Annotated in this window: 53 protein-coding genes; 35 read left to right on the top strand and 18 right to left on the bottom strand. The window is 47.6% G+C overall.

Going from position 1 to position 57,671, the window contains the following annotated elements:
* Positions 1–1,042: 1,042 nt before the first annotated feature.
* Positions 1,043–2,026, bottom strand: coding sequence for a sensor histidine kinase (locus BFP76_RS04515; RefSeq protein WP_099591994.1), 984 nt, complete (start codon positions 2,024–2,026; stop codon positions 1,043–1,045).
* A gap of 19 nt (positions 2,027–2,045) precedes the next feature.
* Here BFP76_RS04515 and BFP76_RS04510 point away from each other — a divergent pair, with 19 nt between their 5' ends.
* Both BFP76_RS04510 and BFP76_RS04505 read left to right on the top strand, forming a co-directional pair.
* On the top strand, positions 2,046–2,681 hold the full coding sequence (locus BFP76_RS04510) for a sigma-70 family RNA polymerase sigma factor (protein WP_420818652.1): 636 nt from the start codon (positions 2,046–2,048) through the stop codon (positions 2,679–2,681).
* On the top strand, positions 2,678–3,313 hold the full coding sequence (locus tag BFP76_RS04505) for a ChrR family anti-sigma-E factor (RefSeq protein WP_099591993.1): 636 nt from the start codon (positions 2,678–2,680) through the stop codon (positions 3,311–3,313). Before BFP76_RS04510 ends, BFP76_RS04505 begins: the two co-directional genes overlap by 4 nt.
* Positions 3,314–3,320: 7 nt before the next feature.
* Here the strand turns inward: BFP76_RS04505 and BFP76_RS04500 are convergent, their stop codons facing one another.
* Together BFP76_RS04500 and BFP76_RS04495 are read right to left on the bottom strand one after the other, a co-directional pair.
* Positions 3,321–4,046, bottom strand: coding sequence for an SDR family NAD(P)-dependent oxidoreductase (locus tag BFP76_RS04500; protein WP_099591992.1), 726 nt, complete (start codon positions 4,044–4,046; stop codon positions 3,321–3,323).
* Entirely contained in the window at positions 4,033–4,812 is a 780-nt protein-coding gene (locus BFP76_RS04495; protein WP_099591991.1) for a DUF1365 domain-containing protein, read from the bottom strand. Before BFP76_RS04495 ends, BFP76_RS04500 begins: the two co-directional genes overlap by 14 nt.
* A 124-nt stretch (positions 4,813–4,936) precedes the next feature.
* Here BFP76_RS04495 and BFP76_RS04490 point away from each other — a divergent pair, with 124 nt between their 5' ends.
* Genes BFP76_RS04490 through BFP76_RS04470 form a run of 5 tightly spaced genes read left to right on the top strand, consistent with a single transcriptional unit; the run spans position 4,937 to position 9,631 of the window.
* A complete protein-coding gene (locus BFP76_RS04490; RefSeq protein WP_099591990.1) occupies positions 4,937–6,265 on the top strand; it encodes an NAD(P)/FAD-dependent oxidoreductase in 1,329 nt (442 codons plus the stop codon).
* Positions 6,216–7,373: an SAM-dependent methyltransferase gene (locus BFP76_RS04485; protein WP_099591989.1), complete on the top strand. Its 1,158-nt coding sequence runs from the start codon at positions 6,216–6,218 to the stop codon at positions 7,371–7,373. The genes BFP76_RS04490 and BFP76_RS04485 overlap by 50 nt, the downstream gene beginning before the upstream one ends.
* Entirely contained in the window at positions 7,366–7,863 is a 498-nt protein-coding gene (locus BFP76_RS04480; RefSeq protein WP_099591988.1) for a hypothetical protein, read from the top strand. The genes BFP76_RS04485 and BFP76_RS04480 overlap by 8 nt, the downstream gene beginning before the upstream one ends.
* Complete coding sequence (locus BFP76_RS04475; RefSeq protein WP_099592100.1) at positions 7,863–9,089, top strand: MFS transporter; 1,227 nt, start codon at positions 7,863–7,865, stop codon at positions 9,087–9,089. The genes BFP76_RS04480 and BFP76_RS04475 overlap by 1 nt, the downstream gene beginning before the upstream one ends.
* Positions 9,086–9,631, top strand: coding sequence for a DUF3833 domain-containing protein (locus BFP76_RS04470; protein WP_099591987.1), 546 nt, complete (start codon positions 9,086–9,088; stop codon positions 9,629–9,631). The genes BFP76_RS04475 and BFP76_RS04470 overlap by 4 nt, the downstream gene beginning before the upstream one ends.
* Positions 9,632–10,081: 450 nt before the next feature.
* Here BFP76_RS04470 and BFP76_RS04465 read toward each other — a convergent pair whose 3' ends face one another.
* From BFP76_RS04465 to BFP76_RS04440, 6 genes are all read right to left on the bottom strand, one after another.
* Positions 10,082–11,374 (bottom strand): tyrosine-type recombinase/integrase, encoded by a 1,293-nt coding sequence (locus BFP76_RS04465; RefSeq protein WP_205661374.1) that lies wholly within the window; start codon positions 11,372–11,374, stop codon positions 10,082–10,084.
* Positions 11,375–12,044: 670 nt separating this feature from the next.
* The gene (locus BFP76_RS04460; RefSeq protein WP_099591986.1) at positions 12,045–13,931 is read right to left on the bottom strand and encodes a bifunctional sugar phosphate isomerase/epimerase/4-hydroxyphenylpyruvate dioxygenase family protein; all 1,887 of its coding nucleotides are present in this window, start codon (positions 13,929–13,931) and stop codon (positions 12,045–12,047) included.
* Positions 13,928–14,779 carry a shikimate dehydrogenase family protein gene (locus BFP76_RS04455; protein ID WP_099591985.1) on the bottom strand — a complete coding sequence of 284 codons (852 nt, stop codon included), beginning with the start codon at positions 14,777–14,779 and terminating at the stop codon, positions 13,928–13,930. The genes BFP76_RS04460 and BFP76_RS04455 overlap by 4 nt, the downstream gene beginning before the upstream one ends.
* On the bottom strand, positions 14,779–16,284 hold the full coding sequence (locus BFP76_RS04450) for a tripartite tricarboxylate transporter permease (protein ID WP_099591984.1): 1,506 nt from the start codon (positions 16,282–16,284) through the stop codon (positions 14,779–14,781). The genes BFP76_RS04455 and BFP76_RS04450 overlap by 1 nt, the downstream gene beginning before the upstream one ends.
* Positions 16,284–16,859, bottom strand: a complete 576-nt coding sequence (locus BFP76_RS04445; RefSeq protein WP_099591983.1) for a tripartite tricarboxylate transporter TctB family protein — start codon at positions 16,857–16,859, stop codon at positions 16,284–16,286. Before BFP76_RS04445 ends, BFP76_RS04450 begins: the two co-directional genes overlap by 1 nt.
* 128 nt (positions 16,860–16,987) lie before the next feature.
* Entirely contained in the window at positions 16,988–17,992 is a 1,005-nt protein-coding gene (locus tag BFP76_RS04440; RefSeq protein ID WP_099591982.1) for a Bug family tripartite tricarboxylate transporter substrate binding protein, read from the bottom strand.
* Positions 17,993–18,153: 161 nt separating this feature from the next.
* Here BFP76_RS04440 and BFP76_RS04435 point away from each other — a divergent pair, with 161 nt between their 5' ends.
* Entirely contained in the window at positions 18,154–18,837 is a 684-nt protein-coding gene (locus BFP76_RS04435) for a TetR/AcrR family transcriptional regulator (protein WP_099591981.1), read from the top strand.
* A gap of 2 nt (positions 18,838–18,839) precedes the next feature.
* The gene (locus BFP76_RS04430; protein WP_099591980.1) at positions 18,840–19,796 is read left to right on the top strand and encodes an AEC family transporter; all 957 of its coding nucleotides are present in this window, start codon (positions 18,840–18,842) and stop codon (positions 19,794–19,796) included.
* Positions 19,797–20,122: 326 nt separating this feature from the next.
* Here the strand turns inward: BFP76_RS04430 and BFP76_RS04425 are convergent, their stop codons facing one another.
* Positions 20,123–21,007, bottom strand: coding sequence for an NAD-dependent epimerase/dehydratase family protein (locus tag BFP76_RS04425; RefSeq protein ID WP_099591979.1), 885 nt, complete (start codon positions 21,005–21,007; stop codon positions 20,123–20,125).
* 604 nt (positions 21,008–21,611) lie between these two features.
* Between BFP76_RS04425 and BFP76_RS04420 the strand changes: the two genes are divergently transcribed.
* From BFP76_RS04420 to BFP76_RS04405, 4 genes are all read left to right on the top strand, one after another.
* Positions 21,612–22,550, top strand: a complete 939-nt coding sequence (locus tag BFP76_RS04420) for a substrate-binding domain-containing protein (RefSeq protein WP_099591978.1) — start codon at positions 21,612–21,614, stop codon at positions 22,548–22,550.
* Between the two features lie 83 nt (positions 22,551–22,633).
* The gene (locus BFP76_RS04415) at positions 22,634–23,707 is read left to right on the top strand and encodes an ABC transporter permease (protein WP_099591977.1); all 1,074 of its coding nucleotides are present in this window, start codon (positions 22,634–22,636) and stop codon (positions 23,705–23,707) included.
* Positions 23,708–23,722: 15 nt separating this feature from the next.
* Positions 23,723–24,499, top strand: coding sequence for an ATP-binding cassette domain-containing protein (locus tag BFP76_RS04410; RefSeq protein WP_099591976.1), 777 nt, complete (start codon positions 23,723–23,725; stop codon positions 24,497–24,499).
* A 139-nt stretch (positions 24,500–24,638) separates the two neighbouring features.
* On the top strand, positions 24,639–25,643 hold the full coding sequence (locus tag BFP76_RS04405; RefSeq protein WP_099591975.1) for a LacI family DNA-binding transcriptional regulator: 1,005 nt from the start codon (positions 24,639–24,641) through the stop codon (positions 25,641–25,643).
* On the opposite strand, the gene BFP76_RS04400 is transcribed toward BFP76_RS04405, so the two are convergent.
* From BFP76_RS04400 to BFP76_RS04390, 3 genes are read right to left on the bottom strand one after another with little or no spacing between them, the layout of a single operon-like run.
* The gene (locus BFP76_RS04400; protein WP_099591974.1) at positions 25,644–26,777 is read right to left on the bottom strand and encodes a Gfo/Idh/MocA family protein; all 1,134 of its coding nucleotides are present in this window, start codon (positions 26,775–26,777) and stop codon (positions 25,644–25,646) included.
* The gene (locus BFP76_RS04395; protein WP_099591973.1) at positions 26,774–27,679 is read right to left on the bottom strand and encodes a TIM barrel protein; all 906 of its coding nucleotides are present in this window, start codon (positions 27,677–27,679) and stop codon (positions 26,774–26,776) included. Before BFP76_RS04395 ends, BFP76_RS04400 begins: the two co-directional genes overlap by 4 nt.
* A gap of 12 nt (positions 27,680–27,691) precedes the next feature.
* A complete protein-coding gene (locus tag BFP76_RS04390) occupies positions 27,692–28,795 on the bottom strand; it encodes a Gfo/Idh/MocA family protein (RefSeq protein WP_099591972.1) in 1,104 nt (367 codons plus the stop codon).
* A 117-nt stretch (positions 28,796–28,912) separates the two neighbouring features.
* Between BFP76_RS04390 and iolD the strand changes: the two genes are divergently transcribed.
* The 5 genes from iolD to iolG are packed head-to-tail and all read left to right on the top strand — an operon-like array spanning position 28,913 to position 34,456.
* Entirely contained in the window at positions 28,913–30,784 is a 1,872-nt protein-coding gene (iolD, locus tag BFP76_RS04385; protein ID WP_099591971.1) for a 3D-(3,5/4)-trihydroxycyclohexane-1,2-dione acylhydrolase (decyclizing), read from the top strand.
* A complete protein-coding gene (iolC, locus tag BFP76_RS04380) occupies positions 30,785–31,768 on the top strand; it encodes a 5-dehydro-2-deoxygluconokinase (RefSeq protein ID WP_099591970.1) in 984 nt (327 codons plus the stop codon).
* A gap of 10 nt (positions 31,769–31,778) precedes the next feature.
* Positions 31,779–32,621 carry a 5-deoxy-glucuronate isomerase gene (locus BFP76_RS04375; RefSeq protein WP_099591969.1) on the top strand — a complete coding sequence of 281 codons (843 nt, stop codon included), beginning with the start codon at positions 31,779–31,781 and terminating at the stop codon, positions 32,619–32,621.
* The gene (locus tag BFP76_RS04370) at positions 32,621–33,448 is read left to right on the top strand and encodes a class II fructose-bisphosphate aldolase (RefSeq protein ID WP_099591968.1); all 828 of its coding nucleotides are present in this window, start codon (positions 32,621–32,623) and stop codon (positions 33,446–33,448) included. The genes BFP76_RS04375 and BFP76_RS04370 overlap by 1 nt, the downstream gene beginning before the upstream one ends.
* A gap of 3 nt (positions 33,449–33,451) precedes the next feature.
* Positions 33,452–34,456 carry an inositol 2-dehydrogenase gene (gene iolG / locus BFP76_RS04365; protein ID WP_099591967.1) on the top strand — a complete coding sequence of 335 codons (1,005 nt, stop codon included), beginning with the start codon at positions 33,452–33,454 and terminating at the stop codon, positions 34,454–34,456.
* Between the two features lie 86 nt (positions 34,457–34,542).
* On the opposite strand, the gene BFP76_RS04360 is transcribed toward iolG, so the two are convergent.
* Positions 34,543–35,574, bottom strand: coding sequence for a LacI family DNA-binding transcriptional regulator (locus BFP76_RS04360; protein ID WP_099591966.1), 1,032 nt, complete (start codon positions 35,572–35,574; stop codon positions 34,543–34,545).
* 135 nt (positions 35,575–35,709) lie between these two features.
* On the opposite strand from BFP76_RS04360, the gene BFP76_RS04355 reads away from it, so the two are divergent.
* The 6 genes from BFP76_RS04355 to BFP76_RS04330 all read left to right on the top strand — a co-directional run bounded on the left by BFP76_RS04355 (position 35,710) and on the right by BFP76_RS04330 (position 40,519).
* Positions 35,710–36,816 (top strand): fatty acid desaturase family protein, encoded by a 1,107-nt coding sequence (locus BFP76_RS04355; RefSeq protein WP_240513980.1) that lies wholly within the window; start codon positions 35,710–35,712, stop codon positions 36,814–36,816.
* Between the two features lie 10 nt (positions 36,817–36,826).
* Positions 36,827–37,138: a MocE family 2Fe-2S type ferredoxin gene (locus tag BFP76_RS04350; RefSeq protein ID WP_099591964.1), complete on the top strand. Its 312-nt coding sequence runs from the start codon at positions 36,827–36,829 to the stop codon at positions 37,136–37,138.
* A 155-nt stretch (positions 37,139–37,293) separates the two neighbouring features.
* Complete coding sequence (locus BFP76_RS04345; protein WP_099591963.1) at positions 37,294–38,253, top strand: sugar phosphate isomerase/epimerase family protein; 960 nt, start codon at positions 37,294–37,296, stop codon at positions 38,251–38,253.
* Between the two features lie 48 nt (positions 38,254–38,301).
* Entirely contained in the window at positions 38,302–38,484 is a 183-nt protein-coding gene (locus tag BFP76_RS04340) for a hypothetical protein (protein WP_099591962.1), read from the top strand.
* Positions 38,485–38,487: 3 nt separating this feature from the next.
* Positions 38,488–39,675 carry an NAD(P)/FAD-dependent oxidoreductase gene (locus tag BFP76_RS04335; RefSeq protein ID WP_099591961.1) on the top strand — a complete coding sequence of 396 codons (1,188 nt, stop codon included), beginning with the start codon at positions 38,488–38,490 and terminating at the stop codon, positions 39,673–39,675.
* 16 nt (positions 39,676–39,691) lie between these two features.
* Complete coding sequence (locus BFP76_RS04330; RefSeq protein WP_099591960.1) at positions 39,692–40,519, top strand: 3-methyl-2-oxobutanoate hydroxymethyltransferase; 828 nt, start codon at positions 39,692–39,694, stop codon at positions 40,517–40,519.
* 95 nt (positions 40,520–40,614) lie between these two features.
* On the opposite strand, the gene BFP76_RS04325 is transcribed toward BFP76_RS04330, so the two are convergent.
* On the bottom strand, positions 40,615–41,136 hold the full coding sequence (locus BFP76_RS04325) for a peroxiredoxin family protein (RefSeq protein ID WP_099591959.1): 522 nt from the start codon (positions 41,134–41,136) through the stop codon (positions 40,615–40,617).
* A gap of 479 nt (positions 41,137–41,615) precedes the next feature.
* Between BFP76_RS04325 and BFP76_RS04320 the strand changes: the two genes are divergently transcribed.
* From BFP76_RS04320 to BFP76_RS04300, 5 genes are all read left to right on the top strand, one after another.
* Positions 41,616–42,548, top strand: coding sequence for a TRAP transporter substrate-binding protein (locus BFP76_RS04320; protein WP_420818654.1), 933 nt, complete (start codon positions 41,616–41,618; stop codon positions 42,546–42,548).
* A gap of 66 nt (positions 42,549–42,614) precedes the next feature.
* Positions 42,615–43,145, top strand: a complete 531-nt coding sequence (locus BFP76_RS04315; protein WP_240513979.1) for a TRAP transporter small permease — start codon at positions 42,615–42,617, stop codon at positions 43,143–43,145.
* The gene (locus BFP76_RS04310) at positions 43,145–44,425 is read left to right on the top strand and encodes a TRAP transporter large permease (protein ID WP_099591957.1); all 1,281 of its coding nucleotides are present in this window, start codon (positions 43,145–43,147) and stop codon (positions 44,423–44,425) included. The genes BFP76_RS04315 and BFP76_RS04310 overlap by 1 nt, the downstream gene beginning before the upstream one ends.
* A 226-nt stretch (positions 44,426–44,651) precedes the next feature.
* Entirely contained in the window at positions 44,652–45,368 is a 717-nt protein-coding gene (locus tag BFP76_RS04305; RefSeq protein WP_099591956.1) for a ribonuclease activity regulator RraA, read from the top strand.
* A complete protein-coding gene (locus BFP76_RS04300) occupies positions 45,365–46,087 on the top strand; it encodes a FadR/GntR family transcriptional regulator (RefSeq protein ID WP_099591955.1) in 723 nt (240 codons plus the stop codon). Before BFP76_RS04305 ends, BFP76_RS04300 begins: the two co-directional genes overlap by 4 nt.
* Before the next feature lie 4 nt (positions 46,088–46,091).
* Here the strand turns inward: BFP76_RS04300 and BFP76_RS04295 are convergent, their stop codons facing one another.
* On the bottom strand, positions 46,092–46,439 hold the full coding sequence (locus BFP76_RS04295) for a cupin domain-containing protein (RefSeq protein ID WP_099591954.1): 348 nt from the start codon (positions 46,437–46,439) through the stop codon (positions 46,092–46,094).
* 138 nt (positions 46,440–46,577) lie between these two features.
* On the opposite strand from BFP76_RS04295, the gene BFP76_RS04290 reads away from it, so the two are divergent.
* From BFP76_RS04290 to BFP76_RS04275, 4 genes are all read left to right on the top strand, one after another.
* Positions 46,578–47,504: a sugar kinase gene (locus BFP76_RS04290; protein ID WP_099591953.1), complete on the top strand. Its 927-nt coding sequence runs from the start codon at positions 46,578–46,580 to the stop codon at positions 47,502–47,504.
* A gap of 441 nt (positions 47,505–47,945) precedes the next feature.
* Positions 47,946–48,695 (top strand): SDR family NAD(P)-dependent oxidoreductase, encoded by a 750-nt coding sequence (locus BFP76_RS04285; protein ID WP_240513978.1) that lies wholly within the window; start codon positions 47,946–47,948, stop codon positions 48,693–48,695.
* A gap of 105 nt (positions 48,696–48,800) precedes the next feature.
* Positions 48,801–50,309 carry an aldehyde dehydrogenase (NADP(+)) gene (locus BFP76_RS04280; RefSeq protein WP_099591951.1) on the top strand — a complete coding sequence of 503 codons (1,509 nt, stop codon included), beginning with the start codon at positions 48,801–48,803 and terminating at the stop codon, positions 50,307–50,309.
* 219 nt (positions 50,310–50,528) lie between these two features.
* A complete protein-coding gene (locus BFP76_RS04275; protein ID WP_099591950.1) occupies positions 50,529–52,157 on the top strand; it encodes a thiamine pyrophosphate-binding protein in 1,629 nt (542 codons plus the stop codon).
* Positions 52,158–52,212: 55 nt separating this feature from the next.
* On the opposite strand, the gene BFP76_RS04270 is transcribed toward BFP76_RS04275, so the two are convergent.
* Positions 52,213–53,853, bottom strand: a complete 1,641-nt coding sequence (locus BFP76_RS04270; RefSeq protein ID WP_099591949.1) for a pilus assembly protein TadG-related protein — start codon at positions 53,851–53,853, stop codon at positions 52,213–52,215.
* Entirely contained in the window at positions 53,850–54,311 is a 462-nt protein-coding gene (locus tag BFP76_RS04265; RefSeq protein ID WP_099591948.1) for a TadE/TadG family type IV pilus assembly protein, read from the bottom strand. The genes BFP76_RS04270 and BFP76_RS04265 overlap by 4 nt, the downstream gene beginning before the upstream one ends.
* A gap of 739 nt (positions 54,312–55,050) precedes the next feature.
* On the opposite strand from BFP76_RS04265, the gene BFP76_RS04260 reads away from it, so the two are divergent.
* A complete protein-coding gene (locus BFP76_RS04260; RefSeq protein ID WP_099591947.1) occupies positions 55,051–56,262 on the top strand; it encodes a DUF7507 domain-containing protein in 1,212 nt (403 codons plus the stop codon).
* A 62-nt stretch (positions 56,263–56,324) separates the two neighbouring features.
* Positions 56,325–57,671, top strand: a 1,347-nt coding sequence (locus BFP76_RS04255; RefSeq protein WP_420818651.1) for a DUF7507 domain-containing protein, incomplete at its 3' end; no start/stop codon positions are given.

Genomic DNA, 57,671 nt, shown 5'->3' with positions numbered 1-57,671 from the left:
TTTTGTAAAGTGCGATTGGTTGATACGAAAAAATAATCATGAAATATTGTTTAATAATAATATGTTACAATTAATTTAGGCAATTGGTTGAGCTAATATTAGCACGGAAATCTGGATCCTAAGTCGAATTCAGTTCGAATTTATTCGAGTATGTTTGGTGAGTTCAGTTATGTTTGTTCGCATCGCATATCGCTCAATTCATCCTGTGCGGACACTTCAGAGATACTGCGTGTTTGTCCCAGTGGCTTCTATGCTTGGCTTATCAGACCACTAAGTGTACGTGCGCTGGAAGAAGTCCGCCAAACCGTACTTGTTATGTGACGCATAGGAAAATGGTGGCAAGAGCTATGGTTATCGTAATATCTATGATGACTTGATTGATCTAGGCGAATGTATCTCAATTAACCGTGTACGACGTTTTGTGCGTCTTACAGGCTCTCAGTCTCAGATCGGTTATAATAAGCTCGGTAAATACGGCGAGAGGCTATTGGTGGTCTCAGAGAATACGTGGGAGCAGCAATTCTCCGTCATCGAACCTGACAAAGCTTGGGTAACAGATATTGCCTAGTTGCGGGCCCGAGAAGGCTTTACCCATCTCTGTGTCATAAAAGATCTGTTTGCTCGGTGTGTCGTTGGTTGGGCATTTCATTCAAGGCAAATAACAGAGCTGGTTGTTCAAGCGCTGCTGCCTGCAATTTGGAAGCGCTAACAAAAGCTGGTTTTAATGATCCATTCGGATCGGGGCAGGCAAAATCCCAGCCTTGAATGGGTCGCGTTTCTACGTGAATATGGTCTGCAATATTCTATCAGCACAGGTGGAAACTATCATGACAATGCCAATGCAAAAAGCTTCTTGTATCTATTGAGGCGAAAGAAGATCAAACGCCAAACATATCGAACAAGAGAGGATGCAAGACGCGACGTGTTCGAATATATCGAAATGTGTTAAAGTCCAAAACGGAAACACAAGAATAATGGGAAACTGTCACCTCTTGACTTCGAAAACAGACAGCGGAAGATAGCGAAAGAGGGGGCTTGCAAACTAGGAATACCTCGCTGAGGGGATTTTTATGTTGATCGTTAATCCAGCAACAGTATCTAAGAATGAAAATTCACCGCCAAGGTTTTCAACAACTTTTATAGCAATCGGTAAGCCCAAACCGCTGCCCTGACTTCCACTTGTTTGTCCAAATCGGTTTCTTACAAGCGATATATCCTCTGGTTTTATTCCGACACCGTTGTCAGATATCGTGAATTCCACATGCGATGCTTTCTTTTGCAAAACAATTTCGATCTCTGATAAGTTTTCGCCGCCATGAATGACGGCGTTGTTTAATAGATTGATCAACGCCTCTTGCATCATAAGCGGGTCACATACCACCGCTGCTGGTTCAGATGGAACATTCGATCGTATCGTGATGATTTGGGGTGCCATGCCGGACTTAAATTTAGTTACGGTTTCGTTGATCAAAGTTGTTAAATCGATCTCTTGCATCGTTTCCGTGCGCTCTGTTCCTTTCGCGCGTTCAAAGGAAAGCAATTGATTGGTCAGGTGGCTTGCCTCACGCGCTGCCAGAACCAATTCTGAACTGCGCTCGCTCATCGCTTTGGCGTTTGGGGCGGTTTGAACGGATTCAGCGAGTGCTAAAACGCCTGCGATTGGATTGCGCATTTGATGGGCTGCATTAGATATGAATTCATCTTTAGAGCTAATACGCCTTGATACACGATCAAGTAATGTGTTGAGCGTTGAGACTAACCCACGTATTTCAATCGGAACACTTCGTTGGATTGGTTCCAACTCGCTTGGTGAACGTTTCGCTATGGCGTCTTGCAGATCTAGAAGGGGGCGCAAACCGAGGTTGACACCGAACCAGACAATCAGAGCAACGGATGCAATAAGCAGCGCAATTACCGAAAATGACCGCGTAACCACATCTTGGACAAAGTCAAGTGCCGTAATAGGCCAATTACAACTATCGTATTGTCTGGATTTAATTTTGAAAAATAGTGATCCAAGGGTCATTCTGGTTCGTATTTAAACTATGACACAGCAATGTTTTGATATACCTTATGCGATGACGCTTACGCCTATTGCAGTTGGACGTGAAAGAAAACTAGTGACGAATAAACGCCCAAAGGTATCTGAACAAACAGAATGGATGCTGGCGGTGCGCGATTCTCGTGACCGTGATGCGTTTTCCCATTTGTTTGATTACTTTGCGCCCCGCCTGAAAGGTTTTATCATCAAAACAGGTGTGTCAGGCGCACAAGCAGAGGAAATCGTGCAAGATGTGATGCTGACAGTGTGGCGCAAATCAGCGCAATTTGACCCCCACCGTGCACAGGTGTCTGCGTGGATCTATCAAATTGCACGTAATCGCCAAATTGATATGATGCGCAAAGATGCCCGCCCAATTCCAGAGGAATTGAAAGCAGAGCCACATCAAGAAGACGATGCCATGCAAATTTTGGCAATGGATCAAGAAGCACAAAAATTGAAACACGCCATTTCGAAGCTAAGCAAAGATCAGCGGGTCGCAATCGAGCAAGCCTATTTGGGCGAGTTGACCCATCAAGAAATTAGCGATCAAAGCGGTGTACCGCTTGGAACGATAAAATCACGTATCCGTCTGGGGCTAGAACGTCTCCGACTAGAGTTAAAGGGATTGCGATCATGACCCATGTTCAACACCATATCCCTGATGCAATGTTAAAGGCCTATGCTTCTGGCAACATTTCACCCCATTTTGCGACACTTGTCGCTGCGCATATTTCCATGTGCGAGATCTGTCGCGTTGCACTTGGTGCACATGAGGCCGTTGGGGGTGCATTGCTTGATGTGACGAAAGCTGTGGATGTTTCATCGTCGCTCAAAACAGATGTATTTTCAAAACTTGATGCGCCTTTTACGCCAAAACCTGTTTTTGATCGTTCTGGCATTTATCCAGGTCCTATCGTGCAAGCGATGAAAGGTCAGGAACCGCGCTGGAAATCATTGGGCATGGGAATCCGTCAGCACATAATTTCGTACGATAAACAGGGGTCTTTGCGATTGCTGTATATCCCCGCGGGACAGGCCGTGCCCGAGCACGGTCATAATGGTCTTGAACTCACGCTTGTCTTACAAGGAAGCTTTAGTGACGAGACAGGTCAGTTTGGCGTTGGCGACGTCGAAGTTGGCGACGAAGATTTAGCCCATGTGCCAACGGCGGATGCAGGTCCGCCTTGTATCTGTTTGGCAGCGACGGATGCGTCGTTGCGATTTGCAGGGTTGATCCCACGTATGTTGCAACCAATTTTTAAAATTTAGCGCGGGGTTATTTTCCGCGATAAATCAAAATATCTGGAAGATAAGGCAACAGGCGAATTAACCATGAAAACGGAGCGGGGAAATCTGTGCGGAATCGATTTGATTTCATTGCTTTGTGAACATGTAATGCGGCCTGTTCTGCAGACATCAACATGGGCATCTTAAACTCATTTTTCTTGGTCAACCGCGTTTTAATAAAACCAGGGTTCACCACACGCACAACAATCCCTGTATTTTTTAGGTCATGGCGCATGGTTTCCGCCAAGCTTATCATAGCAGATTTGCTCGCACCATAACCGATTGATGCGGGCAATCCGTGATACCCCGCCAATGATCCAATTAATGTAATGTCACCTTTGCCGTTTTTTGTGAACTGTGGGATTACGCATCCAAGTGCGCGTATTGCGCCCGCGAAATTCACATCAACCATCTTTAAAATTGCACGCGTATCCCATTTTGTTGTGCGCATCGGCTCATAGGTTCCAACATTATATATCACACCATCAATTGCACCGACATCTTTTCCAGCCTGTGTAACCGCCACGTTATCGGTTACATCAAGCGGTAAGGAGCGCGCATTGCGCAATTCTGCCGCAAGGCTGTTCAACCGATCTGCATTACGCGCAGACAAAATTAGTGTTGCACCATCACGATCAAGGCGTTTTGCCAATTCGCGCCCCAAACCTTCGCTCGCGCCAATCAACCAATAGGTTTTGTTGTTAAGGTCGTTCATTGTCTGGCTTTCTAAAATTGTAGCTGTCACTCATGAGGTTTTTGGGCGGAGCAGGCGTGCGTCTGAAAGGTGCGCGTTTGATATAAAGAATCAACGCTTGCCAATATATCAATGTCAAAACGCGCACCGCACCAAGAGGGCGGGTAATTGCGGACTGTATTAGCGAGCGATTGGTTGCAGGCTTTCGTTTTCCCACAAGTGTAGCAAGGACACCCTGATCGCCATTTTTGTAATGTATACGGATGTTTATATCGTCATCGTTAATGTCAAAATTAAAATGATATTGGCCTTCAACCCTTTGAAATGGGGACACATGCATCAATTTTTCGGCGATAATTTTAGTATTCTTTGTAATGGGCTTAAATTTATCCAAGGCACAGAAATAGCAATGGCGATCACCAAATGTATTGTTCACCTCTGCTACGATGGCACAGGGCTTCCCTTGTTTCAGGGCGATCCAGAAGCTAACTGGGTTAAACTGAAACCACAAGAACTTAGGCTGGGCGAGTAGTAAAATTTCTGTTTCCTTAGTGGGAAATCCGCGCTGTTCCAGAATGTTTTCAAACCATTCTTTGCCATGCCCGAAATTGCGTTCACCGCCGTGGTTTTTATCCCAAAGTGACCAAAGGTTGAAACGGTTGTGTGATACGACATGTGGCGTAAATTCACCAAAATCGGTCAACACTAAATCCACGCGATACCAAAAGGAATTTTTGATTCCACCAGATCGGGCATGAAATGTTTTTGCGCGGATGTGATCTAACATACTTGTAATACGTGCGCTGTTCGTCGGTGGATCAGTTGGTTGCTAAATAAAATTAATTTTCAGTTTATGATCCAAAGCGCACTGGGCAACGTAACCCTTATACAATAATAAGGAAAACGTTTAAATGTTGGACCAAACACAGGGTAGACGACGAAAAATAGCAGTTGTCGGGGGGGGCATATCTGGATTGTCCGCGGCATATTATTTATCTGCGCAACACGATATCACGCTTTTTGAATCCGCGGATCGATTGGGTGGACATGCCCGTACAGTGCTTGCAGGTAAAAATGGTGATCAACCTGTTGATACCGGTTTTATTGTTTTTAATCACGTCACCTATCCTCACCTAACAAAGCTGTTTCGTGAACTGGAAGTACCTACAATCAAAAGCGAAATGAGCTTTGGTGCCAGCATTGATGATGGCCGCTTAGAATACGGTTTGAACAGTTTGCGCGCAATCGTTGCGCAAAAACGTAATTTGTTACGGCCAAAATTTTACAAAATGATTTGGGATATCCTGCGGTTTGGAAAATTGGCAGAATCGGCCGCCACTGATGATGACAAAACCATTGGTGATTTGGTTGATGAATTGAAATTAGGGCGGTGGTTTCGGGACGATTATTTGATGCCCATGTGTGGTGCGATATGGTCGACGCCTGTGGATGATGTGGATGCCTTCCCCGCAAAATCATTGGTCCGGTTTTTCAAAAACCACGCTCTTTTGGCTTATGGAGGTCAACACCAATGGTGGACAGTCAAAGGGGGGAGCATCGAATATGTAAAACGTCTGGAGGCGGCATTGATCGCGCGTGGATGCGATTTGCGTCTTAAATCACCCGTAACGAATATTGCCCGCGAAGGTGGTCGTGTGATCGTGCAATCACGAACTACACAAGAGAGCTTTGATGAAATCATTTTTGCGTGTCACTCTGATCAGGTTTTAAACATCCTCAAAAACGGTGCAACAGCAACAGAGCGCCGCGCGCTTGGTGCGATCCGTTATCAACCAAACCGCGCTGTTTTGCATTGTGACACTGGTCAGATGCCAAATCGCCGTGCATCCTGGACAAGTTGGGTTTTCAAATCGCAGCAAAAATCGATTTGTGTAACCTATTGGATGAACAGTTTGCAAAATATCCCAAATGATGACCCACTCTTTGTCACGCTTAATCCACCTGGCGATATTCCCAACGATAAAATTTACGACAGCGCGGAATTTTCCCATCCGATATTTGATCGCGCTGCGTTGCGTGCGCAAAAAACGCTTGCAGGGATTCAGGGTGAAAACAACACTTGGTTTATTGGCGCATATCATCGCCACGGATTTCACGAAGACGGGATCGCAAGTGCGATGCGCATCGTCAGAAAACTAAATGCCCCCGAATTTACGAAAGGACTGAGCCATGAGATTGACCGACAAAGCGTTGAAGACAGAGTTTCTTGCGACCTGTGAGCGCCTCTATGATGGCCAATTGACGCTGCGCACACCAGAAGGGGAGCGCTACAATTTTGGCAATACGGGTGATCATGCGGAAATGATTATCCGCGATTGGTCGGCTGTGTCGGCTATGGCCGCACATGGGCAAATTGGATTGGGCGAGGCGTATGTCCAAGGGTTGTGGGAAACACCATCGGTTGATGGTCTAATGGCGATGGCAATGCGCAACCGCGATCAATTGAGCGGGTATGACCAAGCAAGCCTGTTTAATAAGGCAAAGTTTCGATTAGTTGATACAGTGCTGCGCGCCAATTCGCGCCGAGGGTCGCGCAAAAATATTCGTTCGCATTACGATGTGGGAAATGAATTTTACCAACTTTGGCTGGATGATGGGATGACCTATTCCTCTGGGTTGTTTGATACACATGACGATGATCTGGGCGTTGCTCAGCATCGCAAAAACACACGTGCATTGTCACGTTTAAGCGCTGGTGAACGGGTTTTGGAAATTGGGTGCGGGTGGGGTGGTTTTGCAGAACACGCCGCAACAGAAGGGCGTGATGTAACGGGGATCACGATATCGCGTAATCAATTTGGCTATGCGGATTCTCGTCTTGATGGGCGTGCGGAAATATTGTTTTGCGATTACCGTGATGTGAATGAAAAATTCGACAACATCGTTTCCATCGAAATGATAGAGGCCGTTGGCATGAAATATTGGCCAAGCTATTTTTCAACATTGAAGAGCAATTTGGCCAAAGATGGGCGGGTTTTGCTACAGGCGATCACTGTAAATGATGATTATTTTGATACCTATAAAACCCAGTCCGACTACATCCGCCAATATGTGTTTCCAGGTGGCATGTTGCTCAGCAATAAAGTGATTGCAGAACAGGCGAAAGCGGCGGGTTTCAAGGTGATGGACAATTTCGCCTTTGGACAAGACTATGCAAAAACCTGTCGGATTTGGGCCAAAGAGTTAGTCGCCAAAAAAAACAAGATTCATGCGCTTGGATTTGACACGGCATTTTTTCGCAACTGGCAATATTACCTAGAAATATGTGCTGCATCATTTGCGATTGGGCACACAAATGTTGTGCAGGTGGAATTGGCGCATGCCTAGGCTTATCACCGCAATATCATTGGTTTTGGCATTGCCACATCTGGCAATGGCAAACTCTGTTGACGCGGTGTTTGCTGGCGCAGAAAAAATTGGGGAATCCACATTTCGGGTCCTTGGTCGCCCAATTTATACTGCGCGATTATATACCCAAAATGGTCGCGCTTTTGATTGGGACCAAGATTTTGCATTGCAGATAAATTACCAACGAAACATATCACAAAACGACATTGTTGAAACGACTTTGCGTGAAATGAAACGCTTGGGGGGGCGTGCGCCAATTGATAATCAATTACGCAATTGTTTTTCTGCTGTTGGCAATGGGGACCAATATCTTGCATTAACCGAAGGCCCCAACCAAATTTCGTTTTGGCGCAATTTCAAACCTGTTTGCACGCTGAGAAACCCGCAAATCAAACGCCGTTTCATGTCGATATTTTTGGGTGAGAATAGCCGTTCGGCAAAATTCACGAAAGAATTGCGAGGCGAATGATGGTTCATGCTCGCATAGGTCTTTATGCGTTGATGTTAGCGACCGCTGGCATCCCATTATATATTCATTTGCCACGATTTGCATCAGTGAATTTGGGCATTGGATTAGGAACTGTTGGTGCGATATTGCTATTGATCCGATTGATCGATCTGATCCAAGATCCGCTGATTGGTTGGATAATAGATCGCTGGCCAAAGGCGCAGAGCATGTTTGCGATGGCGTCGGCGGTTGGGCTAGCGATCGGTTTTCCATTGCTGTTCACACGCACTGCCGAAGGAATTGTCAATTTAGAACTTGTTGTCATTCTGATCTTACTGTTTTCGGCATATAGCCTTGGTATGATCCTGCTTTACGGGCGCGCGGCAACATTCGCAAAAACCCAAAACCGGTCTGATATGATGACTTTAGCAGCATTTCGCGAAATGGGTATGTTGGCGGGTGTGATCATCGCTGCAATCGGACCAAGTATATTCGTCGTGTTTGGCAGTGCGGGTGGTGGTTATCCCGCATTTGGATGGTTTTTGGGGGCAATTGCCGTATCCGCTGGGGTAATCACACGCCCAATGTGGCAGCGCGCACCCATTTTGGGCGATCGTTTTTCAATGTCCGACTTGGCGTCGGGCGGAGCGATCCGATTATTGATTCTAGCCCTGATAAACAGCATGCCAGTTGCAATCACATCAACATTATTTCTCTTCTTTGTCGAAGATCGGCTACACCTTGTTGGTAAATCTGGCCCGCTTTTGATTTTATTCTTCCTTTGCGCTGGGATCAGCGTGCCAATTTGGGCGCGGGTTAGCAGCGGCATTGGTGGCAGGAACACACTGTTGATTGCGATGCCTCTTACCATTGCAGGGTTCGTTTACGCAGGCTTTTTAAACGCTGGTGATATCGTTGGATTTTCCATCATCTGTGTCGTATCGGGGATTGGATTGGGCGCCGACATGGTTGTGCTGCCCGCAATGTTTAGCATGTCGTTAAACCGCGCTGGTATCAAAGCATCACAAGCGTTCGGAATCTGGTCATTTGCAGGCAAACTTGGCTTGGCCTTGTCCGCATTTATTGTGCTCCCGCTTCTTGAATTTAACGGGTTCAAACCTGGCCAAGTAAACACGGCGTCTGCATTGGCGACTCTTAATTTCGCCTATGCTGTTGTGCCGTGCTTTCTAAAACTTATTGCATTTGGCTTCGCCCTTATGCTTCCAACTGAGGATCAAATCTCATGAAATTAGTTACGTTTATACTCTTGCTGATACTGGCACTTATCACTGTACGAAGTTTATTTTTAAGCTTTCGTTCCCAATCACCATCAGATTACGCGCAGATGGGGCCAGAGTTTGTTCTGAAAGAACACCTTTCTGGGCGGTTCCAATCCGAGGGTTTGATTTATGGCCCAAATGGTAAGGTTACAAATACCTTTGTTGCAGTCATGAATGCAGAATGGGACGGCGATACGGGCACGATGACCGAAGATTTTACCTATTCCAACGGCACAACGCAGCAACGAAAATGGTATTTGACCGCAGGGGATGGCAATACGTTCACTGCGACAGCTGATGATATAGTTGGTAAAGCAACAGGCGTACTGTCGGGTGCAACGGTGATGTTAAACTATAAAATAACACTGCCAGACGCTGCGGGCGGTTATACGTTATCTGCGACCGATTGGTTATATTTAACCCAAGATGGGGTTATTATGAACAAATCCGAAATGCGAAAATTTGGGATAAAGGTTGCCGAGTTGATAGCGACGATGCGTCGTGAATAATTGATCAGCTTCCTCTCAAGGTTGATAGGATTTAGTACTGGTGGGTTTTATTTGAAAATACGCTGTGGGCTCGCCAAATAAACGCAATGAGTTGTTGCGTGCTAGCGTTCGTCAACATCTTAACGATAAGAATTTTAGCACCGTAGGCTTCGTCCAGCCTTCGTATGGTTATTCGCTGCTATGAACTGGTGTTTGTAACCCCACTGTTCTTGCAAAATTGAACTAGCCGATTCCTGCATCAATCGTTTCACAAAACCTCAAGGCAGTTAAACGTCCTTTTATCGATTTGTAGCGATACTCGCTTGTGCGGTTAGCACAAGCATATGGAAGTGTTTCCTTGCAACGCTAATCTAGCTTCATCTCGAAATTTATCCCATTATTACAAGCTAATGAACAGCTTGCGTTATCGAAAACTAGTGGATGGAGTGTGGCGTGTTCAATTTGCTTAGCTCAAAGAGAGAAGATGCACTGTTTCAATGCAAAACTCCCCCAATTTTCCATCATGTCACGTCTTTGTTCCAATAAATCAGTGCGATGATACGCAGATTCCGTTTCGCTTTTGATGGCATGTGCAAGTGCCCGTTCGGCGAGGTCGCGGGCATAACCATTTTCTGATGCCCAATCGCGAAAGCTTGAGCGAAATCCATGGACTGTGGCAAAGCGCTGGGCAGTATCACTTGCGATTTTTGCATCACGCAATATTTTGCTCAGCGTCATGTCACTCAGAGGGCTGCGTCCTGATTTCGAAAATACCCAAGGGCCTTCGTGTGCAAAGGGCTTGCGATGCTTTAGTAGATTGAGGGCAGGCGTCGATAATGGAACATTGTGCGGTTTGCCCGTTTTGGTGCGATGTGCAGGGATCGACCAAACATTATTTGGTAGATCAATTTCATCCCATGTTGCACCGCGCACTTCTCCTGATCGCGCCGCGGTTAAAATAAGAAATAGTAATGCGTGTTTCCCGCAAGTCATATTGTCAGTCTGGAACAGTTGTTTTGCTGCGCTGGGCAGATCCCGCCACGCAACGGCTGGGAAATGTTGAACACGGTCGCGTTTCTTAGGTTGTTTTGGAAGCAGAGCGCTCACAGATGACACAGGATTATGTTCGATATACCCCTGCGCGATGCACCAAAGCATCACACGTTCGCAGCGCTGTTTTAATCGACTGGCTGTTTCGGGTTTTGTTAGCCAGATCGGGCGTAGCGCATCTGCAAAATCAGCAATTCTTAACTGATCAACGGTAATATTTCCTATCTTTGGAATGGCATAGCTACGTAATGTGTTTATCCATTGCTGCTTGTGCTTGTTGTTTTTAAAGGCTGGAGAAATATCCGCAAAAACCTTTTCGCAAGCTGTCGCGAAGGTCGGAATAGTATTCTCTTGCTCTTGAATGCGTGCATCCCGTGCGCGCTGATCAATAGGATCAATGCCATCAGCGATGAGTGCCTTATATTTAAGAGCTGTGGCCCGCGCTTGTGCAATACTGATATGAGGATATGTACCCAAACCCATATCGCGCCGCTTACACGTTTCTGGTGAGACAAATCGCAAGGTGAACTTAGCTTTTCCATTTTGAGAAGAGGGTTCAAAGCGCAAACCAGATACGCCACCAACACTCACAGGTTTATCACCGGCTTTGCATTTTCGTGCTTTTGTATCAGTTAACAACTCTTTCTCAGCCCCACATCCAGCCCCACATTTATTCTGTGATTTGTTGATATTGATTGCGATGGAATGAAGCAAGAAAAATTATTTATGTGTTAAAATTCATTTAATAACAAATGTTTAGTGCGATAGTGTGATATTTCATGCAACATGATGTTAGCGGACTGTCTGTCCGCCAGCCCCACATTCTTAACAGTTTGTTTTGATCGCTTTCATTGGCGCATATTGTCGTTAAATAGAAAAATTACCGCAATTCCGGTTTTTACTGGCTTTTGTTCAATCGCGCCCATATCGGCTCCTCGCACAGTATGGATTGTGTGCGCTTTGGCTTTAGGCTAGAAGAAAAAGTAGAGCGCACCGCTTCGTTCAGACTTTGGTTTGGGTGGTGCAGATATCGTCACCCTGAACCAATCCAGAAAACACGTATTGGAATATTGCCGCATGGCAAAGCAAGGGTTAACCCCGCGTTTCAATGCACAGTGTGAAACAACGGCATTCGCAGAAAACGCCCAACAAATTCGCATTGATCGCATACCAATGTGGAGAAGCCCCAAACATGGCCGACAACGGATTAACGCATTGTGCGATTGTGCTTCGGGATTTCCCGTAAGATTCCAGTCGCAGCCAAGAGCGCGTGGGCAAGCATTGAAACAGCGCTTTGAAGGGAGCCTTGGCGCCTTGTCGCGGTCGCCAAGGTCATCGCCAAATTGGATGTGTCGGGTTCACATGCCGTGCTCGTATCTTGAGGTTATGCTTTTGGCATACCTTTTAGCCGCATCAGGCGTTTTTGTGCAGCAATCCTAAACGGTGCGTTTGGCGCCCCGTAACCGGCATATCCGTCTTTGCGCTGTACGATTTCGAAGAACATGCCACCTGCATAGGGGCGAGAGTAAAACTGAAAGAAGGCTCCGTTCGCATCCTCGTCATAAAGAATGTTCGCTGTCTTCAATCGGCTGAGTAAATCGGGGTCGAGGTCAAACCGCGCGGTTAGATCAGCGTAATAATTGTCCGACATTGGCAATGGTTTGAAGCCGCGCTTGACCAACCCATCCGAGGTGGCAAAGATATCGTCCGTTGCGAGTGCGATGTGCTGAACAGAAGCTCCAAAACTGTCAGCAAGGAAATTACCAGCCATCGTACGATGGGTTTCAGCACCGTTCAGTGTGATCCGGAAAGCCCCGTCAGATGTTTCCAGTGCCTGACTGCGCACCAACCCATCAGGATCCACAACATCCACCATCGGCGTTTTTTGCATGTCAAAAAGCGTGGTGTAGAACAGAGACCAGCTAAGCATTTCATCATAGCTCATTGTTTGGGCAAGGTGGTCAATTTGCTGTAGCCCTGCGCCCGTTTGTTTGGTTTCATCACTTTTAAATTCAATGGACCAAACATTGGCAAGACCGCTGGCATCATCAATAAAGTGGAGCACACTGCCGCTCAGGCCCCGTATGGCGGGGATATCCAGTTCACCGGGTCCGGTTGGTTGGGAAAACGGCTTTGCTCTCAAAGCTTTGGCACGCGAAACAGTTTTGGCGGCATCGCCGACATTCAGCCCGATATCGCACACCGTGGTGCCGTGCACGGTAAAGGCGCTGTTTGCGTAACCGGTGGTTTCACGGTTTATAATGATGCGAATATCACCTTGGCTCCAAAGCGTAAGTTGTTTGGCGATGTGTTGGCCAGTGCGCGCAAATCCCATTGTTTCAAGAATGGTCTCGAGCGCGGTAGCATCATCGCCTTTGGTTGCAAATTCAACGAAGGAGATGCCTTCAACGACGGCTCGCTTTGGCATGTCTGCCAAGTCAAGCTTCAGGTCTGGCTCGTCCCGTTTGACATCATCCATCAGTGCGATGAGCGAGCGATGCCCGTCGTTCGCAATTGTTTTGGGGCTGCCGCCACGGAACTGATCATTGAAAATCTCAAGCGAAATTGGGCCGGAATATCCGGTTGCAACAACTGCACGCATGAAATCGGTGATCGCAAGGTCGCCTTCGCCAGGCATATTGCGGAAATGACGAGACCAATACAGCAGATCCATCTCGATCTGGGGGGCGTCTGCCAGTTGTACAAAGAAAATCTTGTCGCCGGGGATACGGCGGATTGTTTCGGGGTCGATTTTGCGGGCGAGCGTATGGAAGCTATCGAGGATGAGGCCGACATTGTCATGATCCGCACGGCGCACGATTTCCCATGCATCACGGTGATCGTTCACATGATGGCCCCATGCCAAGGCTTCATACCCGATGCGTAGACCACGTTTGGCGACGCGTTCGCCAAGTTCGTTGAAGTCCGCAGCGGCGCGATCGATCCCGCCCATGGCCTGCGGGTGGCACGATGAACACACAAGAACCAGATCAGTACCAAGTTCCTGCATCAAATCGAATTTACGCTCGGCGCGGTCAAACGCCTTTGCACGCAAAGGGTCCGGTAAGCCTTCGAAATCGCGGAACGGTTGGAACAGGGTGATGTCCAGCCCCATCGAGCGGATCATGTCACCGACATCGCGCGGATTACCATCGTGTGCAATAAAGTCTTGCTCGAAAATCTCGATTCCATCGAAACCTGCTGCGGCAATGGCCTCTAGTTTTTCGGGAAGATTGCCAGAGATAGATACCGTAGCGATAGATGTTTTCATGCCTTATCCTCCTGAATGGCAGCCCGAAGCGCCACAGTGTCTAGATCTATGCCCGTAAAGATTTGCCAAGCGTCGATACCTTGGCCAAAGAACAGCTCGTAACCGGAAATGATCGTGAGCCCTTCAGCCGCCGCATCCTGTAAGAATTCGGTTTCAACGGGTGTATAGACCGCATCAAAAGCCCACCGTGCGTTGCCCATTGCGGAGCGTGGCAGGGGGCTACCGCCAATGCCGACCATACCAAGCGGTGTGCAATTGATGACGCCATCCGCGTTTATGGCGGCTTCCACCGGATCGGTCGCAACTTCAATCTTGGTATCACTTCCGGCATCTCGTAATGCTGTTGCCAGTGCTTCGGCTTTGACGGGGTCCAGATCAACGCAGCGGATCGTGGCCGCCTTTAAACCGAGCAACCCGAAGGCCACCGCTTTTCCAACACCACCCGTACCGATAAGACAAACAACTCCGGGTGGGGTGTCACCTAGGATCGTACGGTATGCTGACATAAAGCCACTATAATCTGTATTGTACCCCTGAGGACCCTTGGGATCAAAGACAACGGTGTTAACAGCACCAATGGCTTTGACCAGCGGATCGCTGACTGTGACCTTTGCGGTTACCTGCTCCTTGTAAGGATAGGTCACATTTATCCCGCGAAATCCGGCGTTTCTGGCCTGTTCGAATGTCTGATCGAACGTCAATCCCAAGTCTTTTGGGATTAGCCTGTCATAGGTGACATCTAGCCCGGCCAATTGCCCCGCCGTGCGGTGCAGTCTTGGCGATTTGGAGCGGGTGATGTTGTCGCCGATCAAGCCAAGCTTGATCGTTTTCGACAGTGTCTGTGTCATTACGATGCCTTTCCAAACAGACGGTTTTTTGCAAAAGTCCAAATAGATGTCTGGCTTACAAAAATCAGGATCACAGCAATAAATAAGGTCAGCGAAAGCGGGCTGGTGATGATGCCCTCAAAGAAACTGCCAAGGTCTTCGCGTTCCGAAATGATGGCGCGTCGCCAGTTGTCATCCAGAAGCCGTGATAGGATCACGCCAAGGATCACAGGGCCTAGCGGATACCCATAGTGACGCATGAAGTAACCAAACACACCGAACCCAAGCATCCAATAGACATCTGTGATTGAGTTGTTCACCGCATAGGCACCAACGATCGACAGAAGAAGGATCAGCGGAATGATGACAGAGCGCGGCATCTCGACGATCTTTGTGAAAATCTTGATACCAGTTAGGCCAAAGATCAGCATAAAGACGTTTGCCATCAAAAGCGCGCCAACGATGAACCAGAACATATCCGGTTGATCGACCATAAGCATTGGCCCCGGATTAAGCCCATGAATGAACAAGGCACCTATCATGATCGCGGTGACCGCATCACCGGGGATGCCCAGTGTCATCATCGGAATAAACGCACCGCCAACAGCGGCATTGTTTGCAGTTTCCGGCGCGACAAGCCCCTCCATTGCGCCCTTGCCGAACGGGACTTTGGGTTTTTTGGTGATGCGCTTGGCGTGATCATAAGCCATGAGAGCCGCAATATCACCGCCAGTGCCGGGTAGAGCCCCGATGATGACGCCGATGGACGAGGTTTGAAGTGAAAGTGGAAGGTATTTCTTGACCGTGCCAAAGGACGGCATGATCCTGTCGATCTTTTGACGCACAGCTTTCATGTTGACGTTTTGCAACTGTTGTAACGCTTCGGACACGCCGAACATGCCAATCATTACGGCGATGAACGAAATGCCTCCTTCCATGAGCCTTAAATCAAAGGTGAAACGCTCGGTAAAGGTCAGCGGATCGCGACCAACAGCGCCGATTGCAATGCCCAAGGCACCAGCGAAGATACCCTTTACCAATGAACCGCTGGATAGCGAGCCGACGAGTAGGATTCCCAGAACGGCCAGCAGCATATAATCGCGTGGTTGGAACGTGATGGCAAAGTCCGCCACGAAAGGTGCCGCAACGGCAAGGACGAAAATGCCGATCAATCCGCCAAAAAACGACATAACTGTCGTCACGCCGATGGCCTGACCTGCTTCGCCCTTTTGCGCCATCGGGTAACCATCCATCGCGGTTGCAATGGCCGATGGTGCGCCTGGAATGTTAAGAAGGATCGCTGTTCTTGATCCGCCGTAAACACCACCCATGTAGATGCCAACCATCAAAGAAATGGCAGGGTAGACGTCCCATGAAAAGGTGAATGAGATCAGGATAGAAACGGCCATCGTGACCGAAAGCCCCGGAATTGCCCCGATGTAGATACCCGCGAATGTGCCAACACCGACGAGCAGCAGGAGCTGGGGTTGAGTGAAGATTGTAAAAATGGCCATTAAGGTTTCCATCAGGACGCCCCTCCAGACATGAGATTACGAAAGAACTGGATGAATTCGGCTTCGGGCAGGATACCGACGGGCAAGAGCACCGTGAACACCACGCGAAAGATGATCCAGATCACCACAAGAGACACAAGAGCAACCGTCAAGGTGTAACCCCAGCCTTTGCGCGCCAGTACTTTGATCGCGATGATCAGGAAAAGCGCCGCTGTCAGAACAAAACCCAGAGGCTTTAACAGGAGCCCGAATATCACCAAAAATCCGATGAACAGGATCACCATGACGGGCAGGATGTCCTTCGACAGAGTTTCATGCGCGACTTTGTTGAGGCGCGATGTCCGTATGGTCACGATCAATGCAGATACCACCATGACCAGCGTTGTGGCCATCGGAACGGACCCCGGGCTTGATAACGCTTTGAAACCAGAAATGCCGTATGCGGTGTAAAGCAGAAACAAACTGGCGAGGGTGAGGAAGATGGCAAAGCTCAATTCGCCAGGTCTTCGTTGTTCGGTATAACCACCGGGTGTGGCATCCGATGTGCCGTCATGGTGGTCGATGTCGCCTCTGAATTCCGGATCCATGATCCTCTCCTCCCGTTAAATTTGACCGGGCTCCCATCCCGGAACGCATAGCGCCGCCCAGCGTCATAAGGCGCGGGCGGCGCCAAATTCGGCAGGCCCAAGGACCCACCTTTCTTTATAGTCGGTTTTTAGTTGGCAGGACGTGCGATGCCAAACTCTTCGGGGGACGCTTGTGTCAGACCCGCATCGTCAAGCAGCCATGCTGTACCTTGCTGCCACTTTGTTAGGAAGGCATTTGCCTCATCACCACTGATATTCATCATGGTGAAACCACGACCAGCCATCAGATCAATGAAATCCTTGTTTTCTGCGGCAGTTGCATATGCAGCTGTCAATGCGTTGATCACCTCATCTGGTGTGCCGTTTTTGGCGAATACGCCAAAGAAAGGACCCCATGGTAGATAGGTCGCATATGCAGCGTTCGCATCGGTCGCAATCTGAACCTCTGGCAGTGTTGCGTTGGTTTCTGTATCAAAAATCAGGATTGGTTTCATGTTGCCAGCGCGGATACCTTCGATAGCGGCACCAAGAACAGCAGGCATAACATCAATAGCCCCACCTTGAAGGGCAGTTAGGGCCGGGCCGTCACCGTCGTATGGAACGGAAATAACGTCCAATTCACCTTCGACAGTGTTCATCATTGCTGTGATCACTGAAGGAAGCCCACCGGGGCCAGTTGCGCCCAATTTCAACTCGCCGGGATTTTCAGCGATATAGGCCAGCATGCCAGCATAATCATCAAACGGAGCGGCATTGTTGGCAACCAACATCGCAGTGCCACGCGCCAGAATGTTGATTGGGGTGAACGCTGAATAGTCCTCGTCGCCCAAGCCCATTACTTTATAAAGCATCGGGTTTTCAGCACCCATCAAAACAGTATAGCCGTCCGCATCCGCATCAACCACATAGTTGAGGGCGATCGCACCAACCGCGCCAGTCATGTTCTGCATGACAACCGTTCCACCAAGTGCTTCTTCAGCATGAGGGGTGACCGAACGCATCACGGTGTCTGTTGAACCACCAGCGCCCCATTGGATGATGCCTTGGATCTCTTTGGTGGGGTATTCTTGCGCTGTTGCTACGGTCGCGCTTAGTCCGAGCGCCACAAGTGCGCTAATCAGTTTACGAGACATCTCTGTCCTCCCTTTGTGTTTTTTCCCGACGATTCGCTCCTCGCATCGACGGTACATCTCTTTTTATGTACCTTGCGGTTAATTTGTCAATTAAAATGTACCCACGGGTTAAATTTGTGCTATTCAAACAAGGAATCGGAGGAACAATGGAGCACAGACACATGGATGGAGTCCAAAAAAACGCGCCTAAAAAGCGCAAGACAACTTGGAAAAAGGACCCTGCGGCTGTCAAAGAAGATATTCTAACCGTGGCCACAGAGGCCTTTGCAGCCCATGGGTTGTCGGGTGCAAACATCAACGAAATCGCAGAGAAAACATCGACATCTAAGCGGATGATTTACTACTATTTTGGTGACAAGGAAGGTCTTTATCGCAGTGTACTTGAACGTGTCTATTCGTCTTTGCGAGAGATCGAACAGGCGTTAAATGTTGCTGATCTTGAGCCGATCATGGCCTTGCGTCGGCTAACAGAGGCAACATTCGATTCACACGTGAAGAACCCGCAGTTTATACGATTGGTGATGATCGAAAACATCCATAATGCAGAGTATGCGCGCAAGTCTGACGTTATCCCAACCTTGAACAAGGCGATCATCGAAAAACTCGCGGATGTGTGCACGCGGGGCAAAGCCGCCGGCGTGTTGCGCGATGATGCCGATCCGCTTGAGTTGCACTGGATGACAAGTTCTGCAAGCTTTTACAACGTTTCCAACAAAGCGACCTTTACAACATCCTTTGGTAACCGCTTGTTCACCGAAGAGGGCCAAAAACGTATCAGAAACCGTGTGGTGGATATGGTATTGGGGGCAGTGGTGATCGACTATCTGCCTCGCAAAGGTGGCTAACGATGGTCACGATCCTTGCGGTTACACTTCCAATTTACCTTATCATTCTGTTGGGCTACGTGGCCGTCCGGACGGGGTATTCACCAGCAGATACCATCAATGCACTCAGCCAGTTCACCGTCAGGATATGCTTGCCAGCGCTTATTTTTAGCGCGCTTACAATCTCCGGGACAGATGAAGCCTTAAATTGGAGCATCATCATTGGGTATCTCATTGCATCATTGCTTGCGCTGTTTTTCGGATACGCCATCATGCGTCGCATCTTTCAGGAGCAATCGCCAGCAGCTTGGATTCACAGCTTAGCCATCGCAAATTCCAACAGCGGATTTATCGGTTTTGCTGTCGCGAGCATGGTCTTTCCAGAAATGGCTTTGCAGGTTCTTGCTTGGATCATGATTGTCGAGAATGCCGTGATTATCCCACTTGCCTTAGTTTCAGCCGATGTGGCGTCGGCGAGCAGCACAACAGTGTCAGCCTCGGCGAGGCGAGCACTGCAAAGCTTTTTGCGAAACCCACTTGTTCTTGCGATTATCGCTGCATTGATTGTGCGCGGTATTGGTTTGCCGCTTCCAAAACCAGTGATCTCGACAATCCAAATGCTGGCTTCGGTTGCACCTGTCATCGCCCTATTTGTCGTGGGAGGAATTGTTGCACGCTTTAGTCTCAGTTTACATTGGCGCAGGACAGCAGCAATCAGCTTTGGCAAGTTGATCGTTCACCCAACGCTTGTTTTTGCTTTGCTTTCAATGTGGCCGGGATTGGGACAGGAATTGATCATGACAGCTGTGCTGTTTGCCGCTGTTCCAATGCTTTCGATTTATCCAATGTTGGGGGCAAAGTATGGCTCGGAACAGGTTTGTGCCACGGCGTTCATCGTTACCGTGATATTATCGTTTTTCACGATTAGTGCATTGATCTGGTGGATTGGCAACGTTGGTATTTCACCTACGATTGGATGAAATCCATTCTTTATCATCAACTTGAGAAACAGGTCAAAGTCAGTATAGCGCCCAGAACTTCTGATGCTCTGGGTTTGACGAATGCCTAGCGGTTCCCGTTGTATGCGACATGCCAACGGAACTTGTCCTGAAACGCCAGTCCGTTATCTATTCTGACTTCACAAATACGAAATGGAAATTTTCGATGATGTGGCAATGGAGTCGGTTGTATTAGCATTCCTTCACCTTGAAATTTTAATATTTTTCGTAAACCTGTAGTTGATGTTCTCTCTGCCATCACTTCCGCCTTGTTTGCGGTCATACAAAAAACCCGAGTGCGACGCAGTTTAACGCATATACATGCGCCAGTTATGCTCAGGCTTGAACCCAAGTAGCGTTTTGGCCTTGGCGTTTGAATAAAAGGTTTCGTTTTCATCCATATCGCCAACAGGAACGCCTTGATAATATTCTGCGATCAATTCTTTGGTGGTTTTGTCAACGGAATGATCGTCATTGGACACGTTGAATATTTCAAAACCTAGCCCGTCGGTGACCAGACATTGTTGAACCATTTGTCCCAGATCGCGGGCATCGATATATGCAAATATGTTTCGCCGCCGAACCGATGGGTTCGCAATATATTCTGGAAAGTTTTCTTTGTATTCATGCGGTTCAATAACATTGTTTATGCGCAAACCATAAATGTCGTAGCCTGATCGGCGTTGAAAGCTGCGCGCGCTTACTTCGTTTGCCACCTTTGACATGGCATAGCTGTCTTCGGGAATAACCGGATGGTTTTCGTCAATCGGAAGGTATTCTGGTTTGCGATCACCATCGGCAAAACAAATGCCATATGTTGTTTCGGATGATGCAAAAATGATCTTTTTCACGCCAAATTTCACCGCTGCATCAATGACATTGTAGGTGCCAATTGTATTGACGCGATAACATTCATTGTCGGATGTCATCAACAATCGGGGAACAGCCGCGAAATGTACGACCGCGTCAAATTTAGGCACGCCATTCCCTGGTTCCATTTCATCGAACCCAGCATAGCTTGCCATGATGTCAAACATTTGGCCCGCATCGGTAATATCTGCGAGGCGATTATCTACGTCGGGGTGATCCAAGGGAACGCGATCAACGTTTAAAACGCGATGCCCGTTGTTTATCAGATATGAAACAACATGACGCCCAGCCTTGCCAGAACCGCCAGTAAACAAAATACGCATTATGTATTCCCCTTCGTTTTGTGCATCGCTTACCTACGAAATTTGAGAAAACATTTCCAGTTGAGATGTTTGTTAATCAGTTCAATTCAGAGGAAAGCAAAGCAGAAGGAATATTTTGCATTCAGGCTTTGGCCTAATTTTCCCGTGATTTTTTGGCCTGCGATTATTGGCTCAGGATGAATCGGCTCTGCATTTGAAAGTGAAACTGAAGGATTGGTGATCGTAATTTGTGCAAGGTGTTTTTGGCACTGGATGGATAAATCCGCGCTTGGCCAGTGCGCACGCCATCCATGCCCGTGCAGATGAAATGCATAATGCAACCGGTTGCAAAAATGAGCAACTTGGTTAAAGTGGACACACGAATCAGAGATGAAATGTGCGAAAAGGAGCGTGCGATTGGCGTGAAAATGCTAAGTTGAAAGCTATAAGTTTGAAAAATCGAACTGCCTTTCATGTTTATGCATTTAGCTGTCTATGAGGATATGACCGCTGTTAGATCGTCCAAGCCGCCCATTTTGAACATATCTTATTTTCGAAAAAACGTCTCATTGAGAGATGCCGGAAAATGTAAACCGTGTACCGGCCACGATTAAGGGAGGAAAAAATGAAAAGATCTTTATTGGCCGCTGGCCTTGTTGCATTGATGGGGACATCGACATTAGCACAGGATATTGGTGCGACGATCTCACGTTTCGATGATAACTGGCTGACAGTTATGCGCAATGGCATGACCGAACATGCCGCAAGCATTGATGGCGTCAATCTGCAAATGGAAGACGCAACTGATGATCTTGCCAAGCAAATCGACCAAGTGAAAAATTTCGTCGCATCTGGCGTTGATGCAATCATTGTGAACATCGTTGATACATCAGCGGGTGCTGCAATCTCTGAAGCGGCGGGTTCAACACCGTTGGTATATGTCAATCGCCAGCCAGACAACGTGGATAGTTTGCCAGCAACCCAAGCATTTGTTGCATCAAATGAAATTGAATCTGGCACATTATCTGCGTTCCAAGTTTGCAATAACTTGCGTGCAGAGGGCAAAGCCGGCGGTGCAAGAGGTTATCTTATGAACGGTCAGCTTTCAAACCAAGCTGCGGTTCAACGCTCCAAGGACGTGCATGATGTCATCGGCATGGATATGTGTAGCTTTATGACGATTATTGACGAGCAAACTGCAAATTGGTCTCGTGATGAAGCGCAAGATTTGATGACAAACTGGATGTCATCTGGCGAGCCGTTTGATTTCGTTTTGGCGAATAACGACGAAATGGCGATCGGTGCGATCCAAGCAATGAAAGCCGCAGGTATGGACATGGCAGATGTTCAAGTTGGCGGTGTTGACGCAAGCCAAGATGCGTTGCTGACGATGCAAGCTGGCGATTATGATGTGACCGTATTCCAAGATGCATTTGGTCAAGGTGCTGGTTCTGTTGACACAGCCCTTGCGATTGTCGCGGGCGATAGCGTCGATCAAAAGGTCTACATCCCATTCAAATTGGTGACACCCGCCAACATGGATGAATTCCTAAGCAAGAACTAAGCTTTGCTTAAAATATAAAACCGAAGACGGCGCAATTCGCGTCGTCTTCTAAACTTCATGATGTATTATTCGGGACGGAAATTATGACTGAAACTAGCCATGGCGTTGGCGGGCTTACTTTCGATAAATCAAAAAAAGCGTGGCCAAATGAATTAAATGTCCTTTTCGCTCTTGTGATAATCGTTGTCATTTTTGAAATTCTTGGGCAGCTTTTACCATATATGAACGATCAAAGTTTTCTCTTTGATACGAAGGATCGATTTGGCTCTATCTTTAACGAAGCGCGCTTAAAAATTATTATTCTTCAAGTTGCAATCATTGGGATTATCGCCCTTGGCGCGACACAGGTCATTATCACGGCGGGTATCGACCTTAGCTCGGGGCCGCTGGTTGCTGCGACCGCGATGATTGCAATGAGCTTTGCCCAGACAGAGTTGGTCAATGGAAACCCAAATCCAAAAGCCATATTTGGCACTTGGGCGATGGATTTACCGGTGATCGCACCAATTGTTGTGGGACTTTTGTTTGGCGCATTAATTGGGGCCATTAACGGCACGTTTGTTGCATATTTCCGAATTCCTCCCTTTATTGCGACACTTGGCATGTTCTTGATCTGTCGTGGGATTGCATTGTGGTGGTCCAGTGGACGCCCGGTTTCATTCCCAACAGAGAGCTATAAATTTATCGGTTCAGGTATGATGCCAGTGGTTTGGTTTCTGTCACTTGCCGCAATTTTCCATGTCATATTGAAATACACTGTTTATGGAAAACACACCTATGCAATCGGTTCCAACGAAGAAGCGGCGCGTATGTCGGGGATCAACGTAAAACGTCACAAGGTCCTTGTTTATATGATTGCATCAATGCTTGCCGCATTCGCAGGTATTGTATTGAGCGCCAAAGCGTCAACCGCGCAAGCGGGCATGGGCGAGTTTTACGAGCTGTTTGCAATCGCGATGGCTGTTATCGGTGGAATTAGCCTGACAGGCGGGCGCGGTTCGATCATCGGAACAGTTTTGGGCGCAATGGTTTTGGGCGTTATCCGATCTGGTTTCACATTCATCAAACTCGACGGTTCATACCAGTTAATGGCGATGGGCGGTATTATCATCGCAGCAGTGGTGCTTGACCAATTTCGTCAACGCAACCGCGTATAGTTCAGGAGAATAAAAATGAGTTCTGATTTAGTTTTGAAAACCGAAGATCTTACAAAACACTATGGCGGGGTGCATGCTCTTGAAGGGGCAAACTTCGAAATGAAAATGGGCGAGCATATCGCCATTATGGGTGACAATGGCGCGGGTAAATCGACGTTTGTGCGCCAAATAACCGGGGTTGAACAACGCACACGCGGTAAGGTTTACTTTTATGGGAAAGAAGTAAATTTCACAGGCCCACTTGATGCGCGCGAGGCTGGCATTGAAACCGTTTTCCAAACCCTCGCATTGGCAGATGATTTGGATGTGTCGGACAATCTGTTCTTGGGGCGTGAGAAAACGAAATGGAACTTTCTTGGACCATTTCGCCGCCTTGATTACAAAGCCATGCGAGAAGATACGATGGCGGGATTGGTTAAGACTGGTGTGAAAATTCCCAATATTCGAAATTCGATTGCGAATATGTCGGGTGGTCAACGTCAATGCGTTGCAATTGCGCGCACAGCGACCTTTGCATCGAAACTCACCATCATGGATGAACCGACTGCGGCGTTGGGCGTTCAGGAAACCGCGCAAGTGGAGAAAATCATTGCCACATTAAAAGCAGCGGGAGAGCCGCTCATTTTAGTAAGCCACAATATGCGTCAGGTTCTGGATTTGGTTGATCGTATTATCGTCTTTCGTCGCGGTCGCATGGTTGCGGATTTGAAGGTCAGTGAAACAAACGGTGAAGACGTCGTGGCTTATATCACGGGTGCAAAAACCGGTGCACAGTTTGAAGGGGCTGCGTGATCATTCACGCGGTTCGCTTTCCCTTGATAGCGCCATAATTGAAGGGCGTAGCGTCAGTTGGCCGTGGTGCAATATGGACATGGCATTTTGCGATGATAGACTATAGGAACAACGCGGGTAATTGAATTAGGAGGGCCACATGGCCGTAACGCTGAAGGATGTTGCAGAACGAGCAGGTGTATCACGTTCCGCCGTTTCGCGTACCTATACCGAAGGCGCATCTGTTTCAGGCAAAACCCGTGAAAAAGTGATGCGTGCTGCGTCTGATTTAGGATATAGCCCCAATGCATTGGCATCGTCCTTAACAACGGGGCGAACCAAAATGATTGGTTTGGTTTCGAACAACTTTCACAATCCAATTTTCCTAGAAGTCTTCGATCTGTTTACGCGTGGGTTACAGGAACGCGGTTTGCGCCCCTTGTTGGTGAACCTGACAGATGAAACCGAACCCACAGCATCCGTGCAAATGTTACGACAATATTCGGTGGACGGTGTGATTGTGGCATCTTCGACATTGCCCCCTGGTTTTGCGCGCGCGTTTAGAGAAGCAGGTATGCCCGTTGTCCATTCGTTTGGGCGCCATTCCGTTGATCCAGCGGTTGATATTTTGGGGATTGATAACATTGCCGCTGGCAGGCTGGCCGCACGCACGCTGATTGAACGTGGCTATAGCGAAGTTGCGTTTTTGGGTGGTCCATCAACCGCGACATCAACATTGGATCGTGAAAAAGGTTTCTTATCTGAAATTGCTGCGAACAAAGGAGTGTCCTGTACCACCAGTTTCGCAAGTGCCTATTCTTTCGAAGCGGGGCGCACAGAGATGTTACGTCTTCTAAAATCGCAACCCGCACAAGCATATTTTTGTGCAGATGATGTATTGTCGATTGGGGCGTTATCAGCGCTTCAATCCCAAGGGTTAAATGCACCAGATGACGTTGGAATTATCGGATTGAATGATATGGAAATGGCCAGTTGGGCAAATATCAATTTAACGACGATCAAAAATCCATTGTCTGATATTATCTCGGCGTCGATCAATCGCGTTGTCGCATTGGTATCTGATCAAACATTGGCGCCGCATTCCCATGAATTCGGTTGTACGGTTGTTGAGCGCGGCACATTACGCCCCGCGCCCAAAACGTGATTATCTAAACATCGAAGGGCGGGCGTCCATCCATTCGCCGTTGTTGCGTGCCGATGCAACGGCTGTGTGAACTGCCGCCATGGAACGAACGCCGTCGGCGGCATTGGGCAATCCGTCACGAGTTTCACCGCGGATCGCATCAGCCAAATCACAATAGATATTCGCAACAGCCAATGGAAAACCTTCGGGATGTGCAATCGCAACACGTGACAAACGCTGTGCGTCTTCGTGTAATCCACCTTCGCCTTTTTCGATGATCTGTGTGCGTCCACCAACAGGTGTGTAAATCAATTGATTTGGCTGTTCCGATGTCCATTTCATACCACCCGTTTCGCCAAATACTTGAATGGCAAACCCATGTTGACGACCAATCGCAACAGATGATGTCCACAAACGCCCAACCGTTCCTTTGCCCATGCGAAAATTGACCATCGCGTCATCTTCTAATTCGCGACTTGGGATCGTAGATGCAAAATCCGCCGAAAGCGTTTCAACGTCATCATCACAAATAAAGCTGGCCATGTGCAGTGCGTGAATACCGCAATCTGCAAATTGCCCCGATACACCCGCCATTGCAGGGTCATAGCGCCAACGCACACGCGGGTTGTCCGCATCAGTTGCGTCACCGTGATGGCCGTGGCTAAATTCTGTGACCACAAGGCGAATTTTGCCGACCTCACCAGCGCGCACCATTGCGCGTGCTTGGCGCACCATCGGATAGGCGGAATAACAATAATTGACCGCACAGATTTTGCCAGATTTTTCAGCAATCCGAACGATTTCTTCACCTTCTTCCACGGTCATGGTCATGGGTTTTTCACACAAAACGTTAAAGCCAGATTCAAGGAATGATTTTGTGATTTCAAAATGCGTTGCATTGGGTGTGGCCACCGTGACCAAATCAATCCGATCATCGCGGGATTTTTCACCGGCCAACATTTCTTGCCAATCGCCGTAAGATCGATCGGCGGGGATGCCCAGACGCTGACCGTATTCTTTGCCGATATCGGGGCGGTGATCTAATGCGCCAGCTGCGAGTTCGAATAAACCATCGGCTTGTGCACCTAGGCGATGTGCAGGGCCGATTTGGCTACCTTCGCCACCGCCAATCATCCCCCATTTCAGTTTGCTCATCTGGATGCTCCTTCGAAACCAATCGATTGCAGATATGTGCGGTTTAATTTGGCGTCATCAACGGGCGAAGTGTCTCCTGTTGGATCGCAATCTTGTTCCACTGTGCACCAGCCGTTAAAATTATTGTCGAGCAAAACCTGACGAACGGCAGGGAAATCAACATCCCCATCGCCAAGGTTACAGAAAATGCCTTGACCACAGGCTTCATAAAAATCTGTGCGTTTTTTAACGACGTCGCTTTTTACTTTGGGATCGATATCCTTGAAATGCATATAGCTGATCCGGTCAATGTGACGTTTCATAAATGCGACAGGATCATAACCCGCATAGGAATGGTGCCCCGTATCAAAACAAATTTTAAGAATGCTTTCATCAACCTCGTCCAAAAGACGTTCCAATTCAGGTTCGAAATCAATAAACCCTGCGGCGTGGGCGTGAATGCCAACCTTTAGCCCATATTCCTCGGTTCCCAATCGCGCCACCGTGGCGATGCGGTCGCGAAATGCTGTCCATTCCGCATTGTCCATTTGTTCGGCCTCATTCGCACGACCAGCGGTTGGCGCGCGCCGCGGCGAAATGCTGTCGATCAAAACCAAATGCTCTGCGCCGTGCGCTTTTAACGCTTTGCATGTGCGCACAGCGCCATCCATGACATCATCCCATTTATCTGGATCATGGAATGCACGAAATACCACACCACCGACCAATTCTTGATCGTATTCAGACAGTGCTTCGGCCAACTGTGCAGGGTCTTCGGGCATGAATCCAACAGGGCCCAATTCAATACCCGTAAATCCCGCGCTTGCGTTTTCTTGCAAGACCTTGCGCCACGCAGGGTTGCGCGGATCGTCCGCAAATTCGACACCCCAAGAGCACGGAGCGTTGCCAATTTTTATCATGATTTTACCCTTTTCTTAATAATCTGCGATTTGTACCCAAGCGCTTTTGGCGCTTGAATCCAGCGCAGCGCTTACAACGCGGTTAACTTCCATACCTTCGGAGAAGGTTGGCCAAATGTTTCGGTTTTCATGGATGGCGCGCAAAAAGTCATGCGCCTCGATAATAATTGTGTCTTGATAACCTGTTCCATGACCCGGCCCCTGACAAAATGCTAAATAATCGGGATGCGCAGGGCCTGTTAATATTTTGCGAAAGCCACGCTCTGATTCCGGACCTTCCATAGTATAGAGATGCAGAGCGTTTTGGTCTTCTTGGTCGAACTTGATCGCGCCCTTGGTTCCGTGAATTTCATACGCGTATCCCATTTTGCGACCAGTGGCGACGCGGCTAAAGAACAGATGCCCCTGTGCGTCGTTTTCAAATCGGCACATCATCTGTGCCTGATCATCATTTGTGACGGTTCCACCGGGGCGGGTGGCGTGTACTGTTTCAACGTTGGCTGATAATGATTTTATGGGGCCAATCAATGCGCGGGCTGCATTTATCATATGTGGCGCCAAATCACCCATGGTACCGTTTGCAACACCATTAGTGCGCCATGTCGTAGGCAAAGTTTGATCTGCCAAGAAATCTTCGGTGTGTTCACCGCGAAACCAAGTTATGTCGCCGATGCGCCCTTGGGCAATTAGTTGGCGTGCAAATTGCGAGGCAGGGGTGCGGATATAGTTAAAACCCACCATGTGAATGCAACCCGATGTTTCTGCGGCTGCAAGCATCTGTCGGCTTTCATCCAGTGATGCGCCCAATGGTTTTTCACAAAACACGGGTTTGTTGACAGCGAATGCGGCCTTTGCAATTTCACAGTGGGTTGATTGCGGTGACGCGATGACAATGGCATCAACATCTGGATCGTTCACAAGAATGCGCCAATCGGTTGTTGCCCGCGCAAAGCCATAGTTTTTGCGATACCGTTCTGCGCTTGCATCTGTGGTTGCACAGATCATTTCCAAAACCGGGCGCAATGGTGTTTCGAACAAGCTGCCAACAGATGCATAGGCCGCCGCATGTGCTTTGCCCATATATCCGCCACCGATGATTCCGATTTTGATTTTGGTCAATCTAGCCTCCTCCTAAAACTCTATTGCAACCGGTTGCAAAATGTGTAACCTTGTTTATGCGCAAGGGTCAATACCCATTAAGATGCGTAATTGAATTGACTGCGCAGGGAGGGCGAATTGGGACATCAAAACGAGACCATAAAATTGACAGTTGCTCAAGCAATTGTTCGTTATTTATCTGCACAATACATCGAAATTGACGGTGAAAAAACGCGTGTGTGCGGGGGTGGGTTTGGCATTTTTGGACATGGTAATGTCACCTGTTTGGGTGAGGCACTGTTCAACCACAAAGATGAATTGCCGCTTTATCGTGGTCAAAATGAACAGGGCATGGGATTCGCTGCTGCTGCATATGCCAAGGCACATCTGCGCCGGCGTTTTATGTTTTGCACCGCATCGGCCGGGCCTGGAACCGCAAACCTGTTAACGAGCGCGGCTTTGGCGCATGCCAATCGCTTGCCTGTTTTGATGTTGTGCGGGGATACATTCAACACACGTTTACCCGACCCCGTGTTGCAACAGTTAGAGCATTTCGGCGATCCCACGTTTGGCGTAAATGATGCGTTCAAGGCCGTAAGCCGTTTTTGGGATCGCATCACGCATCCCGCGCAAATTATTCAATCGTTACCTGCCGCATTGGCAACCATGCTGGATCCTGCGGATTGTGGGCCTGCTTTCATCGGTTTGCCACAAGACGTGCAGGGTTGGACATATGATTATCCTGTCGCGTTTTTTGATGAACGTGTGCATCGTATTCGCCGTCAAGCACCCGATGATTTGGAAATTCGTGATGCCGCGGAATTGTTGAAATCAGCAAAACGCCCGATGATCATCGCAGGTGGCGGTGTTCAATATTCAGTAGCCGTTGCCGAACTAACATCATTTGCTGAGGCGCACCAAATCCCTGTGGTTGAAACAATCGCGGGGCGTGCAAATTTAATTGCAACGCATGATCTAAATATCGGTCCTTTGGGTGTTACGGGTTCTGATTGTGCTAACAATATTGCAGAAGAAGCCGACGTTATTTTGGCGGTCGGGACGCGTTTGCAGGATTTCACGACTGGGTCTTGGACCGCATTTTCGAAAACTGCAAAAATCATCGGATTAAATGTTGCCCGCCACGATGCAGCAAAACATATGTCAGCGACAATTGTTGGTGATGCAAAGATAAGTTTAATAAATTTAGACGAGGCAATGTCCGACTACAAATCACCAACAGAATGGATAAAAAACGCGCGGTCAGAACGCGCCAAATGGGATGATTATGTTGCCCAGAATGTTTCCATTGGAAATGGGCCAGCATCCTATGCGCAGGCAATTGGTGTGGTGAATGAAAATTGTTCGCCGCGTGATCGGATCGTTGCCGCAGCAGGTGGTCTACCCGCAGAGGTAACCGCGAATTGGCGCACCTTGGATGTGGGAACCGTTGATGTTGAATTTGGCTTTTCTTGCATGGGATATGAAATTGCTGGCGGGTGGGGTGCGCGTATCGCACAATCTGAAACCGAGCCAAACCAAGACACGATCGTGTTTACCGGTGATGGTTCATATCTTTTGATGAATTCGGATTTGTATTCATCTGTTTTAACGCAAAAAAAGATGATCGTTTTGGTGCTGGATAACGGCGGATTTGCGGTCATCAACAAATTGCAAAATAACACTGGTAACGAGAGCTTTAATAACCTGATCAGCGACACACCAACAGCAACCCATCAAGTGAGTGTGGATTTTGAAACCCATGCAAAATCAATGGGTGCTTTGGCGGAAACCGTGGATTCCCCGGCTGGATTAAAAGATGCGTTTGCCCGTGCCAAAGTAGCAGAGCAAACCTATGTCATCGTGATGAAGGTTGATCCATACGAAGGCTGGACAACGCAAGGTCACGCATGGTGGGAGGTTGGGACACCCCATATTTCAGAAAGTGATCGTGTCACCCACGCGCATCAAGATTGGGAAGCGACGCGCCAGCGCCAGCGCAAAGGAATTTAAATGTCCGCTTTAATGGATGGAATTAAAATCAATGATTTCGTGGTGATCGGGCGTGCCGGCATGGATTTTTATCCAGACCCGCCCGGCACCGCAACCGAAGATGCCACAACGGTATCCGTGGGTTTGGGTGGATCATCGGCCAATATCGCGGCGGGAATTTGCAAATTAGGTGGTCGCGCAGCATTGGTCACCCGCGTTTCAGACGATAGTATTGGACGATATTGTGTGAAACAATTGAAACATTATGGCGTGGATACCACTCATGTCACACCGATTGGCGGCGAATATCGAAATTCACTCGCGATCTATGAAACACGGGTAGAGGATCATCAATCCGTAATTTATCGCAATGGTGCCGCAGATTTTCAAATGGATAAATCGGACATTTCGGCGGTTGATTATTCTGCCTTTGGTGCGTTGATTACCGCTGGTACAGTTTTTGCCGCTGAACCATCGCGCACCGCCACATTCCATGCATTTGATCTGGCGCGCGCCGCTGGTGTACCCGTTATTTTTGATGTGGATTATCGACCATATTCATGGCCATCTCCAGAAGTTGCCGCAGATGTGTTAAGCCGTGCCGCCGATAAATCGGACATGATTGTTGGCAATGACGAAGAATTTGGTTTCATGGCGGGCGGTATCGACAAAGGTTTAGCCAAGGCGCGATCGTTGTCAGAACAATCAGGTGCCTTGGTCGTTTATAAAATGGGTCAGCTGGGTGCGATCACATTTATGGACGGACAAGAAATCCGCACTGGAATTTATCCAGTTGATGCACTGAAACCAACAGGTGCTGGGGATAGTTTCATGGCGGGTTTTTTAACCTCGATCGCCGATGGCCATGATTTGAAAACATCGCTTTTGCGTGGGTCTGCTTGCGCATCTATAACCGTATCACGCCCGGGCTGTGCACCTGCGATGGCGGATACAGAAACACTTAACCAATTTTTGGCTAACCATTCTGGCCCAACTCACGCTTAAGGGGAACAACATGCATATTGCACCATTTGATAACAAGAATAAACCAATCGTGGATATCGACGATGCGACAGTTCCACTAAACTATTTCAACATCGTCAAACTGACCAAGGGGCAAGCGTTTGAATATTCCGTTCCAGGGTATGAAACATGCATCGTACCAGCGACGGGCACAGTAGATGTGGACATAGAAGGATTCAAATGCGCAGGGCTTGGTTTGCGACGCGAAGATGTATGGGACGGTGAGCCAGAAGGAGTCTATGTTCCAACTGCTGCGCGTGCGACAATGGTTTGTACCAGCGATGAGGCAGAAGTGTTTGTGGCGGGTGCGCGTTATGACAAAGTGCTTGATGCATTTGCTGTTCGTGCAGATGAATTGGACACGGTGCAATACGGATCTGATGACACCAAAACGCATCGCAAAATAAAACATATCCTTGGCACGAAATATCATGACAAGGTCGGTCGCTTGCTCGTTTCCGAACTTTTCACCGTTGGTGAAGGCGGATGGTCAGGTTTCCCAAGCCATAAGCATGATACAGATCGTTTGCCGTTGGAAACACGCCATGACGAAACCTATAATTTCCGCTTCAAGCCAAACCATGGCTCTGGTGTGCAAATGTTGCAACGCAAGGATGGCGAGGCAGGTGATGCCTATCATCTAATCGATGGTTCCACGATTTGTTTGGATTCTGGATATCATCCCTGTGCCGTTTTGCCTGGATATCAGATGTATTATTTCACCATTCTGGGGGGCTTGTCTCAACGTTCGTTGGTGCAATTTTTTCAACCAAGTCATGCCGATCAATTGGAAACAATACCTGGCATCAAAGACATGATTGCAAAGTTTAAATAATGGCTCTGGTAACACTCGCAGATGTTTTGCAACCTGCATTAAAGGGCGGCTATGCCGTTGGCGGTTTGGTCACGCTTGGATGGGAAGATATGCGCGCATTCGTTGCCGCCGCAGAAGCAGAAAACTGTCCTGTCATTTTACAAGCGGGCCCAAGTTGTCGCGAACACACTCCATTGCCTGTGCTGGGAAAAATGTTTCGACACTTGGCAGAAAACGCATCGGTTCCGGTCGTTGCACATTTGGATCATGGATATACTTACGATGAATGTGCATTGGCATTGGACAGTGGATTTACATCCTTGATGTTTGATGGTTCGCGCAAATCTTTGTCAGAAAACATCAAGGAAACCAAACGTATTGTCGATATGGCGCATGGTGCTGGAATTTCATGTGAAGGCGAAATTGGTTTTGTCGGCTATGCGAATGGTGAAAACTCTGCAGGGACAAACCCGGATGAGGCGGCCATTTTTGCGCGCGACACAAATGTTGATGCCATGGCGATTTCAGTTGGCAACGTCCACCTTCAACAAGACAAAGAAGGTGGTTTAGATGAAATTCGCATCGATGAAATACAATCGCGAACAAACGTTCCGCTGGTTATTCACGGCGGTTCGGGCGTGCCCGTTGAACAGCGCCAGCGATTGGCCAAAACAACCAATATATGCAAGTTTAATATCGGTACGGAACTTCGCATGGCATTTGGCGCAGCGATGCGGACGGCCGTAAATGCGGATTCAAAACGATTTGACCGCGTAACAATTCTTAAAGAAACACATGACCCGATGGTCGCCGCAGCGCGACCAATTTTATCTGCTTTGAAAGGCTAAGATATGTTGAATATTGGACTTTTGGGATGTGGCCGTATTGGTCACGTACATGGGAAAACGCTAAAAGGTATGACAACAGCACGCGCTGCGGCGGTCTCCGATTTTATGCCCGAAGCAGCCAACGCATTGGCGTCGGATTTGGGCGCAAAAGTAATGACAAGCGAAGAGATGTTGCGTGATCCAGGTATCGACGCCGTTGTGATTGGCACACCGACAACCACGCATTACGATTTAATCCACGAAGCAGCGGCACAAGGGAAAGCGATTTTTTGTGAAAAGCCGGTTGATTTGTCCGTTGATCGCATTCGCGAATGTTTGGCCGCAGTGGACAAAGCAGGCGTGCCATTTATGACGGCGTTTAATCGGCGATTTGATCCCAACTTTGCATATTTACAAAAACAGATCGCAGACCAAGTGATTGGCAACGTGGAAATAGTCACGATATTGTCGCGCGACCCCGCGCCGCCACCCATTGAATATATCAAAACATCGGGTGGAATTTTCCGAGATATGATGATCCATGATTTGGACATGGCACGATTTTTGTTGGGTGAAGAACCGATCGAACTTACCGCTGCGGGGTCGTGTCTTGTGGATGATGGCATCGGGGCAGCAGGTGATTTTGATACGGCAGTGGTTACTTTGAAAACTGCAAGTGGCAAGCTATGCCAAATCAGTAATTCGCGCCGCGCCACATATGGTTACGATCAACGTATCGAGGTGCATGGCTCCAAGGGTATGTTGCGTGCCGAAAACATGTTGGAAAATACTGTTGAGCTATCTAATGGATCCGGCTTCACAACCGCGCCAACACAGCCGTTCTTTTTGGAACGCTATGCGGCGGCCTATCGTGGGGAAATGGAACATTTTGTGGATGTGGTGAATTCGGGTGGTAAAATGACACCATCAGGGATTGATGGCCTTAATGCTCAAATCTTGGCCGATGCGGCAGATAGCGCCGCTCGTGATGGTCAACCGCGTCAGCTCAGTGATTTGTTGAGCAGATAGGGCAGCGATCCACATAATCCTTCTGGTGAAATTTGAAGGGGGGATTGATTTTCCTTGGCTTTGCTCTGCGGACACTGCGCGTGTTTTCAAAAGGATTCTGGTACAAAAAGTTGCGGCGTGAAAAAATGCTGACTGGTGGTTGTATCAGGATCGCCCTGTGCGGATTTGATCATCACATCAACCAATTTGTGGCACAATTCCGATAACGGCGTTGCAATCACCAAATTCACATATCCATCTGATAATGCGCGTCTGCTTTCTTCGGTTAATTCGTTGACAACTAACGCCACTTTGTTAGGGGGGCGTTTTTCGCGCATGGCTGCGATCGCACCCTCCATGCCGCCACCCGCCACATAAATTCCGCGCAAATCTGGGTGGCGGTCCAACAAATCCAGTGTTGCTTCGTATGTTACCTGTCGGGTTTCAAGGTTAACCACGGTATCTAACATGTTGAATTTAGGTTCTATTTCACGTATGTAGCTTTGAAATCCTGTTTCACGCAACAGATGCCCATGCCAACGATTTCCCCCAACAAATATCGCCAATTTTCCAGGGTCAGGTATCGCCGTTGCCATCATCCAGCCCGCAATACGCCCGACCTTAACGTTGTTAAGCCCGAAATAATTTTGCCGCATTCCTTGGGCAAAATCATTTAACAATGCAAAAACAGAGGTGCCACTATCGCGCAGATCTGAAACGATTTCAGTCAAACTTGGGTGGTTGATTGCCGATGTTGCGATGATGTCGCTGGATTGGGCTGCGATCCGAATTTCTTTGGCAAAATCATCGGGTGATTGGGATGAAGAAAATCGAAAGGTAATTTTTGCACGTATATCTTTGCGTTCCGAAATTGCGGCGCGAAGCTCTTGCGAAAAGTTTTGATAAAACTCTTGCGATCCTTTGTGTAAAACAAATCCAAACCGCACCAAAGGCAAACGTGTTGCATCACGATGTGCAGTCATTGCGCGGGTGGGGTATCCGATACGTTCCGCGGCATCAATCACCAAATCAACCATTTCTGGGCGCACATTGGCGCGGGCGTTTAACACGCGATCAACCGTTGCCACACCAACATTTGCAGCATTTGCCAAATCTTTGATTGTGGGTCTTTTTGCCATCTTTTTCCTTGATGTAATCACATCAATATGAGGATGATTTATGATGTATTTTGATGTAATTATTGCATTGAAACGCAGCAAATTGCAACCAAACTGTTATCAATAATTCAAGTTTTCGCATCAGAGGAGGTGAATGTGAAAAAACGGGATTATTCATTGCTTGGGCCCGATGCCAAACGCGCGGTTGAAACCGGTTTGGCGGCTGCGCAGTGGTATCACACGGATATTACGCGCAAACAGATGAAAGCGTTGATGAAACGTGATGATCAACCAGCGATCCGTGATACATTTATTCTGTTTGGCAGCATGATGTTTTTCTGCGCAATTGGCGTACTGCTTTGGCCAACATGGTGGTCGGTTCCGTTTTGGCTTGCTTATGGTGTGTTATATGGGTCTGCAATGGATAGCCGTTGGCATGAATGTGGTCACGGCACACCGTTTCGCACAGCGAAATATAATGATTGGGTCTATCAAGTCGCGTCATTCTGTATGATCCGAAATCCCGTGACTTGGCGCTGGAGCCATGCGCGACATCATACCGACACGATCATTGTTGGGCGTGATCCAGAAATCGTTGCGATGCGACCACCAGCGTTGTTTCGCATTTTCCTTAATTTCTTTGGGATTTTGGATACGTTTCACGGCCTGAAAACGATGCTGTTAAATGCGGTGGGAAAGCTTGATCGCGAAGAAATCACCTATATTCCCGAAAGCGAACATCACAAAGTCATTCGCGTGGCGCGTATCTGGTTTTGTATTTATGCGGCAGTGGTCGTTTTGGCGATCATCACTCAATCCATCTTGCCGCTGATGATTATTGGATTGCCACGTATTTATGGGGCATGGCATCACGTTTTAACAGGGTTGTTGCAACATGCGGGGCTGGCCGATGATGTAATTGATCATCGCATGAACAGCCGCACCGTTTACATGAATCCGATCAGCCGATTTATATATTGGAACATGAATTATCATGTGGAACATCACATGTTCCCAATGGTGCCTTATCATCGTTTGCCCGAATTACATGCGCTGATCAAACATGATCTCCCGCCCGCGAACCGGTCAATGTGGGAGGCATATAAAGAGGTGCTGCCAGTATTGCGTCGCCAGCTTGCCTATCATGATGAATTCATTTTGCGAGAATTGCCAAAAACGGCACAGCCATACCGCGATGATTTTCACGAAACTGTCTTGGGGGCAGGGGGTGTGAACCAACCCACTCAATTACCAGCTGAATAAGGATAAGATTATGCCAACATGGATAGATGCCTGTGCTGCGGATGATATCGATGAAGAAGATGTCATTCGATTTGATTTCGACGATCGCACATTCGCGATTTATCGATCACCCGATGATGAATATTTTTGCACGGATGGGCTGTGTACGCACGAAAAGGTTCATCTTGCAGATGGATTGGTGATGGATCACACAATCGAATGCCCAAAACATAACGGCCAGTTTGACTATCGCAATGGCGAGGCGATGCGTGCACCGGTTTGTGTGAACCTTGCCACCTATCCAGTGAAGTTGGAATCGGGGCGGGTGTTTATCGAAATATAGTTTGGTCAAATAGTTCAACCAATTCTCCCCTGGGCGGCACGCCAATATGCGTGTCGCCACCCGATATTTCACAAGGGGTTGGTCAATACGCGCGAGCAAGCACAGAAAAACATAGATGCGAAATCGCGTGAAAATAAAGAAACTGGAGTTTTCAAATGAAGTTAGGATTTGTTTCAGATAGCCTTGGCACCATGTCATTTGATGACATGTTGGATAATGCCACGCGCATGGGGGTTTCTGGTGTAGAGGTGAACACATGTGGCTGGTCCACAGCGCCACATTTTGATTTGGCAGTTATGAAAACCGATGCAAATATGCGCAAAGCGTTTTCGAAATCATTTGCCGATCGTGAATTGGAAATCATTAGCCTGAATGCAAATGGCAATCCGCTTCATCCAACGGATATGGATCAGGCTGAAGGGCTAAAAGATACCATTCGCATTGCCGGTGAATTGGGGATCAAAACCGTTTGTACGATGTCTGGTTTGCCTGCTGGCAATGCGACAGACACGATGCCCAATTGGGTTGTGACCAGTTGGCCACCGGAAACAAAAGATATCCTGCGCTTCCAATGGGAAGAGAGGCTTATCCCGTTTTGGATGGAAATCACCGAATTGGCGCGTGCTCATGGGGTGGAGCGGATTGCGCTTGAATTACACGGCAGCCAGTGCGTTTACAATGTGCCCACATTGCACAAATTACGCGATGCGGTTGGCCCCATGATTGGTGCAAACCTTGACCCATCTCATTTGTTTTGGATGGGCGCGGATCCGTTGGCTGCTGCGGATGCGTTGGGTGATGCAATCTTTCACGTTCACGCCAAAGATACGATGCTCAATGCTCCTGTTCAGGCGGTCACATCGCTTTTGGAAAATGGATCATTGATGGATATTCCAAATCGGTCATGGAGCTATATCACACTTGGATTTGGACATGGCGAAGAATGGTGGAGACAGTTTTGTTACCATTTGAAAATGGCGGGCTACGACGGATGGCTGAGCATCGAGCATGAAGATGTTTTGCTGAACAGCTTGGAAGGTTTGGAAAAATCCGTGGCCCTGCTGCGCGGTGTTATGCCCGCGACGGTTTCTGATTTCAAACCCCAAGAAATATGACCCAAGCAGTGCTGCAAAAATATTGAAATTCAAATAAGGAGCGCCAAAATGGCACAACGGATTGATCAAGGTTTGCCCGATGGACTGGGTGTGAATAACACCACAGAATGTTTGAAACAGGCCAGCATTTTTGAAATCAAAAATGATGTGATTGAAGCGCCGTCTTTATTCGAAAATTGGCATAGCTATCCAATAAAGGTGGGAAATAGCCACCCATTGATCGAGGCGTAGCCGATGGGGGGTGTTGTCATCATCGGGGCAGGGGAATGTGGTGTTCGCATCGCGTTTTCATTGCGTGAACGCGGATATGACGGGGAAATCACGTTGTTAACGGATGAACCAAACCTGCCATATGAGCGCCCACCACTATCAAAAGGGAATGGGTCAGAGCCCAAATTAATTAAAAATGCAGATGCGTTTGTGGATGAAAATATCACCCTGAAACGCGCAACAACCGTTGTTAGTGTTGATCGAAACAGCCGACAAATTTCATTGAATGATGGATCAATTCAACATTATGAAACATTGGTTTTTGCAACGGGTGCGCGTGCGCGGCTGTTTGCTGGGATGAAAGAATGTCTCACCTTGCGATCCGATACGGATTTGGATGAAATCTCCCCGTTTTTGAAACCTGACAAAACTATCGGCATTATCGGTGGTGGATTTATCGGTCTTGAATTGGCGGCCACCGCACGAAACGCAGGTGCAAATGTGACCTTGATAGAGGCCGCGCCGCGTATCTTGGGGCGCGGCGTGCCAGAACCCATTAGCCAGATTGTTCACGCCGAGCATGTGAAAAACGGTGTTAAAATCATCACGGGGATGGGTGTGAATGCCTGTGATCGAACCAGTATCACATTAACCGATGGCACTCAAATCAAAGCGGATGTTGTGATTGCGGGGGTTGGATCGGTGCCAAACACAGAGCTTGCGCAATCAACGGGTTTAGATGTTGAAAACGGGATCGTGGTGGATGATCATTTTCGCACATCAGACCCAAATATATTTGCTGCAGGGGATTGTTGCAATTTCACATGGCAGGGTGTGCGCGTGCGATTAGAAAGCTGGAAAGCAGCCCAAGATCAAGGCGCACATGTTGCCGGGGCAATCATGGGTGAACAGGGTGAATATACAGATGTGCCTTGGTTTTGGTCTGATCAATATGATCTGACGATGCAGGTGGCAGGGTTGTTTGAATTAGACGCCGAAATTCACCACCGCCATTCCACAGAAAACAAATGTGTTTTGTTTCAATGTGATGCTTCGGGGGTTCTTACCGCCGCTGCTGGTATTGGCGTTGGCAATGAAATCGCCAAGGACATTCGCATTCTTGAAAAACTCATTCAGCGCGGCGCGATTGTGGTTTCCTCTGAATTAATCGACGAGACGTTCAATCTAAAACGCTTGCTCAAATCGGCATAACCTTTGGGAGAATAACATGAGCATGTATCACAACCGACCTCACGTAGAGGACATTCGCAATATGAAAAAGAATGGCGAAAAAATTTCGATGCTATTCGTCACAACTCCAGAAGAAGCCGCCGCCGCCAATGCCGCGGGCATTCACATGCTATCCATCGAAAGTCGTTTTTTCGATGCTGAAATGCGTGAAGCCGCAGGGAACTGTTTCGTTCAGGTCGGTTTGCCTTACGGCGCTCAAGATAATTCCGATGCAAACGCATTAGCAACGGCAGAAGATTACTTACGAGCAGCATTTCATTACACGCGTTTGGGCGGTGATTGTTTTTATTGTGCGGCATCTTATGACATTCAAAAAACACTTTGTGACAATCATGTTCCCGTTGTTGGCCATGCGGGTTTGATCCCATCCTATATTACATGGACAGGATGGCGTGCCGTTGGCAAAACTGCGGACGAGGCATTGGCCTTGTGGAAACATGTGCAAAAAATGGAAACACTTGGCGTTTTTGCGGTTGAACTAGAGGTCGTGCCAGATCGTATCGGTAAATATTTGTCAGAAAATTCTTCGATGATCATGCTGGGAATGGGGGCAGGAAAATATGCAGACGCACAATACCTGTTTACCGAAGATGTTTGTGGTTATGGCAAAAACCACAAGCCACGCCATGGCAAGGTTTATCGCAATTTCGCACCAGAATACCAACGGTTACAAGACGAACGTATCGCAGCATTCAAAGAATTCAAATCAGATGTAAGAAATGGAACATACCCTGCAACAGAACATACAGTTGCGATTGAAGACAGGGAATTGGACGCGTTCATAAACGCAATGAATGGCAGTTAGGATCGGTTGCGGCACAACAGGCCCTGATGGGTGTATCGCCAATCCCAATTGCGCAATTGGCGATACACCGTGTTATTTAATTTTGGACGTGACCCTCAAACATCACCGCGAACAGGGCGGTCATTTTCGATGGTAAAGATCATCCCATCCAACAATTCATCAAGATCTGGGCGCGCTGCCGGGCCATTAGAAATTGCAATAATTTGTGTTGTTCCTTCAGGGCGAATGCAAAACACACCCGGTTCGGCAAAACGACGATCGGTTTCTTGGCTAGATAATGGATCGCTGACATAGACACCCATTTTGCGCATCTCTGCTTCTTGCAGATCGTAACCGATGTCAAAGGTCCAACCGAATTTTTCGATATCGTCGTTAACCTTTTCAATCGGGTCGGCGGAGATACATGCAACATCGAAACCCGCGTCCTGCCAGTTGGCATAAGTTTGTTCGAGTTTGTTAAGGTAATTCTTACAACGGCCACAATGTTTGCCACGATAAACGATCACCAATGACCATTTTTCACGTGCGCCACCGATTTGAATTTTTCCACCACCCACTTTGGCAATTTCAAAAGTTGGAAAGGGTGCACCACCTGCGAGTTTAAACGTTTTGGTCATTGTTGCGTGTCCCGTTTGGTTAACTTGTTAATATTTGTAATCAATGTCAGCTAAGGTTGCAATACACTGTTTTTGAACAATTTTGCGTATCAGTGCGGGCCGCATTTTGTTTGGAAAATGGGATTATAGTCATAAAAACAAAGCCATAATTTCCGAATTTTGGGCGAATTTCGCGCAAAAAAGTATCATACGATCGGATGTTGATTGCGCGAATCTATCGCCCGTTACCGTGAATGTGGAATTGTGAATAAATTGTAACAAGTTTCGCGGTTTTGGGTGAGTGGTTTTAGATATTATTATTTACTTTCAATATACTAAGCGAATTTTAACCTCAGACATTCATGACATGTAAATAAAACTTGTAAATATTTGTAACCGCTGTAAGTTATCTTTTGTCATTATTATACTTGGAGGAGTTAAATATGAAACTTAGCAAAAATTTTGCATCACTGGCGGTAAAGGCGACATTTGTTGCAAGCATGACGCTGGCAGCGGCAGGAGCATATGCAAAAGATTGGCGTGGCTGGAATATCCACGTGGAGGATTACCCCGTATCACACGGCATGGAAGCATTCATGGCGGAAGTCACTGAAAAAGCTGGTATCGGCGGCAAGGTTTTTCACGCTGGCGTTTTGGGTTCACAGCCAGATGCGATCGAACAGGTGCGTTTAGGCATCATCGATTTTGGTGTATTCAGCCTTGGGCCGATGGGCCAAGCCGTGCCAGCGACCAATGTTGTGTCATTGCCGTTTATCTTTAAAAGCGTTCCACAAATGTATGAATTGATGGATGGTGCGCCTGGTGCTGCGTTGAATGCCGCATTAGAAGAAAAAGGCATTGTTGCACTTGGTTATTACGATGCGGGTGCGCGTTCGTTCTATAACTCGATCAAACCGATCAACTCTCCAGACGATGTTGCGGGTATGAAAGTGCGCGTAATGAACAACGATCTGTTTGTTGGCATGATCGAAGCAATGGGCGGTAACGCCACACCAATGGCATTTGCCGAAGTATATCAATCAATCAAAACTGGTGTTGTGGATGGTGCGGAAAATAACCCACCTTCATATGAATCAACATCTCACTTTGAAGTTGCGAAATACTATTCAATGTCAGAGCATTTGATCATCCCAGAATGTCTGTGCATGAGCAAAAAAACTTTTGACGCCCTGACACCAGAGCAACAAGAGATTGTAAAAGCAGCGGGCAAAGCATCCACCGATTTGCAACGCAAACTTTGGAAAGAACGCGAAGCAGCATCAATGGAAACTGTGAAAGCAGGCGGTACAACCGTAAACACCATCGAAGATAAATCCGCATTCCAAGCGGCGATGGTTCCAGTGTATGACGCATATTTGGCGGCAAACCCTGAAATGACTGATTTGGTAAACTTGTTCCGTAACGCGGAATAATCTTTCAAATCCTGTTCGCGCCTGTGCTCTCGTGGGCGCGAACACCTTATTCAAAGGAATTTTCAGGTGGATCAAAATTCTAACTTCATAAAAAACACCGAAAAATTGATGGACCATCTGTGCACCTTGTGCATTTTGCTCGCATCAATTGCTTTGGTGATCTTGATTGCCACCTTTGGCTGGCTGGTTTTTGGCCGTTACGTGTTGAACGCAACGCCGACATGGGTTGAACAGCTTGCGCTATTGCTGGTGTGTTACATTACATATCTTGGCGCAGCGGCTGGTGTTCATCAGCAAACCCATTTGGGTGTTACGCTGTTTCGCGATGCATTGGGGCGCCGTCTTCAGACATATGTCAAAATATTCACCGATTTTGTTTTGGCTGGTTTTGGTCTGATCATGTTGTTGGCCAGTGTCGAGCTATTTAATTTTGGCTGGGACACGATGTTGCCCATGCTTGATATTCCTGAAAGCTTCCGCACCCTTTCCGCGGCCTTATGTGGTGGATTGGTGTTTGTTTTTGCGGGGCTTCGTACCGTGTTTCGGGTGATGTGCCTGTTTAGCGGCATTGATTACATCGAAAAGGAGGCATTCTAATGGGCCTGACGTTATTATTGGGCATCTTTTTTGCCTGTGTGGTTCTGGGCATGCCTGTTGCATTTGCCATGGGGATCGCCGCCTTGACCGCGTTTTGGTACGAAGGTTTTCCTTTGTTGATTACCTTTCAACGCTCGTTGTCTGGGATTTCGGTATTTTCACTGCTCGCCATTCCGTTCTTTGTCTTTGCAGGTGAGTTGATGTTGCACGGCGGAATTGCCATGCGATTGGTACGGTTCGCATCCGCTCTTGTTGGGCATGTTCGTGGCGGCTTGGCCTCTGTAAATATTTTTTCCAGCATGTTGTTTGGCGGCATTTCGGGTTCTGCTGTTGCAGATATTTCCGCACTTGGTTCAATTTTGATCCCTGTGATGAAGGAACGCGGATACCGCGCAGATTATGCAGTGAATGTGACCGTGACATCATCCATTGCGGGTATCGTTATTCCACCAAGCCACAATATGATTATCTTTGCCGTTGCGGCAGGGGGTGGTATTTCGATATCGAAACTGTTCTTGGCTGGTGTTGTTCCCGGTATGCTGATGTGTATCTGTTTGGCAGCGGCTGCATATTTTATCGCGCTCAAGCACAACTATCCCGCTGAACCGTTCCCCGGTTGGCGCGCTGTTGGTAAAGCTTCGATCGAGGCGATCCCTGGATTGGTAACAGCCGTGATCATCGTGGGTGGTGTTTTATCTGGTGTTTTCACCGTGACTGAATCCGGTGCGTTTGGTGCGATTTATGCGCTTTGCTTGACCTATTTTGTTTATCGCAGCTTGGATTGGAATGGGTTTAAAACCGCCGTGATATCAGCGGTGCGTACCACCGCGATGGTGATGGTGTTGATCGGTTTTGCAAGCTCGTTTGCCTATCTGCTCGCGCTCTATCAAGTGCCAGATAAGCTAAGCTCTTTCATGCTGGGCATTTCATCTGAAAAAATCGCAGTCCTTTTGATGATTAACCTTATGCTCTTGGTGCTTGGTATGATCATGGACATGGCGGCGTTGATCCTGATTTGTACTCCGATCTTTTTGCCAATTGTCAAAGACCTTGGCATGGATCCAGTACAGTTTGGCATCATGATGTTGGTCAACCTTGGCCTTGGGCTCTGTACACCACCGGTGGGTACATGTTTGTTCGTTGGCTGTGCAGTTGGGCGGATCAAAATCGAGGAAACATTGAAATCAATCTGGCCGTTCTATTTGGCGATTTTGGTGGCGTTGATCTTGGTAACTTATGTTCCCGCCGTTTCATTGTTCCTGCCATCATTGTTTAATTAACAACGCTTTGGGCGCAGCGGAAAATGCTGCGCCGATCTTATTGTTAATTATATGTTTTACCTGAAACATGGAACGCGACAGTGAAAAAGAAGCACGTAAGTTATCAATTTAAGTTTACAAATATTGCCAAATTAGATTACAAATTATTGACAAATTTGGCACAACAGAATATCGATGAATAAAGCCAATCTTGGCAATCTGAAATCCGACGTGGGAGGCATATCAAATGACCAAACTAAAACAAGAAACATACGAAAAGCTGATGAATGTGAGCACAGCGACATTAACCACAGCTTTGTTTAAACACGGCTTCCACAATATTTTTATCCAAGGTCCACAACGTTTGCGCCCGGGTAAAAACATGGTCGGTTTTGCATATACTTTGCGCTATATCCCATCACGCGAAGATTTGGATGGTTTGGAATCATTCGCAGATCGTGAAAACCCGCAACGCAAAGGTGTTGAAGAATGCCCAGCAGGCGCGGTATTTGTGATTGATTCACGCGAAGACGCCACCGCTGCATCTGCGGGCTGTATCCTTGCGACGCGTTTGATGACACTTGGCTGTGCGGGAATTGTCACCGATGGCGGGTTCCGCGATACGCCAGAAATCACAGAATTGGATATGCCCGCGTATCACACACGCCCCAGCGCCCCAACTAATTTGACAAAACACCATGCGGTTGCGGTGAATGATCCGATCGCCTGTGGTGGTGTGTCAGTTTTCCCAGGTGACATTATGGTTGGGGACAATGAAGGTGTTGTCTGTATTCCCGCGCATATGGTAGACAATGTTGCGGACGAAGCCGTAGAGATGACGGTATTTGAAGATTTTGTCATGGAAATGGTGCAAAACGGCGCGTCGACGTTTGGTTTGTATCCACCAACTGACCCAGCTACGAAGGACAAGTTTAGCACGTGGAGAAATCAACAGGGACGATGAAGTCGCAATTATCAGCAAGCGTGGCAACGGAAAAACCAGTTCGTGATCGCACGCTATCAGATAGTGTGTATGAACGTATTTTGGCGATGATCGTCAGCGGGGAATTCCCCGTGGGTTCCAAGCTCCCAACTGAACATGTACTTAGCGGCCAATTAGAGGTATCGCGCCCTGTGTTGCGTCAAGCATTGACGCAACTTCGCGAAGATGGGGTGATTGTATCACGCCAAGGATCGGGTTCATTTGTGCAACAACGACCAGAGGTTGCCGTGTTGGATTTCGCACCGATTGGTTCAATTGCCGATATCCAACGCACCTTTGAATTTCGCGCAGGGATAGAGGGTGAAGCGGCGTATTTGGCCGCACAGCGGCGCACCGAAAACGATGTGAAACGTCTGTATAATGCGTTGGTTGAATTGGATCGCTGTGTCAAAGAGGGCGAACTTGGCGTAAACGCAGACGAAGCGTTTCATTCCGCCGTATGTGCCGCATCGGACAACCAGTATTTTCTGGCCGCACGAAATTCCATCAAAACCAATATTTTAACGGGTATGAATTTGACGCGTAATCTTTCGCTGACCAAACCCCAAGAGCGTTTGGAATTGGTGCAAAAAGAGCATTACGAAATTTATTATGCGATTGAAAAACGCGACCAAGACGGTGCGCGCGATGCGATGCGGGCACATGTTGAAAATGCCCGCAAACGCGTTTTTGAAGGATAACGTTTCAATCCAGCGGAATGTTATGTGCCTGCATGAAATCATCACGACGCGGTGTGAATGAATCCAGCAATACACCTGCCTCGAGGCAGACACATGAATGCACAGCATTTGATGGGATCAACATACCATCACCTGGGCCCAAAATCTTGGTCACGCCCGCCACAGTGAATTCAAACTTTCCCGAAGACACATAAGTGGTTTGTGTATGTGGGTGATTATGAGGCAACCCTTCGCCGTCTTTTTCAAAGCGGAATTCAACCATCATCAAATCTTTGTCTTGGCACAAAATGCGGCGCTGCGCACCTGGTCCTGATGTCATCCATGCATCGGGTGTATCTGAATTTACAATCATTTGACTTTCCTCCAATTTACAAATTTTAATATTTGTAATAATTTGTAATTACTAGTAAAGGTGGAATTGCTGTACGTCAATCCTTGAATCGTGCAACATAACTGTAAATCGCCATCTGGCATTAAAATTGGAATGAGCATGACGTCAATTTTGGGTATCGGCGAAGCAATGGTTGAATTGTCTCCTGCGGGGCAGGGCACGTTTTCAAACGGCTTTGCTGGCGATGTGTTTAACACGCTTTGGTATGCACGCGCATTAACGCCAAGCGATTGGGATGTGTCATTCTACACCGGTTTTGGCGGCGATGTGATGGGCGCAAAAATGCGTCAATTCATCAGCGATGCCGGAATTGATTGTCAAAATGCCCCAACAATCGATGAATGCCCAACGGGATTATATATGATCCATCTTGATGGGGCAGAGCGTAGCTTTAGCTATTGGCGTGACACATCGGGTGCACGCCAGATGATGCGCAATCCAGAAAAACTTTGGCAACAAGTGAAACAAGCCGATCTTGTCTATCTTTCTGGTATTACGCTCGCTGTTTTGCAGGGGAATGATGCGGAATTATTGATTGAAAACCTACGCAGCCATATGAAACCCAGCGCTCAAATTGCCTTTGATCCAAATATCAGACCCCGCCTGTGGAAAGATCACGATCGCATGAAACGCGTCATTTCCAATGCAGGGAGCATTGCCGATATCGTATTGCCCAGCTTTGATGATGAAACCGCTTGTTTTGGTGACAAAACACCAAATGATTGTGCGGATCGATATCTGAAAGCCGGCGCAAAGCTCGTGATTGTCAAAAACGGAGAGTCACCAACCTTGATCGCAACAGGACAAGATCGCGAAACACGCAGCGTGCCCAGATACACTGGTGTTGTTGATACAACTGCAGCAGGGGATTCATTTAACGGTGCATTTTTGGCGAAACTTATGGCGGGTGCTGACCCGATAGATGCCGTTGGCGCAGGGCAAATCTGTGCTGGTCGTGTGGTTTGCACCAAAGGAGCGCTTGCGCCGTTTGCCAGCATCCAGCAGGAATTTGCCACAGCGCCATAATTAGACCGCTGGCAATTAGGGCGACATCCGATGTTAAGACGATTAGTTTATCTAATTGATGATTTTTAAGTATTTGATTTAAATGCATTTATTTCTAACTTTACGGCTGGTAAAATTTGTAAATATTTGTATTGCGATGTTGTAAAATTTGCTATAAATTTCACCCCATACAACCCGTATGGAGGATGCAATGTTTGGTTTGGAGCAACGGTTAAATTTGCAATGGGTCTCAACGATCGGTCGTGATGTAACAATGCTCAATCAATCGCCAATTCAAAAAAGTGATGCATGTATTTGGCAAATGTAACGGGTTCTTTGCATTGCGTAACAACACGGCTTTCAATGATCAAAATGATGTTGGCCAATCACGCAGAGGGTGCCCATTAAGACATCCGATTATTATTCATGGCAGTAATAGAATTGCCAATATCAAAGGAAAAGATGATGAATTTCAAAGGTAAAACAGCAATTGTTACTGGTGGTGGTCGCGATATTGGGCGCGCTGCGGTTATGGAACTTGCGGCACAAGGTGCGAATGTCGCAATCAACTATTTTGCCAGTGCAGATGGTGCTGAATCCGCCGTTGCCGAAATCAAGGCGGCGGGTGGCAATGCATTCGCAATGCAAGGTGACATGACCAAAGAGGCCGATGTAAAAGCATTGGTTGCCAAAACAATCAGCGAATTTGGTCAAATCGATACGCTTATTCACGTCAGTGGCGGTTTGTTAAAACGCGTAACGATGGATGAAATGACCGTTGATCATTGGAATGCGGTGATGGATGTAAACTTGACGTCTTTTGTTTTGGCTGTGCGCGAGTCTTTGCCGCATATGACCGAAAACTCATCAATTGTTTCGATGGCGTCACAGGCGGGGCGTGATGGCGGTGGGCCGGGTGCCTTGGCTTATGGTGCGGCAAAGGGTGCGATGATGACTCTAACACGCGGATTGGCCAAAGAGTTGGGGCCAAAAATACGTGTGAACGCGTTGTGTGCAGGTATGATAGATACCGATTTCCACAATATTTTCACCAAACCAGAAGTGCGCACCCACGTTGCAAATATCACGCCGTTAAAACGAGAAGGCACATCCGAAGAGGTTGCCAAAGCATTGGTTTACCTTGCCTCTGAAGATGCATCATTCATCACAGGTGCAAATATCGATATCAACGGTGGCATGCTGTTTTCCTAAGCAGCATCGCTTGAAATCTAAAACGAACTCACTTCTGTGCAGGCAATCAGTTGGTCTGCGCAGAGGATTCAAAAAATCACAGCATTCAACACAGGAAAATTCACCATGAGCATAACTGGCAAACATTTGGTTGCGGGAAAATGGATCGCAACAGACAATAAATTCAAGTCGGAACCTGCACTTGGCGATGTTCATGAATTTAGTGTGGGAACGCCGGAATTGATTGATCAAGCTGCACAAGGCGGCGAAGATGCGTTTTGGTCCTATGGCTATTCAACACGTCAAACGCGTGCTGATTTTTTGAATACGATTGCCGATGAAATAGAGGCACGCGGCGACGAGCTCACCAAAATCGGAAGCCAAGAAACCGGCCTGCCAGAGGCACGATTGCAAGGCGAGCGTGGGCGCACCACTGGACAGCTACGTTTGTTTGCGACACATATTCTTTCAGGTGACTATCTTGATCGTCGCTTTGATGGTGCATTACCAGATCGTGAACCGCTCCCGCGCCCAGATATTCGTTTGATGCAACGCCCAGTTGGGCCCGTTGCAGTATTTGGTGCATCCAATTTCCCATTGGCATTTTCAACGGCTGGCGGTGACACTGCTGCGGCATTGGCTGCGGGTTGTCCTGTTGTGGTGAAAGGTCATTCGGCACATCCAGGCACGGGTGAAATCGTTGCACAGGCCATTGATGCCGCAATCAAAAAAACAGGCGTTCATCCGGGCGTGTTTAGTTTAATCCAAGGGGGCACACGCGAAGTTGGATCATCACTGGTTCAACATCCGTTGATCAAAGCGGTTGGTTTCACGGGATCATTGGCCGGTGGCCGCGCCCTGTTTGATTTATGTGCACAACGCGCCGAACCAATTCCGTTTTTCGGTGAACTTGGATCGGTCAATCCGATGTTCATGTTGCCAGAGAAAATGAAAACAAACGCAGCGGAACTAGGTAATGGTTGGGCAGCGTCGCTTACAATGGGGGCAGGGCAATTTTGCACCAACCCAGGGATCGCTGTGGTTATCGCAGGATCTGATGGTGAAGAATTCGCAAAATCGGCAATCAGTGCCCTAGATGCAACCGCCACTCAGGTGATGTTAACGGATGGTATCGCCAAAGCATATCGCGACGGAAGCGAACGCATCGCGGCAACCACAGGCGTACAATCCTTGTTGACATCCACATGTGATCAACGCAACGCAAGCCCGTATTTGTTCCAAGTTACAGGGGCAGATTGGCTCGCCGATCATAATTTAAGCGAAGAGGTTTTTGGGCCACTTGGATTGATTGTAACTGTCAAAGATTTTGCAGAAATGTCGGAGATTGCAAAATCATTACAAGGGCAATTAACCTGTACCATTCAAATGAATGATGCCGATGCAGATCAGGCGCGCACGCTGTTGCCGGTTTTGGAGCGTAAAGCGGGGCGTATCCTGGTCAATGGCTTCCCAACAGGGGTAGAGGTGTGTGATGCAATGGTTCATGGTGGGCCGTATCCCGCATCCACCAACTTTGGGGCGACATCGGTTGGCACAATGTCAATTCGCCGCTTTTTGCGCCCAGTAAGCTATCAAAACATACCAGCGAATGTATTGCCCGACGATTTGGTGTAAGTGGTTCACTTTAAATTGTAATTGCGTTGTGCAGGATTGGAATGTGATGTTCCCACCTGCACAATTGCATTGCAAAATTCGGGTTTAACCACACCTGAAATTCCAAAAAAATCATGAATATTGTTTGTTGTTTCAGCCTGCATTGTTATTGATGACGCCATTGTTGTCTCGATTCAGCGGATCGAGCTGGATTTATCACAGCCAAAAAGCAGATTGAAAATGAACGCCAATAAAAATTACACCTATCAATCAATTGCTCAAGCAATCACCGATCACGGTGCGGATACGATGTTTGGATTGATGGGTGATGCCAATCTGTTCGTCGTGGATCACTATGTTCGTGCGTGCAACGGAACGTTTGTACCCGTTGCCTATGAAGGTAGTGCGGTATTAATGGCGCTTGCATATGCACATGTATCGGGCAAGGTTGGCGTTGCCACAGTCACGCATGGGCCAGCGTTAACAAATTGCGTCACCGCATTAACCGAGGCGGCGCGTGGGCATATTCCAATGGTGCTTTTGGCAGGTGATACGCCTACGATTGCACCACAGAACCTTCAAAATATTGATCAGCGCGAAGTGGTAAAAGTTACGGGCGCGGGATTCGAACAAATGCGTACGCCACAGACCGCCACCCAAGACATCGCACATGCATTTTATCGCGCAGCTGTGGAACAGCGACCAATTGTTTTAAATATGCCTGCCGATTTTATGTGGCAGGAAACCGATCATGAAAAGGTCATTTTTCCCGTTTTCAGATCACCATCATACGTGCCCGAAGGCGATGATTTGGATCAGGCGATTGGGATGATCGCATCGGCCAAACGCCCCATCATTTTGGCGGGAGGCGGCGCAGTCAATGCGCGCGAAAATATCGTTAAACTTGCCGATCGATTAGAGGCGCCATTGGCAACAACGCTAAAGGCAAAAGGGTTGTTCAACAATCATCCCTTTGACATGGGAATATTTGGCACATTAAGCGCCCCGACGGTGTATGACATTATCGACAAAAGTGACTGTATTGTTTGTTTTGGAACGAGCCTTCATCATTTCACGACCGACAAGGGAGCATTGATGCGTGGCAAGCGTATCGTGCAAATCAACAATACCGCCGCAGAAATTGGTAAAAATTACCATCCAGATGCGGGGCTATTGGCCGATGCGGGATTGACCGCGGATAATATCATTTGGTGGCTGGATGAGGCAGAGATCGCACCAAGTGGTTTTACGACAGAACTTGGCGAACGAAAACTTATTGATCATGCACCGGGCGTTTCGCAAAAATCCAAAACGGGGTTTGTCAATTTTGAATATGCGCTGGATGCTTTGGATCGGGTATTGCCAAAAAACCGCATTTTAACAACGGACGGTGGGCGTTTCATGACAGAGGTTTGGTGCCGCATTGCCGCCACTGACCCGCAAAGCTTTATCGTCAGCGCCAATTTCGGATCGATTGGTTTGGGTCTACAAGAAGCCATCGGTGCCAATTTGGCGGCACCAGAACGCCCCGTTGTTCTGTTCACGGGCGATGGTGGTTTCATGATGGGGGGCGTGAACGAGTTTAATACCGCTGTTCGCATGAACCTTGATCTAATTGTTATTGTTGCAAATGATTCCGCATATGGGGCCGAGCATATTCAGTTTCTGGATCGAAAAATGGACCCAAGCCTTGCTGCATTTGAATGGCCCAGCTTTGCCCAAGTTGCAACGGCACTTGGCGGTCAGGGTATCTGTGTTGATTCAAACGAAAGATTAGATATCGCGCTTCAAGCTATCGAAAACAGGGACAGACCCCTGTTAATCGAATTAAAACTTGATCCAGAGAATGTTCCACGGATGCGGATTTAATGCCTTGGTGGGTAAATTGAAATTTCGCCTCTTTTTGATTGGGGCTGAACTATGCTTATCCAGCCAATCGTACGGAACAACTTACGTCCAAAACCTCTAGGTCTGCTTTTGCGATCCCCAAGCCCAAGAAATCTTCTAACACTGCGTTTAACAATTCACCTTCTGCGGAAATCGCATTGGTTACATGCCCAATTGAAAGCGAAAGCGTGGTTGAAAGCCCGTCGAGAACCGGGTGAATAAGACAGCCTAGCAAACCCGCGCAGCCAGCCGAATCCACATCGACCGCATCGCGAACACTGGTCAACATGACACTGGTCAGGTCGCGAATATCTTGGTTTAAATCGATCAATTCAACGTTGCTCTGGGGGCCAAAGGTTTTCACAGTTCCTGCCGCAACTTCGTTATGGGTGAATTCAACGGTTTGCGTCGTTGTTTCAACCAATGATGATGTGCGAAATGGATCGACCAATGATAATATTGGCAGGTTCAAAACCTCTAATTCCAGCTCAAGATCCAACAGCGTTGCCTCTACTGGGTCGAACACTGCTGCGCGTAGCAGGGGGGCCTCGCTACAGTGTTCGCCATCTTTGGACAGACGCGCCGTGGCATTTGCCAGATTTGCCGCAAGAGAAAGTTTAAAAATCCCAGCAATATTCAAATCATCCACTTCTAATTTAATCTGCGCAGTACTCGCCACCGCATCAGGATCACCAGGGCGCGCGCCGACGATCACCTTGCGTGGTTCTGTGATCGTCAGCTTCGCACCTACTCCGGTAAATGATCCAAGATTGATTTGGGTCTCCAAATTTACCATGTTTTCGCCCAATATTTCCAACCCGCCAAAGACAAGGTCGGCTGCGTTTATTTCAACAGGTGGAATAGGGGAGCCAACGCGCGCATTGCGCATTTTATCATTCACCTGCAAAATTTCGCCCAGTTGAACCGTGCCACCCATATCAGGGATCGCCGTATCAAAAATCATTTCCAGCAAATCGGAATAGTTCATATCTGCGTCAAGGATATCAGAATAACTTGGGTTATCTGGCGTCAGCACATCACCGCTGAGCGCAATTTCATCCAATAATTGAATCATATCAATGCGCAGGCCCGAACCTGAACACAGGACATCCGCATCAACACCCAAGATCGGATCAAGGATGCCCGCAAATAGGTTCATTGATAACAGACAATTCGATAGGGCAAAGCTAACCTCTGGCATTGCTTCGGCCACTGCGCGGCGTGAAACAACCGCGGAATTCATGCCCAATAGCTGGCTTAATATGTGAAAATCAGCAACGGATTCTACATTCACTGCAACGGCCGACACGTTTTCAATTGTGTCCTGGTCTTCGTTTGGCGTGAATAGATGTGTAATGTGATCGACATTGCCAAGGATAATTTGATCATCGCGCAATGTCTGCGCAACGTAATAGTCATTTACATTTGCCGCTTCTCTGGCGGATTCACGAACACTGGCAACGCCGTTCAGGTTCAACACACCCGACAGCGCGGAAAGGTCTGCTTGTGATTGAACATGTTTGCGTTGTGCATTGAGGTTGGAAAAATCAAAACCGATACCGGCAAGAACAAAGAACAAAGGGATCATTAAAACGGTCAGTACCGAAATTGCCCCGCTTTCATCCACAGCCCTTGGGGGGGTGCTGCGGATGAAAGTTTTAAGCCCCCAGCGGTTCATAACATCAGCACCGCTTGACGTGTTACCGTTGTTTTGGGCCAGCCCATGTCACTTAGGAAATTCATGAAGACCATGTTTTTCAGATCATAAGTAACGGAAACCGTGCTTGAGCGCCCATCAGAGGCTAACTCGCAATTAATCGCGCTGATGTTTTCTCCGCTCAAGAAAACAAGCTGATTGGCAAGCATCGGTTGGACATTCTGTTGTAGCTTTGCACAAAGCTGTTCTTCGGTTGGTGCATCATAAACATAGTTCAATGATTGGCGCGTCATGTCCGACGCAAGTTGTTGAACGTCGCTGATCGTTGCGATCAGCATGCTTGTGACAATCATCCCTAGAATGAAGAGTAGAAATGATGGAAGAACGACGACAAATTCGACCGTAACACCACCATGTTCACATTTGTTGAATTTGCGAAACGCCTGTTTGACGTTAAATTTTTTGTTTTGCCTCGACATGCTTAGTACCCCCTAAGTTGTGTTGATACTACAATCTATGAGTGTGTAATTTGTCAGAACTAAGGAAAATACGGATAAGACCTTGGTCGTAGTTAAGTCTGATGTTTTTACAAAGGTTAATAAAATCACCCACTGTTTTCCAATTTAACGGACGACAGTTTTGGATATAGTACTACTTTTCTGCAAATTGAAATTACTTTGTTAACGATGCGTTAACCAAGATGGCAAGAATGTGGCGGGGGTTGGGTGATATAAGTAAAAAAGGGGATTCGTTAAAGAATCAACAGTAACTTGCGACATAGCCATGTTCGATCTGACATGGCTGGCATTCGCCAAATGGCCAAATGCATCTTCAAATTGGGATTCACAAAGAGGGTAAAGTGAATCAGGGCAAGCATGTGGCGAGGTGTATAATATGTGATTCTTAATTAGTCAACTTAAATGAGAATTAATAATTGCATCACTCTGTTTGTTCCAACCGCATTCGTTAATAATTACCACTGTTAACTAACCTTAAGCGTGTGTTGCATTGATCGGGTACGTCAAAAAAAAATTTTTCCACAAATTTGAAAAAACTTCGTTTCGATTAACACCTTAGTAAAACACTTCGAGTTATTCCCCAATCCTGTGAATTCCTTTGGCGGTCGCGTCACTGGGTTCACGTGGTTGGCGCATTTTCATCTGTGGATGATTTTGTTTCGACCCAAATCGATAGCTAGTGACGTCTAAGGGGCTCCTCATGATTAATGTTTTCACACTTTTAGGTTTGTGTATTTTTGCGGGTGTGACTTTGCTCAAAGACAAAATCTTAATTTCCCTGAAAAATTTAATTGGCTTCCAACGTTCTACCGATCAAAATGCACTTGTTGGGTGCTTTTTACCTTTAGTACTTTTGACATACTTGGCTGGCGCATCATCGCTTCATGCCCAAGAGCAAAGTGGCAATTGGAACGCGTTTGGTGACTACACTTTTTCCAATGGAACAACAGCGGATGTGTCTGGAATTGGATTTACAGATGGAAATTTTGAAAACCTGACAGTTTGGTCTGAAAGCCTTGCGAACGACATTTCGTTGGAAAATGTATACACACCTGATGAATGTCGAACATTTAGCTTTACAAGCGGTGGTGTGCCTAAGGCGCAGACAAACCCCGTCATTCATATTGATCGAATTGGTGGCTTGATCGACGGTGTTGCAAACGCTGCAAACATTACGCTGTCTGGTACAGATGTAGTCACGGGTAATGCTCTCACCTGGACACGTCTAAGCGGGACTGTGGATTTTGCGGTTACACCCACGACAGCGACAGATCAATCTGCAATCGATGGAACCGCAAATACGACTGGTACGTCTGGGGACGATATGGAAACAACGGCCTCTGGTTCTGTGCGCATTGATGGTACCACGGCGACTTTTCAACTTTGTTTTCCAATCATTGGGCCATCTGGAAATGATGGAATTGAGTTCATTTTATTTGCGGATCCATCTGATCCTGAACTCAGCGTGGTCAAGGAAACAACAACGATTCCAAGTTTTGCAGGGCAGACACTGGACTATACTTTCACTGTTACCAACTCAGGAAATGCAGCTGCGTCCGGTCTCAACATAACTGATTCAAAATGTGCCACAGTTATCAATTTGGACAGTGGTGATTTAAATGGAAATGCATTTCTCGAACCCACTGAAACGTGGATTTATTCGTGTACCTCCATTCCTGTGACGCCACTAGAAGTGCTCGCGGGTGAGGTCGTCAATACTGTTACTGTTCAATATGACGATCCGACAGGCAATGCAGAGCCAGATGCGCAAACCACATTAACTACACCGATCGTTCCGGTTGTTCTTGTTGCGCAGGATGACACCATCCCAAGCATCGCAGGGCTTGTTGGCGGTTCATCGACGGTGAGTGTCCTTGATAATGACTCTGTAAATGGTGCGAGTGTTCATTGAATTCAATCTCAACACCATTGTTTGGCTCAATCGTAGTAGATGAGCAAAATGGTGAAATTAGTGTGGCACCAAATACCGCTCCAGGTGATTATGAAATTGAATATACAATATGTGAGGTATTGAACCCTACGAATTGTGATACGCAAACTGAAACAGTCGTGGTTCATGCATCGCCAGAAATATCACTCATAAAAAATGTTGGAATGGTTGAAGATACTAATTCGAATGGTATTCAAGGCGATTCCGGCGATCGCATTTATTACGAATTTCAAATTGTTAACGTCGGTGATACATCAGTGGCGAATGTAACAGTGAATGATCGCAAACTTGGAGTATTTAACGCGCCTGTAATTCCATCTGCGTTGCGTCCAGGTGAAAGCGCCACTTTAACAGGTTTGTATTATACGATTACAGATACGGACACATTAGCAGGCCAAATTAGCAATGTTGCTGAGGCGGATGGTTTGCCGGTCGCATCTGATGCGCAAGGAAATCCAATAGTTTCTGATGTGTTGATCGATGCAAATACCGGCCAACTCTATGCGCTTGGAGATATTTTGGATCAATCTGATTCTGGAACCAGACCAGATTTAGATAGCAGTGGTAATCCTATACCGATTGCAAACCCTTCTGCCGAAGGAGGTGAAAGCGATGCGACGATATTAAATATCCACATTCCAGAACCAGACCTTTCAATTACTAAGGTCGTTACCGCTGGGCCAACTCAAGTGCAATTGGGGGATGTGGTGCCATATACGATCACCTTGTCTAATGCAGAGTTGGTTGTTGCGTCTGGCATTGATGTGGTGGATGTACTTCCCATTGGAATGATCTACGTGCCAGGCACAGCGCAGGTTGACGATGTTGACGTTGACCCAATTGTAACAGGCCGAACTTTAACATTTTCTGGCCTAAGCGTACCGCCTGTTGGTGATGTAGTGATTACTCTCACAGCGCGAGTTGGTCCAAATTCGGCAATTGGCAAATTGGTGAACCAAGCCACTGCCATTGATCCCGCAACGGGCGCTGCGATGACCAATACGGCATCGGCAATAGTAGAACGCACACCAGAGCATGTGTTTGATTGTTCGGATGTGATCGGCAAAGTGTTCGATGATTACAACCACGACGGTTCGCAAAACCAAGGCGAGCCAGGCTTGGCTGGCGTGCGGATTGTTACGGTTGGTGGTGTATTGATTACGACGGATGAGTTTGGTCGTTATCATGTTCCTTGCGCTGCTTTGCCTGACAAGCATGGTTCGAACTTTATATTGAAACTTGACGAGCGTAGTTTGCCAAGCGGGTATCGTATGACCACGGAAAATCCGCGTGTGATGCGTCTGACGCCTGGTAAATTTGCCAAGATGAATTTTGGCGCTGCAATTTCCAATGTTATTCGGATTGATCTG

It is taken from the genome of Paramylibacter kogurei (assembly GCF_002742285.1).
In the GTDB taxonomy this organism is placed as follows: Bacteria; Pseudomonadota; Alphaproteobacteria; order Rhodobacterales; family Rhodobacteraceae; genus Amylibacter; species Amylibacter kogurei.
Note: the sequence above shows the minus strand (reverse complement) of the source record. Positions and strands in the feature narration are given on the sequence as shown.

Excerpts from the sequence above, each read along its gene's own strand:
- BFP76_RS04485 (WP_099591989.1), top strand. The coding sequence starts at position 6,216 with ATGAGATTGACCGACAAAGCGTTGAAGACAGAGTTTCTTGCGACCTGT.
- BFP76_RS04470 (WP_099591987.1), top strand. The coding sequence starts at position 9,086 with ATGAAATTAGTTACGTTTATACTCTTGCTGATACTGGCACTTATCACT.
- BFP76_RS04480 (WP_099591988.1), top strand. The coding sequence starts at position 7,366 with ATGCCTAGGCTTATCACCGCAATATCATTGGTTTTGGCATTGCCACAT.
- BFP76_RS04370 (WP_099591968.1), top strand. The coding sequence starts at position 32,621 with ATGGCTCTGGTAACACTCGCAGATGTTTTGCAACCTGCATTAAAGGGC.
- BFP76_RS04335 (WP_099591961.1), top strand. The coding sequence starts at position 38,488 with ATGGGGGGTGTTGTCATCATCGGGGCAGGGGAATGTGGTGTTCGCATC.
- BFP76_RS04475 (WP_099592100.1), top strand. The coding sequence starts at position 7,863 with ATGGTTCATGCTCGCATAGGTCTTTATGCGTTGATGTTAGCGACCGCT.
- BFP76_RS04270 (WP_099591949.1), bottom strand. The coding sequence starts at position 53,853 with ATGAACCGCTGGGGGCTTAAAACTTTCATCCGCAGCACCCCCCCAAGG.
- BFP76_RS04360 (WP_099591966.1), bottom strand. The coding sequence starts at position 35,574 with ATGGCAAAAAGACCCACAATCAAAGATTTGGCAAATGCTGCAAATGTT.
- BFP76_RS04345 (WP_099591963.1), top strand. The coding sequence starts at position 37,294 with ATGAAGTTAGGATTTGTTTCAGATAGCCTTGGCACCATGTCATTTGAT.
- BFP76_RS04330 (WP_099591960.1), top strand. The coding sequence starts at position 39,692 with ATGAGCATGTATCACAACCGACCTCACGTAGAGGACATTCGCAATATG.
- BFP76_RS04320 (WP_420818654.1), top strand. The coding sequence starts at position 41,616 with ATGACGCTGGCAGCGGCAGGAGCATATGCAAAAGATTGGCGTGGCTGG.
- BFP76_RS04435 (WP_099591981.1), top strand. The coding sequence starts at position 18,154 with ATGGATGGAGTCCAAAAAAACGCGCCTAAAAAGCGCAAGACAACTTGG.
- BFP76_RS04325 (WP_099591959.1), bottom strand. The coding sequence starts at position 41,136 with ATGACCAAAACGTTTAAACTCGCAGGTGGTGCACCCTTTCCAACTTTT.
- BFP76_RS04265 (WP_099591948.1), bottom strand. The coding sequence starts at position 54,311 with ATGTCGAGGCAAAACAAAAAATTTAACGTCAAACAGGCGTTTCGCAAA.
- BFP76_RS04445 (WP_099591983.1), bottom strand. The coding sequence starts at position 16,859 with ATGGATCCGGAATTCAGAGGCGACATCGACCACCATGACGGCACATCG.
- BFP76_RS04425 (WP_099591979.1), bottom strand. The coding sequence starts at position 21,007 with ATGCGTATTTTGTTTACTGGCGGTTCTGGCAAGGCTGGGCGTCATGTT.
- BFP76_RS04500 (WP_099591992.1), bottom strand. The coding sequence starts at position 4,046 with ATGAACGACCTTAACAACAAAACCTATTGGTTGATTGGCGCGAGCGAA.
- BFP76_RS04405 (WP_099591975.1), top strand. The coding sequence starts at position 24,639 with ATGGCCGTAACGCTGAAGGATGTTGCAGAACGAGCAGGTGTATCACGT.
- BFP76_RS04310 (WP_099591957.1), top strand. The coding sequence starts at position 43,145 with ATGGGCCTGACGTTATTATTGGGCATCTTTTTTGCCTGTGTGGTTCTG.
- BFP76_RS04440 (WP_099591982.1), bottom strand. The coding sequence starts at position 17,992 with ATGTCTCGTAAACTGATTAGCGCACTTGTGGCGCTCGGACTAAGCGCG.
- BFP76_RS04300 (WP_099591955.1), top strand. The coding sequence starts at position 45,365 with ATGAAGTCGCAATTATCAGCAAGCGTGGCAACGGAAAAACCAGTTCGT.
- BFP76_RS04490 (WP_099591990.1), top strand. The coding sequence starts at position 4,937 with ATGTTGGACCAAACACAGGGTAGACGACGAAAAATAGCAGTTGTCGGG.
- BFP76_RS04455 (WP_099591985.1), bottom strand. The coding sequence starts at position 14,779 with ATGACACAGACACTGTCGAAAACGATCAAGCTTGGCTTGATCGGCGAC.
- iolG (WP_099591967.1), top strand. The coding sequence starts at position 33,452 with ATGTTGAATATTGGACTTTTGGGATGTGGCCGTATTGGTCACGTACAT.
- BFP76_RS04420 (WP_099591978.1), top strand. The coding sequence starts at position 21,612 with ATGAAAAGATCTTTATTGGCCGCTGGCCTTGTTGCATTGATGGGGACA.
- BFP76_RS04430 (WP_099591980.1), top strand. The coding sequence starts at position 18,840 with ATGGTCACGATCCTTGCGGTTACACTTCCAATTTACCTTATCATTCTG.
- BFP76_RS04305 (WP_099591956.1), top strand. The coding sequence starts at position 44,652 with ATGACCAAACTAAAACAAGAAACATACGAAAAGCTGATGAATGTGAGC.
- BFP76_RS04375 (WP_099591969.1), top strand. The coding sequence starts at position 31,779 with ATGCATATTGCACCATTTGATAACAAGAATAAACCAATCGTGGATATC.
- BFP76_RS04280 (WP_099591951.1), top strand. The coding sequence starts at position 48,801 with ATGAGCATAACTGGCAAACATTTGGTTGCGGGAAAATGGATCGCAACA.
- BFP76_RS04350 (WP_099591964.1), top strand. The coding sequence starts at position 36,827 with ATGCCAACATGGATAGATGCCTGTGCTGCGGATGATATCGATGAAGAA.
- BFP76_RS04450 (WP_099591984.1), bottom strand. The coding sequence starts at position 16,284 with ATGGAAACCTTAATGGCCATTTTTACAATCTTCACTCAACCCCAGCTC.
- BFP76_RS04495 (WP_099591991.1), bottom strand. The coding sequence starts at position 4,812 with ATGTTAGATCACATCCGCGCAAAAACATTTCATGCCCGATCTGGTGGA.
- BFP76_RS04285 (WP_240513978.1), top strand. The coding sequence starts at position 47,946 with ATGATGAATTTCAAAGGTAAAACAGCAATTGTTACTGGTGGTGGTCGC.
- BFP76_RS04290 (WP_099591953.1), top strand. The coding sequence starts at position 46,578 with ATGACGTCAATTTTGGGTATCGGCGAAGCAATGGTTGAATTGTCTCCT.
- BFP76_RS04260 (WP_099591947.1), top strand. The coding sequence starts at position 55,051 with ATGATTAATGTTTTCACACTTTTAGGTTTGTGTATTTTTGCGGGTGTG.
- BFP76_RS04460 (WP_099591986.1), bottom strand. The coding sequence starts at position 13,931 with ATGAAAACATCTATCGCTACGGTATCTATCTCTGGCAATCTTCCCGAA.
- BFP76_RS04515 (WP_099591994.1), bottom strand. The coding sequence starts at position 2,026 with ATGACCCTTGGATCACTATTTTTCAAAATTAAATCCAGACAATACGAT.
- BFP76_RS04510 (WP_420818652.1), top strand. The coding sequence starts at position 2,046 with ATGACACAGCAATGTTTTGATATACCTTATGCGATGACGCTTACGCCT.
- BFP76_RS04410 (WP_099591976.1), top strand. The coding sequence starts at position 23,723 with ATGAGTTCTGATTTAGTTTTGAAAACCGAAGATCTTACAAAACACTAT.
- BFP76_RS04275 (WP_099591950.1), top strand. The coding sequence starts at position 50,529 with ATGAACGCCAATAAAAATTACACCTATCAATCAATTGCTCAAGCAATC.
- BFP76_RS04505 (WP_099591993.1), top strand. The coding sequence starts at position 2,678 with ATGACCCATGTTCAACACCATATCCCTGATGCAATGTTAAAGGCCTAT.
- BFP76_RS04340 (WP_099591962.1), top strand. The coding sequence starts at position 38,302 with ATGGCACAACGGATTGATCAAGGTTTGCCCGATGGACTGGGTGTGAAT.
- iolC (WP_099591970.1), top strand. The coding sequence starts at position 30,785 with ATGTCCGCTTTAATGGATGGAATTAAAATCAATGATTTCGTGGTGATC.
- BFP76_RS04295 (WP_099591954.1), bottom strand. The coding sequence starts at position 46,439 with ATGATTGTAAATTCAGATACACCCGATGCATGGATGACATCAGGACCA.
- BFP76_RS04400 (WP_099591974.1), bottom strand. The coding sequence starts at position 26,777 with ATGAGCAAACTGAAATGGGGGATGATTGGCGGTGGCGAAGGTAGCCAA.
- BFP76_RS04415 (WP_099591977.1), top strand. The coding sequence starts at position 22,634 with ATGACTGAAACTAGCCATGGCGTTGGCGGGCTTACTTTCGATAAATCA.